This window comes from Archangium lipolyticum, from assembly GCF_024623785.1.
GTDB classification, from domain to species: domain Bacteria; phylum Myxococcota; class Myxococcia; order Myxococcales; family Myxococcaceae; genus Archangium; species Archangium lipolyticum.
The window spans coordinates 115,344-173,014 of the sequence record NZ_JANKBZ010000025.1 but is presented as its reverse complement, the minus strand read 5'-3'; the positions used below and the strand labels follow the sequence as shown (position 1 = coordinate 173,014).

Here is a 57,671-nt window from a genome sequence, read left to right as displayed (position 1 = left end):
TACGCGAAGCTGTTCCCCGTTGGACCGGGCGACGTGTGTCTGAATGCCCTTCCTTATGAGATGAGCACGGCGGGGCTCGCCTTCCACAAGACCTTCATGGATGGTTACCAGTCCACGGTCATCCCCGCCGGCAAGGGAGGCGCCTACTCCACACCCGCCAAGACCCTCAAGATGATCAGGGATTTGCGTCCCTCGGTCGTCGTCACCAGCCCCTCCTGGTCCATGATCCTGGCCGAGGAGGCGGCCAGAGGCTCGTTCGACCTGACGAGCCTGACACTCAAGAAGATGTGGCTGACGGGCGAAGGCTGCTCGCCTGCCTTCCGCAAGCGCGTGGAGAAGATCTGGGGGACCACGGCCAACTACTTCTACGGCTCGCTCGAGTGCGGAGTGCTCGGAATCGAATGTGATGAGCACAACGGGTACCACCTGGCCCAGGCCCACGTCCTCATGGAGATCGTGGACCCCAGGACCGGGGCGAGCCTGCCGCCAGGGCAGATCGGAGAGATCGTCGTGACGGCGCTCCTGCGCTACGACAGTCCGATCATCCGGTTCCGCACGGGAGACCTGGGCTGCCTGGAGACCGCCCCGTGCGCTTGCGGCTCAACGCTCACCCGGTTCCACATGAAGGGCCGTGCGTTCGATCAGATCCACTTCCGGGGCAAGCCGCTCTCGCCCTTTTTCCTGGAGGAGTTCCTGATGCGGATGCCCGAGGTCGGCAACTGGTTCCAGTTCGTCATGCCGGCCTCGGACAGCGCGCGCATCAAGATCCGCTGCGAGTTGGCGGAGGGGGTCCAGCCCTCCGCGGAGCTGGCCGCCACGCTCGCCAGCAGGATGGAGGCCTCGACGGGCCTGCCCTTCGACATCGAGCTCGTCGATCGCCTGCCCCGCCCGACGGCCAAGGCGGTCCGCGTCGTCCGTGAGTGATTCACCCCACCACCGGAGGAATCCATCCATGATCATCGATGCCCACGCACACGTCTCTCCCACCACCTATGGCTCCACGGATCAATACCTGGAGGTGCTGAGCCAGAGTGGTATCGACCAGGCCGTCATCTGCCCGGGCGGCATGCTGGATGTGAGAAAGATGAGCGAGTTCGTGTCTGGCCAGAAGAAGCCAGACACGGTGCCGAAGAACGACTACGTGGGCCAGTGGGTCCAGTCCAGTCCCAGACTGATCGGGATGGCCTGCGTGGACCCGAGCGATCCCCAGGCCGTCGAGAAGCTGGAGCAATACCTGGAGCAGGGGTTCCGGGGCCTGATGGTGTCTCCCCTGGTCCACAAATTCTCGTTCCCGGATGACATGATGGGCGAGCTGGCCACGCTGTGCGGCGAACACGGCGTTCCCATCGTCTCCCACAACGGGTGGAGGCCGGGGGCGAACACCCCCGACTACGTCCAGCTGGCCAGGAAGTTCCCCCGCACGAACTTCATCCTGGAGCACATGGGAGCGCTGCCCACCGACGGGGAGGCCACGGACGCAGCCGCCAGGCTGGACAACTTCTTCCTGGAGACGTCGCTCGGCAGCTACCTGCACATCGTGGAGACAGTGAAGAGGACCGGGGCGAGCAAGGTGATCTTCGGCTCCGAGTACCCCCTCTCCCACCCGGCCCTGGAGATGACGAAGATCCTCCTGCTTCCCATCTCCGCTGATGAACGCGAGTGGATCCTGGGCGGCAACATCCGCGAGCTGCTCCACCTGAATTGAACCACAGGGGAATCACGACCCATGGCCACGTCAGAACGCCTGGAGATCATCAATCAAGTGCTGCGGCATGCACGAGGCTCCGCCTTCTACAAGGAGCGCCTGCCGGGAACACCGCTCCGCTCCTGGGAGGAATTCCAGCGGTTGCCCTTCACGACGAAGGAAGACCTGCGTCGGCAGTCACCGCACGGCCTGGTCTGTGTTCCGAGCCAGGAGTTGCTGCAATACCACGAGTCCTCCGCGACGACCGGCGCTCCCGTCTCCGTCTGGTACAGCGGAGAGGACCTGGCGGAGATCCAACGGCGGTTCTCGGAGTGGGGTGTCGGATTCATGCCCGGGGACCGGGTGCTCATCCGCTTCCCCTATGCCCTCTCCACCATCGGACACTTCGTCCATGCCGCCGCCCAGCACAAGCGGGCCTGCGTCATCCCCGCCGACAGCCGGACGACCATCACCCCGCTGCCTCGCGTGGTCGAACTGTTGCGGAAGTTGCAGGTCACCGTCCTGGCCACCATCTCTCTCTCGGCGGTGATGATCGCCGAGGCAGCGGAGATGGCGGGGTTCGACCCCCGCCGCGACTTCCCCCACCTGCGGGCCATCTGTTGCGCGGGGGAGCCCCTGACCCACTGCCGGCGCCAACTGCTGGAAGAGCTCTGGGGTGTCCCCGTGTATGACAATTATGGGATGACCGAGACGGGTCCCCAGGCCATGGATTGCCGGGAGCAGCAGCTCCATCCCTGGCAGGGCCACTTCTGGATGGAGGTCCTGGACGAGAAGCTGGAGAAGCAGGTGGCACCGGGCGAGACGGGATACCTGGTCGTCACGTCCCTCACGCGCAGGGCCTCGCCGCTGATCCGCTACCTGACCGGGGATCGCGTCCAGCGCCTGGAGCGGCCCTGCGGGTGTGGTGAGAGCTCGACCCTGCGGATCCGCGGCCGGGTGGAAGACCTGCTGTGGAGTGGGGGCAGGCCACTCGATCTCTGGGAGCTGGAGGAGATCGTCTCCCAACTGCCCAGCCGGCGCTTCTGGCGCGTGTCCTCCGAGCCAGATGGAAGGCTGCACTTCGTGGTGGAGAAGGAGCGGGACGGGGACTCGCTGCGGCCAGCCCTGCTGTCCCGGTTGGAGGAGCACCATGGTGTCCGATTGGAGGTGGACCTGGTCCCCAAGGGGACCCTCTACGACCGCAAGGAGCCGGTCTCATTCGGAATGACAGGCAAACCCATCTACGTGTGCGCGTCACAGCCCAAGCCAGAACACCGCTCGTGACGGAGCGGCTCTGATCCAGACGAAATCTCCGCCCGCGTCACTCATCCCGGCACCCCTCGTGCCGCGGGCGGAACACATCCAATGTGAAACGCCGGGGGAGATGAACCATCATGACCGCGATCAGCACCAGCAGTGTGGGTGATGTCATCAACATGCAGAAGCGCGAGCGCATCCGGCTCGAGCGCATCGAGGGAGACCGCAACCGGGCGGAGGAGAGCCACGCCCTCATCGTCTGGTTCGATACGGCCGGGCTGGCTACTCCCAATGACGGCGAGGGCATGCTCGCGCGGGTGGTCAACCTGGCCTACACCGGCGTCGTCCTCTACCCGGACAACCTCGCCGCGCTCGCGCCCGCCATCCCGGCGCGCATGCTCAAGGTCTACCAGGCGCGGAGCCTCGAGGACCTCGAGCGGCTCCAGGCCCTGCCGCAGGGCGGCCAGGACTTCGTGGTGGCCAGCCCGGACGTCCAGGTGCTGGCGAAGGCGGCGGAACAGGGGCTGAAGACGTGCTACCGGGCCTACGTGGATGACGGGGCCAGCCTGCACGCGTCCATCCAGGAAGGCGTCCATCACGCCTACCTGATGATCCGCTTCAGGGATCCCACCAACATCCCGCTGGAGCTGGTGATCGCCTCGCTGCAGGCCACGCACACCGTGCTCATCAAGGAGATCAACACCCCGACGGACGTGGACGACGCCATCGTCACCCTGGGCGTGATGGAGGTGGGCGCGGACGGCGTCATGTTCTCGCCGCGCTCCCACGAGGCGCTGAGCGAGTTCGTCTCGCGGCTCAGCCGGATGGAACGCACGGCGGTGAAGCTGGAGGTGGCCACCCTGGTGCGCAGCGTGCCCATCGGCATGGGCTACCGCAGCTGCATCGACACCACCACGCTCTTCTCCCCGACGGAAGGCATCCTGGTGGGCTCCACCTCCCAGGGCGGAGTGCTGTGCTGCCCCGAGGTCTTCTTCCTGCCGTACATGGAGCTGCGCCCCTTCCGGGTGAACGCCGGGGCCGTGCACAGCTACGTCTACAACTTCGGCAACCGCACGGACTACATGAGCGAGCTGCGCGCGGGCTCGCCGGTGATGATCGTCGACCGCTCCGGGGCCACGCGCCGGGGCAGCGTCGGCCGGATGAAGACGGAGGTCCGCCCCCTGCGCCTCATCGAGGTCGAGTTCGCGAGCGGCGAGCGCATCAACGTCATCATGCAGGACGACTGGCACGTCCGGATCTTCTCGGACGAGGCGAAGCCGCTGAACATCACCGAGCTGAAGCCCGGGGACAAGGTGCTCGCCCACCTGGCCCTGCCCGGCCGGCACGTGGGCATCAAGGTCGACGAACACATCATCGAGACCTGAGCTCCTCCCCCGCTCCGACACCTCATTCCAATCACTGGAGAACTGTCATCATGAATGGAGTCGCCAAGCAGATCCGCTGGTCGCACTTCCTGGACCGGCGGAGCGGACGGGGGATCATCGTCCCCATCGACCATGGATTGTCGATAGGGCCGGTGGAGGGGCTGGCCAGCGTGGAGCAGGTGTCCCGTTGGATCGGGCACTCGGGCATCACGGGCATCATCGCCCACAAGGGCATGGTGGAGCGGCTCGGAAGCCACGGCCTGCTGAAGGGGCTCGGCGTCATGGTCCACCTCAATGGCATGATGTCGCTGGCCTCGATGCCGGATCGCAAGGAGCGGTTGACCTCGGTGGAGGCGGCGCTCCGTCTGGGAGCGGATGCGGTCTCCGTGCAGCTCAACTTCGATGGGACGAATGACGCTCACAACCTGACCCAGCTCGGGGCGGTGGTGGACGAGGCCCAGCGCTACGGCATGCCCGTGCTGACCATGCTCTATGACAAGGTCGCTTGCGACGGGCAGGAGCGCCGCCTGAGCAGGCTGCGTCACCTGATGCGAGCCTGCGTGGAGCTGGGCACGGATGCGCTCAAGCTGGCCGCGCCCGATGATCTCTCGCTGATGCCCACGCTGCTGGACGGCATCCGGGAGCACACCGCCGTGTTCTTCGCGGGTGGGGCGGTGCGCTCGGAGGAGGAGATCCTCATGATGGCCCAGGAGGTGGTGAGCTGCGGCGCCACCGGGCTGTGCGTGGGGCGCAACATCTTCCAACGGGAGTCCGCCCGCGCCACCCTCACCCGCCTGCAGGAGGTGGTCCTCGGGAGTCACGACCCCGTGCTGGAACCGACCGTCTCCTGGTCCCTCCCCATTCGCTCCCAGGTCCGGTGGTCATCGGTGGCGGAGGAGGTGGTGAAATGAAGCCCACGGTGATGCGGGCACCTCTGGGTGGGTGGGCAGTCCAGAGCCCGCGACGCCCCCTGCTCGTCAAGAAGTTCGGCGGTACGTCCGTGGCGAGCATCGAGCGCATCCGGAGGATCGCCCGCCTCGCTCTGGAGAGTCAGCGGGTCGGCAACGACGTGGTGGTGGTGGTCAGTGCCATGGCTGGCGAGACGGATCGCCTGCTGAAGCTGGCCCACCAGCTGCTCCCCATACCGGACTCCCGGGAGCTGGATGTGCTCGCGTCGACGGGGGAGCAGGTGTCGGTGGCGCTGACCGCCCTGGCCATCCAGGCGGAGGGAGGACAAGCCTTCTCCCTGTTGGGGCACCAGCTCCCGGTGCTCACCGACAGCGCTTTCACCCGGGCCCGTATCCAATGGGTGGAGCAGAGCCCCATCCGCCGAGCCCTCGGGCGGGGGCAGATCGCCGTGGTCGCCGGATTCCAGGGAGTGGATCCCGAGAGAAACATCACCACCCTGGGGCGTGGCGGTTCGGACACCACGGCGGTGGCGGTGGCGGCCGCACTGGAGGCGGATGTCTGTGAAATCTACACGGACGTGGACGGTGTCTACACGGCCGATCCCCGTATCTGTCCCGCCGGCCGGAAGCTGCGCGCCGTTCCCTACGAAGAGATGCTCGAGCTGGCTTCCCTGGGGGCCAAGGTCCTCCAGGTCCGCAGTGTGGAGATCGCCATGAAATACGAGGTGCCCGTGCACGTACGCAGCACGTTCTCGGAGGAGGAAGGGACCCGGATCATCGCCCGGGAGCAGATGCTCGAGGCCCGGAGACTGACGGGGCTGGCCTGCGAACGGGGTCAGGCCCGGGTGGAGCTGCTCGGCGTGGAGTGCCGCCCGGAGCTGGTGGCGGAGCTGGCGGACCTGCTGGCCGAGCTGAACGTGAGCGTGGACATGCTCTGCCATGCCCAATGCGGACCGGAGAGCTCCCGGTCGGACATCGCCTTCAGCCTGCAGGAAGGAGAGCTGCTCCGCGCCCGCAAGGACCTGGAGCAGTTCTCGGACAGGCTGGGAGCCCGTGAGCTGCGGGTGTCGGGCGGCCTGGCCAAGGTCTCGCTGGTGGGCATCGGTCTCCGCTCGGATCCGGGAATCGCCGCCCGGCTGTGCCGCGGCCTGAACCAGCAGGGCATCCCCGTGTCCGGCCTGGTGGTGAACGAGCTGAGGATCAGCTGCCTCCTCCGGGCGGACGTGGCGGATCAGGCCGTCCGGCTCCTGCACGACCTCTTCGGGCTCGCCGGCGACACGTCCGTCGAGCCCCTCACCTCCAGCGCGCCCGCCTGAGGGGTGGACGCGTGAGGAGTACGCACCGGGCGCCCCTTCCTTCGGGGCGGCCCGGTGCGGCATCAGTTGGGGTGGTGGCCACCCATCGAGCCTGGCAGCACGACCTCCTGCAGTTCCATCATGCCCAGATCCTCGTGGTCCAGGATGTGGCAGTGCATCACGAATCTGCCGATGTAGCGCTCGTAGCGGGTGCGTAACTCGAAGGTCTGTTCCGGCCCCACGAAGAGGGTGTCCTTCCAGATGTCCTTTCCATTGCCCAACACCACCTGGAAGGGATTGACGTGGATGTGGAAGGGATGGCCCTGGATGGGTGAGGAGGAGACGATCCACCTCTCCGCCGCTCCCAGCTCGAGACGGCGGGGAGGGGCGTTCGGATCGAATGGCTTGCCGTTGATCAGGAACTTGGGCGGATTGACACTGAGATCGAAACTGAACGCCACCCGCTGCTCACCGGTGAGCTCCTCGTTCTTGATGGGCTCGAAGGGCACCAACTTCTCCAGCGCCTTCTCTTCGGGCAGTGGCATCGGGACGACGCTCCTGCCCTCCACCACGATGCGAGCCAGGACCTTGCGCGTCTCCGCCACGCCATTCAGCGAGCGCTCGGGGGGGCTCGCCTCGTCCACCAGCAGCCACGTCTCCGGACCGAGGCCAGCCCTCACCATCACGTCCACCCGGTAGCCGGGGAACATCTCCGTCTCCTGGACCTCGTCGAGACGGCCGGTGGTGATGCCATCGTGCGCGATCTGGTACTGGTTCATCACGGTCTGCGGCTCGTTCTCGCGCACGAGTCTGAGGTGGAGCGACTCCATGGTGCCCCCGTGGATGAACCTCCAACGCTGCACCTCGCCCGCCCTCATCTTGAAGGTGGGCAGGAATTCACCGTTGATGAGGGTGCGCAGGCCGGACTGCTCCCAGCGCCCCGGGATGAACACCTGGGCGCTCTCCACCATGTTGGCCTGTTTGCCTGGCTCATAGGGATCATTGATCAGGGCATAGGGGATCTGCTGGAAGAGGAAGATCTTCTCCTGGGCGGCCTTGATTTCGGGAACCTCGTCGATGTCGCCGCGGACGATCAGGGCACCGGCCAGACCACTGGAGACCTGGAGAGCCACCGAGCCGTGCTTGTGGGGGTGGTACCAGAAGGTACCCGCGGGGTGGTCGGCGGGAATCTTGATCTCGAACTCGAACTTCTGATGGGGGCTGATGGCCAGCAGCACGTTGTCCGAGTTGCCCACGGGAGACACGTGCAGCCCGTGGGTGTGGAGGTTGGTGGTGTTGAAGCCATGCGGGATGTTGGGATCGGAAGGGGGGGGCTGCAGTTCCGGCGGGAGATGGTTCTCCAAGAGGACGTGCAAGGTGTCCCCGGGCCGCACCTCGATGGTCGGTCCGACGAGCCCGCCGTTGTAGGAGCGCAACTTCACGATATCCCACTCCTTGCAGATGCCCTGCTCCATGACCCGGCAGATGCGGTTGGTGGCATACTTGACCTCCAGCTGCTGGGAGATGTCCCGGGTCGGCTGGGGCCAGGGCCAGGGCCGTGGTTTCTTGGGAGCGGCACTGGCCACCGGGCCCGCCAGCACTCCGGCGGTCAGCAGCAGGAGGCCGTAACTCCAGAGAGTCCGTAGCCACCGCTGCGTTGGATGACACACGGCGCGAACGCGCCGCTCTCGCTCTTCGCCAATCCGCTTGCTCTCGAGCCCCAAAGCCATTCCTACACTTTCTCCCTCTGGCATCCAGCCAGACAGGGAGGCGCAAGGTAGAATGGCTCCAGAACCTTCATCAGACATAAACGCGGGAGTTTTACCTGGCGGACTGCCACAGCGTGTTCGAGCGGAAAGTCCCTTCCCCAACGCCTTGAATTCGATAATCGATTGCCCCACGGCCCGAGGAGTTGGGGCAGGAATGCGCGCATTGCTCACAACCCCGAAAGGAAGCTGTCGAGCACGGTGTTGAACTTCTCCGGCTGCCCCGAGCTGGGGGTTCTCGCACCAAGAAGGAAGCACTGGGCCAGCTTCCCGAGGGCACACTGGGACGCACCTTCGTGGGCCATCTACTTCGCCCAGAGCGCGAATTCGAGAGCGCCAGGCCCTCCTCGATGACCGTCCAGGCCTGAGGCCGCGGCCCCAGCGCCCTCCACGCTCAGGGCACGCCGTCCTGGACCTGCGCCTCGTTGCCCTTGCCGTGATGCCCGCAGCCGCACGCGGGTTTCTTCTCCGCGTCGGCGGTGGCGGCATACGAGCAATGCGGACACTGACAACCCTTGCCCGCCGCGGCCTGCGCGGAGCCGTCCTCCGCACTGGCGTGGCGCGAGCAGCGGCAGGCCTTGAGCTCGCCCTGAGCCACCTGCGGGGTGGTGCTGGCGGCGGCGTCCTCACGGGATGCCGTCTGGCTGGTGGCACAGCCGGTAAGGATAGACAGGGTAGACGTGGAGAGGACCAACAACAGCGTGCGTACGCTCATGTCGTGACTCCTTCGGGTGAGAAGGGGGAATCACGAAAGGATGCCAGAAACGCCAGATGAAAGCGCATCACCCACCCCGCGAATCCCGTGGCGATGAGTCAGGCAGTGAACCTTGTCGCCGCAAATCCTTGCGAGAACCCAGAGGAAAGGGGCTCCCCCTCGCGGGAGATAGCCCCCGAGACGTCAAGCCGCGCGGGCGCGAGCTACCAGGCCCACGGGTCATACACCTCGGCCGCCATCCAGGCTGCCGCTGGACACCAGCACCTTGCCACCGGGCAGCAGTGTCGGATCCATGACGAGTGAATGCGACGTCCGTCCCGCTTTCCTCATTCCCTCCCCTCCTCCCACGGCGATTCGTCGGGTATCGGGAGAAGCGGGCTCGCGAGTGTTTCCCACCCGGCAGCAGTCCTTCGCCACACCCGCTCAGGGGACCACCTCGTAGAGGTGCGGCTCGAACTTCTCCACCAGCGCCGCTGCGGCCCACATGTGCGTCTGCGCCTTCGGGTCGCGCAGCATGGCCTCGAAGTGTGCGCGGCTCGCCCACTCCAGCCCCCGGTGGATGTACGCCGAGATGAACCCCGGCAGAATACGCAGGTAGTTGGAGGTCCTACCGGCTCTTGCTGCTTCGCGTGGCCGTGAAATCAATACCTGGAATCGCCGCTTGCTTGGTAGAGGAGACCTGCCTTTCCGCCGTCTCGTCCATCAGGAGCAGCGACACCATGCGTGGTCATGAGTTTTTCCCGATCCATTGGCAACAGGGATTGGGTGCGAGTCTTGCCGTGTGGCTGGTTTTCACGGCGCTACAGACCTCCTGCTCGGGGCAGGTCGAGCCCCAGACGCGAGATGACGCGGACGCGCTGGCTCTCCAGAGCACCCGACAGGAGGTAGTCAACGTAACCACCGCGGGTGCGGCACAAGCCGCGGACCTCGCCTTCCTCGCCAGCGGCACGTCCTTACGGACCTTCTACGTGAGCAAGAGCGGTAGCAACACGGACTGTCTGTCCAGGGCCACGGCCTGCCGTACGCTCACCCGGGCCCTCTCCTTGATGACCCGGCCGGGCGACAAGGTCATCGTGGTGGGAGCGTCGACGCCCTATTCCGAATCCGTTTCGATCAACCCCGACCGCGGTGGCACCGCCGCGAATCCCAAGTACATCCTCGGCGAGACGTCGAACGGGTACCGCGCGGTGATCGCCCCGTCGAACGGAGCGGCCCTCTCCTTCAACTCGTCCTACTGGGTCGTCGACAACCTCACCATTGATTGTCAGGGGGCCGTCGGCCCCGGTGTGCATGTCCTGTCGTCCAATTTCCTCAACCGCACGCCCACCTCGGCGCATCACGTCGCCCTCCGGAACCTGCGGATCTCCCGGTGCCAGAGCTCCGCCATCGAGCTCCGGTACGCGGAGGATGTCCTGGTCGAGGGCAGCGAGCTCACCAACAACCGGAAGACCGACACCACCGGCTACCGCCTGGGCTCCCATGGTGTCACGCTGAACAAGGGCACGAAGCGGGTGCTGCTCCGCAACAACAAGGCCACGGGCAATTCCGGCGATGGAGTCCAGTGCCAGGGACGTGAGCAGGAGAGCGACCTCGACGCCTACTGGGACGTCCGCGACCTCACCATCGAGAGCAACGAGTTCGCCAACAACGACGAGAACGCGGTCGACATCAAGTCCTGCCAGGGCGTCTCCATCATCGGCGCGAACTACTTCCATGACCACAAGGCGGAAGAGGACATCGAGGCCGAGCCCAGGTTGAGCGCGAAGTCCTGCGGAGGGAGCGCCATCCTCCTCCACTATGCCGCCCAACGGGTCCTCATCGAGGGAGCGCAGCTCGCCTGGAGTGGAAGGGGCATCACCGTGGGCAACGAGTACTTCGAGGTCACGGACGTCGCCATCCGGCGCAATGAGCTCTACGGCATGAACCAGACCCGGTGGCAGACTCCCAAGGGGCTCTGGCGGGTCAACTGCGGTGATGGAATCGCCGTCAACCGTGGCTCGCGCATTGACATCTACCACAACACCCTGAAGGACATCGCCCACTCGGGCATCCTCGTGGGACACGACACCTACTACCGCGGCGATGCGAGCGGACCGAACACGGTCCTGGGCCCGGCGAATGCGGTGCGTGCCTGGAACAACATCCTCTCGGACGTGAAAGGACTGCCCGCCGTCAACCGCTTGAATGGGACGCAGCTCGCCGGAACGGAGGGAGGGTTCCTCGACTACAACGTCGACAATACGCCGGGCCGGTACAGTGATTACAACCTCTATCACGGGGCGCGGGCCGCCCTCTTCCGGCGCTCGGCGGGGCTGACCGCCACGACCCAGACGTCCGCGCTCGTGAACCTGGCCACCTGGCGGGCGCAGACAGGAATGGACCCTGCCCCCACCAGCCTCGAAGCGGATCCCCGGTTGGTCCATGGCAATGTCTCCACCAGCAGTGGTTGGCGGTATCGCTGGCACATCCAGTTGGGTCAGGGCTCGTTCGCCCTCGACAGCGCCCTCGTCGATGCCGGAAACACCGGGACGCACTGCGCTGGCGGTCCAGACCGTGGCGCCTACGAGAGCGATTGCAACGCGGGCGGGGGCAGCGGCGTGTTCAAGGCGGCGGACGGGAGCTGCCTCTCCATCAGTGAGGATGCCGTCTCCGTCGATAGCACCTGCTCGCCCTACTCCTCACAGGTCCAGAACGCGGAGCTCCAGCTCGAGACGGTCGCGGAGAACGGGTGCCCTGTCCGGGGTGGAGCGGATGCGCCCCTGACCCCCTTGGTTCCCGGCTACTGCAACCCGAACATGCCGTCTCCCGAGTCCTCCACCTGGTATTACTGGGCGACGCTTGGCAACGAGTTGAGCGAATGCCTCTTCAACGAGCGACACTACCCGCAGGGCGATGCCGAAATCCACCTGGGCAGGTGTGATGACGTTCCCTCCGTCTTCAGGTTCGACAGGGGACAGATCTACGTACAGCCCCGGGACAGCCTCGTGCCTCGTGGTGATTGCATCTACTACGACCCGTACGGATACGACGAGGTGGCGGTGGATGAGTATGGCTGCTGGCGCCCGTCCGAATGGGAGGTGCGGAGTGATGGCTCGATCTACAATGTCTCCGCGGGAAGGTGCCTGGCCACGGATTGGCAGTACGGTCTGGTCATGGCGGACTGCGACGGCCACCCCTCCCAGATGTGGTCCTGGTCCGGCACCCTCCGCAGCCCCGGTGGCCACTGCGTGGAGACCTACGACACCCCCGAGGGGACCCGGCTGCGCCTCAACGCCTGTGACGACTCCGCGGCCCAGCAATGGAGCTACGTGGGCCTGGACTGAGTGAAGCGGCCGGATGACGACGGCGACGGGGTGTCCGCACCCCGTTGACCTGGACGGCACCCGGTGGGGCAGGCTCTACGAATCGTCTGACACCCTTCTCGGACACCCGGCACTACGGTGCCGGTGCGCCGGAATCCGAAGCGCCCTGGCTCGGGGTCCGAACCCGCTCCACGCGGCGCCTCGCCTCGACCAGCTTGACGAACTCATCGCTCACGGTGTGGTCGTGCGTCTCCGCCGCGCGCGCCACCAGCTGGTCCTGCAGCTCCCGGGCCTTCTCGGGAGGGAGCAGCTTCGCCAGCAGAAAGTAGACACCCCTGAAGCGGGGATCATCCACGTGTTCGATGATGCGCGCGTTGCCCGGCCCCAGGAACGTCTGGGCGATGAAGAAGTCCTGGAGCTTGTCGTGTCGGAAGTGCCATTCGCGCCCCTCCATCCCATCGGCGCCCTTCCATTCCCGGCGTACCACCATCTTGAAGGCCTCCATCCGCAGCAGCTCCTTGCCAAACTTCTCTTCCGCGATGGCTCCACGGTCCTCGAGCTTCATCCGGTAGGCCTCCTCCGCGAACGCCTCCAGGGGGAACTCCTCCAGGTTCACCTCCTGATAGTCCCGCGCCATCAGCTCGTACTGTTGCTGCTGGAGGCGGAACAGGTCCGGCGGGTGCCCCTCGGCCAGCATCCGCGCCACCACGGTGAGGTCCATCGGGTTGGAGAGCACCTCCAGCAGACTCCGGCGCAACTCCTCCGACTGCCTGGGAGTGGGAGACAGCGCCAGCAGCAGGAAGTTTTCGCAGGCCGCTAGGTAGGTCGCGCCCCGAAGCCGGGCACTGCCTTCCAGCAGCGGCTCGCGGCTGAGGAGGAACTCGCGCACCTGCTCCTCGGTGAGTGACTGCAACTCGTACAGGCTCGCTGTGGCTGGCGGCGTCCACTCCATCCGCTGCGTCACCAGGAGGATGTTGCCGTGGAACTTCGGCTCCACGAACTGGACGATGCGTGCCCGGGTATCCGCCGCCACCTCGTTGAGCCCATCGATGTAGATGTCCAGCGCCCCGCTGTAGATGATGCTCTGCAGGAAGCTGGTGTCCCGGGCGTGGCCTTCCAGCTTCGCTTGGATGGCCTCAAGGACCCCCTGCTTGCAGCGCTCAGCCGGCAGGTACACCGCCAGCGCGTTCGAGCCGCTCAGCAAATACTTGATGAACATCGACTTGCCCAGCCCCGAGGCCCCCTCCAGCACCACTTGGCCCCTCAGTCGCGGGAGGGCATGCAGCAGGGGCTTCCGCTGTCCCGTGGCGACAACGCACACCTCGGAGCGCTCGAAGTAGGCCGCCGGAGAGAAGCGCCCAAGGTCGGCATCCGCGAGCAGCAGCCGGTGGAAGGGCCCCAGCAGCCGGCGCCGCAGGAAGGGCAACCACGTGAGCAGCACGCCCACGTACCCGAAGCCCAGAATCCTGCGCACCCACGGGTTCCAGAAGAACACGGCCTGCACCTGCGCCGAGCGGGGGTAGAAGAAGATGAGCAGCAGCCAGAAGCCCGCGTGCGCCGCCCAGGCCCACCCCACCACCCTCGGCACCGCGGACAGTCGATGGATGGAATCGAGGGCCGTGTGCACACTCGCCGCCCGCGTCGGCTGGGAGTCCCTCAGGTTCTTCTCGTGGAGTTCGAGCAACGCGCGGTCCTTCTCCTGCCACCTGCCTCGGCCGAAGAGGGCCACCTGCGCGATCTGCCGCGACAGGTCCTCTTCCAGGAGCGGGAACCTCTTGGCGTACGACCAGAGTTCTGCGAAGGCCCGCAGGGTCGCCCGCGCCTCCTCAAGGGAGAGTTCCTTCTTCCGGGGAAGCGTGGTGGACAACCGCCACCCGAGCCACCGCAGCACGCGCTCCACCTGGGGCTCGCCTCCTCCCAGACCATGCGCCAGCGCCAACCACATGGGGCGCCCGGCGGGATTCCTGCCCTTCACCGAGGCCAGGAGCGCAACGTCCTCAAGCTTCAGGGGGCCCATGGCGACGAGGGCCTCCCATTCCGCCGAGAGGCCGAGTATCACGTCCTCGTCCAGGAGCATCGGGTCCTCGTCCAGGAGCATCGGGTCCTCGTCCAGACGCATGATGATGCGGGAGGCGTACTCCCGGGCGCCCAACTGCCCCAGGGCGCGCGCGGCGCCGGCACGAGCGGACGGGTGCGCGTCCTCCAGCATCTCGCCGATACGGGGGATCTGCTCCCGGACACCCAGCTCTCCCAACGCCATCGCAGCCTCCCCACGAACATCACCGTCCGGGTCCCTCAGCAGCTCGACGATGCGGGGAACCTGTGCCTTCGCGTCCTCGCCCATGATTGACAGCCCGGCCAGCGTGCCCATGCGGACCGCCGGGTCCGGGTCCTTCAAGCCCTGGGCCGTCTTCGCGGCGAGCTCGCTAAGCGGAAGACCCACCATCTCCCTCCCTTCCTCCTGGATCATTCGCATGCCCTCACGGACCTCCGGATCCTGGTCCTCCACCAGCGCCTCAAGGCTGGAAAGCGAGCCGAGGTTGGGAAGCGAGTCGAGGCGGGGGACCTGCGCTCCGGGGGACTCGCCCATGTTCTCCAAGGCTCGCGCTGCGGCCTGACGGACATTCTCGTCCGGATCCTCAAGCAGTGTGCTCAAGCGGGGGGCCTGCTCCCGGGCCGCCGCTCCCATGTCCCCCAGAGCGCGCGCCGCGATCCAACGGACCTTCCAGTGCGGGTCCTTCAGCATCTCTCCGAGAAGGGGGACCTGCTCCCGGGCGGCCTCTCCCATCTTGCCCAGGATCTCCGCCGCTGTCTGACGGACCGAGTCGTCCGGATCCTTCAGCATCTCGCCGAAGAGGGGGGCCTGCTCCCGGGCGGCCGCTCCCATGTTCTTCAAGACCGTCTGCGCGGATTGACGGACCGAGGCGTCCGGATCCTTCAGCATCTCGACGAGGACGGAGGCTTGCGTCCGGGTGACCTCCCCCATCTTCCCCAGGGCCCGCTCCGTGGCCTGACGGATCCTCCCGGCTTGCTCCACCCACAGCAGGCCGACGAGGCTCCGGACCGTGTCCGCGGAGGCCTCGCCCAAGGTCCCCTGGGTGATGAGGACTGCCTTCCAGAGATTCCCGCGTCCCGCGCGCATCGCCCGCGTCGCGCGGGGCGATTGGAGGAAGTCCTGGAGCTGCTCGCGGACCTGGGGAACAGCCTCCACGTCCTCGACCAGTGTCACCAGGGTCCAGGCCACCACCTCGTCGTCGGCGTCATCCAGGGCCGCGAACAGTCCCCGGACGTAGGACTCCTCCGCGTGGTCCACGGCCGCCCGCCCCACGCCACCGAGTGCCACACTCGCGGCGAGCAACAGCAGCAACACGTTTCGTCCGCGCATGGGACCTCCTCTTGAGTGGTCGCCGCCCATCCCCTCCTCCCGGAGGCTCGGACCCTGGACAGGCGCCTCATACTCTCGGCCCGATGGCTGGCGCGCGACCTGTCGTTCTCAGGAGAAGATGCGCCAGGAGGTGGAGTCGGCGGCCACCCGATGTGACCGGAGACGCGGCTCTCCGCGCGCCCATCCCCTAAAAGAGGCTATCCACATCCACCTTCCTGTAACCGGCGGGGACCTCGAAGAGGGAATCGGGCTGCTTGCCCAGTTTGATATCGGTGAGTTCCATGGTGTTGCCTTCCGCGTCCTCCGTGCGCACAGGGTGGCCGCGGCCGAGTTCGGGGGCGATCCACACCCGCATCTCTCTCAGTCCCTGGGTGGGGTTCCTGGGCACCATGTGCCACTTCTGTGCGGAAAGACCACCCACGCGCTCGGTGCCCAGCCGCTCGCAAGTGTAGTCCGCCCGGCCGGCGCAGGGGTCTTCGCTCTCCTGCATCCGATGTAGCGCGGAGAGTCCCTGGAATCCGGGCGGGAGGGCGGACAATTCCGTGGCTATCTTCTTTTGAGGTATCCATACCACCACCTTGCCGGTCCTCAGGTCCGTCAGTCCGACGCTCTCGATACCCCACACCTGCGATTCCACCCGCATCCGGTCGTTGCTCACGTAGAGCTTTACGTGCGTCTGCCCCAGCTCCGGTATGCGAATGACGTGCGTCGCCGAGAACTCGACCGACCCATCCTGCTTCGCGGACGCGGTGCCGACCGCCGTACAGGCCGCCAGGGCCAGGATGACTCGTCTCATGTGCACCCTCCCCACCTTCACCATTCCATAACACGCCGAGCCGCACCGGCTGGCCCGCCCTTCTCGCGAGCGCGGCCACTGGCTGGTAGGGCTTGCCGTTAGGCAATCCCCCAATCGAGCACTCCCCCGACGAACCGGTGGCCCTCGCGTGTCTAGAGCGTGGTGTGCGCTTCGAAGCGTTGCCACCGCCCACACAAGCATAGGTGGAGTCAATTCCTCAAGGCCGCCGCCCTCCGAGGGGCCCGGGACGAGGCGCCAGCCGAAGAGGCCCACGGGCCGCCGTCCCGGAGGACAACCTGGACACAAGAAGCATGAGCGCGCGCTGCTGCCGCCCGAGCAGGTGCAGCGCGTCGTGGAGTTGGTGCCCGAGGAGTACCAGGGTTGCAAGCGACGGCTGCGGGGGCAGGACAGCGCGCCCCGGCGTCACCAGGTGGTGGAGGTACCGCCCCTGTCGGCCCTTGTCACCGAGTACCGCTGCCATGTACTGCAGTGCCCTGGCTGCGGGGTGGTGACGCGCGGGGAGGTGCCCGCGCACGCGCGCAGCGTCTTCGGTGACAGGCTCGCAGCACTCGCCTCGTTGTTGGTAGGCAAGTACCGCCTCTCCAAGCGGCTGGTGAAGGACGCTTTGTCAGACATGCTGGATGTCGAGTTGTCGGTGGGCAGCGTCAGCAACCTGGAGGGCGAGATGTCGGACGCGCTCGCGCCAGCGGCGGCCGAAGCCCTCGCCTACGTGCGGGCCTCACAGGCGGCCAATGCCGACGAGACGGGGTTCGCGCAGGGCCGTGAGGGCGGCCGGGCCGCTCGCGCCTGGCTGTGGGTGGTGGCCACTGCGCTGGTGGTGGTGTTCCACATCGCCAGAAACCGCGGCGGCAAGGTGGCCCGTCATCTGCTCGGCGCGGACTTCGCGGGATTCCTCACCACCGACAGGTGGAGCGCCTACGAGTGGGTGGACGCAGGGCTGCGGCAGCTGTGCTGGACTCACCTCACACGAGACTTCCAGGGCTTCATCGACAGGAGAGGAAGGGGCGAGCGGATAGGCCGGGAGCTCATGCGTGAGCGCAACCGCTTCTTCAAGTGGTACCACCGCGTGCGCGACGGCACCATGACACGCGAGCACTTCGAGGAGCGCATGCGCGGCGTGGAACGCCGAGTCGGTCAACTGCTGCGCAAGGCGGCGCGGCGGGCGGAGAAGAAGACTGCCGGCATGGCCCGGGAAATCCTCCAGTGGGAGAAGTGCCTCTGGACGTTTGTCGATGTGCCGGACTTGGAGCCCACCAACAACTTCGGCGAGCGCTGCATCCGGCACGCCGTCATGTACAGGAAGACATCCTTCGGCACGCAGAGCGAAGAGGGCAGCCGCTTCGTGGAGCGCATCTTCACCGCCACCACCCTCTAGCTGCAGGGCCGTGACGTGCTCGAATTCCTGACCGACACCCTCGCCGCGCACCGTCGCGGCCTGCTCGGGCCTTCGCTCCTACCCACCGCGCCCGTACCTCAGCTCGCTCTCACCGCCTGAGCTGGTGAGCGGTACAGGTGACCTACTACAACGACGCGGGTTACGGCGCTTGCGGCACCCAGATCAACGCAGCCACGCAGGAGTTGGCCGCCGTGCCCTCGAACTAATGGACGGCTGCTTCCGCCCAAAATGATCCTCTCTGTAGGAAGTGCGTCAAGGTCACGTACAACGGGAAGTCAGTCACGGTGCCGGTGAAAGATAAATGCCCGGAGTGTGGCTCAGCCACCATCGACCTCAGCCAGCCAGCGATCCAGAAAGTCGCCAATACGGACATTGGCTAGGCCAAAGGCGTGAGCTGGAGCATTATCGACTGCTAAAACACCGACCGGTTTGATAGAAACCTCAATGATTCCAGCCATTTGCAATGACATACGCAGTGTCGCTATCGCACCAAGTGGCTGTTTTCCTTGAGAAAAGGTCCATCAAACCATTCGGTGTTCTAGGGGATATCCGCCGTAGCACTTTTTTGCGGCGGGGCGCGCCATCAGCCGGGCGGAGTAGGCCTTCCGCGTGGGCAGCTCATCTCCGAGCTGCCCGACCCGGTGGGCCAAGTAAAGCACGCCGCCCAGCACAACGTCAGCCGCGGTGAAGGTGTTGCCGACGATGTACTCGCGGCCCTTCATGCGCTCCTCAAGCACCGCGGCGACGGCAAAGCCGTGATTTCCTCGAGGACCTCGATCATTTGATGACGAACTCGATCGGATAGTGGTCGCTCACGAGCTTCATGGCGTCTAGGGATAGGTTGAACCTCTCGGTCAGATACGCGGTGCGAGCCTGCGCGGTATTCGCGCGCATCTTATCGCCTGCCACGACGGCTCGGTCGTAAGGGCAATCCGCCTTACCGACGGTGGTGTTGATGTCGTCCCCGATGAGCCAGGAGAACCGAGGGTCCGTGCGCAAGGGATTCGTCGCCCAGTGTTTCTTGGCGAAATAGGCGCATCCTGCGTTCATGTTCCCCATGATCACGCCGTTCTGGATGGTCCAGCGCTTCACGGCGTCGTCGTAGACCTTGACCAGGGCTCCGACCTCCTTGACCGCCGACGCGGGGTCCGTGTTGATCGGAACGACGAAGAAGTTCTTCACGGTCGCCTGGGTGGTGCTGAACCTGGCGACGAACGGCTCACGCGCGAAGAGGTCGTCGGCGTCGGCATAGTGGTAGCTGTCGACCACCTTGAGCGCGCTCTTCTTGTAAAGATAGGCATATTGCTGCTTCGCTGCCATCCGACCCAGACGGTTGCTCACGAGGATGCCGTATGCGTTGCCCGTCGCGGCGTTGACCTGGTTCAGGAGAGTCGTCGTGGTGTCGGTCCCGTCCCGGATTTCCTGCACGAGGACGAGGTCGTACTGCTTGATGGTGTCCACGACGACCTTCATGATGTCCGCGTTCTGCGCCCTGGTCGAGTTGAAGATCTGGATGTTCCAGCTCGCTACTTTCAGGGCCGCCGACGCGTCCAGGGCCCATATCAACGAGCCGAGGGCGATCCATGCGGTGACAAAGGAGTGTGTGACGGCCTTCAGGCCAGGCATGATGTTTCGTCCTTTCGTCGCTCCTGATTCAGGAGCGCTCAAGTCGGAGTATACGCCCGCGGCGTGGATTCCTCCTGCACGGCTTGAACCGGGATCGTCTGGGATGGGCCCGGGGTCGAGGACGGCGTGCCGTTGCGATGGTCCGCGACACGGCCCGCTCCGCAGCTCGGCGCCACCGGCTCCTGGGACAATCAGCCGCCACAGATCTTCTTTCTGAATTCTGGATATTTCACTGCATTGCCTTCTTCACAAGACCGCCGGGCGAGGTCGCCCAAGGATTTCAGATCCAGACGCGGGTCATGCGCCAACTCATGATAGACGCGCACCGTAGACATGCCGCCGACGTCCTCGGGCGCGAAGTCGCAATGCCCCTCCCGAACAAAAGCTTCATAAACATGTTCATACAGGTTCCTGCAGTCCCCCTCATCCGCGGCCTGCTTCCCCTTTGGAGAGATCTTGCGGATGGTCTGTTTGCCGTTCTGATAGACAAGAACTTGACGCTTGCCCTTATGATAGCCAAGGTCGACCTCAATCGAGTCCCCGTTCTGCTTCGTCGAGACCTCGCCTTTTTGCGATTCGAAGGTTTCGGATACAACGGGAGCAGCCCCCTTGCGCAGCTGGATGAAATAATGCGAATCGTTGGTGCCAGAACCACCAGGGTTTTCACTGAGCAGCACGACTTCGCCATCCTTCACTTGAAAAACCTTGATGATTGCGAGATGCATGTATTCTCTTCGATGGATCTCCTCTCCATTCAAGAGAACCACCCGAACGACCCCAGGGTATTTTTCTTCGTCTAGCTCCAGGTCCTTGATCTGCAGCTTGCCCAGGCGGGTGTCAGCCTCCAGGCGGGGTTCGGACTCACTCGCGAATGCTACCGGGGACAGCAGGAGAAGGATCAAAGCCAGGCGACACATTGTTTTCTCCTCGTGCTCAATGTCAGAGTGGAGTCCGCTCGGACGAACCGCTGCAAGAGGGTGCGCTCCCTCACCGCCGCGTATTCGGAGGACGGGGCCGCGTGTTGACGACACGCAACCCGCAACCTCGTCTCTTCACCCCGCGCCTCCGTCCGTAGAACCAGGCGGTGAGCACCACCGGGGGCGTACGCAGGCAGCACCTCGTGCGGGGGCAAGTGATTACTGCAAGCCAACCCCGGGACCCTTGGGCCCGGCAAGGCCCGCGCCCGGGTTGGTAGTGCCCGCAGGGCCTGCTGATCCTCCCAGCGTCGAGGGGATGCCTCCCGGTCCTCCGGGGCCGGTCAGCGTCGAGGGGATGCCTCCCGGTCCTCCGGGGCCCGTGAGCCGCGCGTTCGAGCCTGGCCCGAAGGAGACCTGTGCCTCACCGCCCTGCATCGGCTGGACGGAGAGGGCAGCGCCTCCCTGGACCTGGCCGCCCAGGTAGATGTTCACGACCATTGGCTGAGGCTGAGCCTGGACAGCCGTAGCCGCGTGCTGGAACCCTCCGAGCGTGCTCAGGGGAACTTCCGTGAGATCGCCAGCCTCTCCCAACCGCTCCAATTTCACGACTGCTCCCGTCGCGTCGACGGTCAGCAGGTACTTCGTCTGTTGAGACATCTCGCCTCCATGCGGTGACTTCTGTGTGCTCTCGAGCTCTTCCGCTCGCAGCTGCTCCGGCAGTATCGCCAGGGTGACAAGAAGAGAGCCGATGCTGGCAATGACGCCCTGCTCGATGAGCCGCTCCAGCACCGGTGTGGGATCCACGGACCGCGAGTCACCAGCCACTGCGCGGAGCGCCTGCTCGCGCGAGGCCGGCGCGTCACATGCCAGCAGCAGTGCCAGGGCCTCCGCGGACAGCCGCTCGCTGCGGGGAGAGACGGTGAATCGGCTGTCGATGAGGACGAACCCGCCCTGCCAGTGTGGCCTGACGGCCAGCTCGCCGCTCTCGCGCCGCTGGTGCCGCTCCTTCCACTCCCGACAGAAGGCATTCAGCGCCGCACCCCTCTCGAGCACCTGCCCGAACTGGGGGTGCTCGTAGTCGAAGTAGTAGGCCAGCGCCTCCAGTGTCTCCTGCGGGAAGGGGAAGATGTGCCGGTAGGCGGGCATCGGGGCAATCCGGGTGAACCCGTGCTCTCGCCAGCGCGCGTGGTTGGGGCTGAAGCGGTCCAGCCGGATGGGGGACACCGCGTCGGGCGGCCGCAGATGCACCATCTTCCGCAGCAGGGAGAGCGTCCGCTCGTAGTCGTCCAGATCCTCCTGGGGGAACCCGTAGAGGACATTCCAGAGCGACTCCACGCCGGCTTCCTGACACCAGCGCAGCAGCGCGACGTTCTGCGCGCCGGTGACGCCCTTGCGCATCACCCGCAGTATCCCGTCCGTGACGCTCTCGACTCCGGCCTGGACGTGCGTGATACCCGCGGCGCGGAGCTGCTTCACCTGACGGCGCTTCAGGTTGGATTTGATCTCGAAGAACTTCTCCGTCCGCGCGGGCTGCTCCGCCCAGTAGGGAAGGAGATCCTTGAAGTAGTCCATCCCGAGGATGTTGTCGGCGAACTGAAGGGGAATGGGGCCATAGCGCCGGGCGATCTCCTCCGTCTCCTCCTGCACCCGGCGCGTGCTCTTGCGGCGGAAGGCCATCGTCTCGCCGTTGAGGCCGCAGAAGGTGCAGTGGGAGCGGGCCCCCCACCAGCAGCCGCGAGAGGCCTCCACCGGCAGCCACATCCCCTGGGCCAGTTGCGGCGCGCTGGTGTGCATGACCCGGAAGTAGTCCTCGTAATCGGGCGTCGGCAGCGCATCGAGCTCCGGCGAGCCCGAGCCTCGGCTCCGAGGTGACTGGTGGACCGCGCCGCCCCTCCGGTAGAGGAATCCCGCGGGGATCTCGTCGCGTCCGTCGCGCAGGTTCTCGCAGAGCTGGGGGAAGGAAGTGTCCGCTTCGCTGGTGGCCACGTAGTCGAGGAACTCGAAGTGCTCCATGTACTGCCGGCCCATGTCCGCTTCGAAGTTCGCGCCGCCCGCCGCCAGCTTCACGTGCGGGTACCGCTCGCGGATCATCTTCGCCAGGCAGAGCGAGGGCATCGTCTGCTCGAAGGTGCTGGTGAAGCCAACCAGGTCGTATTGCCCCCAGTCACAGGACTCGAAGGCCACCCGCAGGAACAGGGGTGCCAGCTCTTCCAGCGCCCACACGTGTGTTCGCTTCTCGGGAGCCAGTCCCCACACGGGCTGGTCGAGAACCTCGCGTGCGTAGGCCTCCCTCGCCGAGCCCCGGCGTCCGTAGAAAGCCTGGGAGAAGGCCCACTCTCCCGCCAGTGCCGTCATTGGCGCCTCGTGGCAGAAGAAGGAGTAGCTCTCTGCCCCGAGCATCTTCCACAGCAGGACGTTGAAGTACTTGGTGTGGCACTCGATGCCTCGGTGCTTGACGGCCGCCTGTAGCAGCCCCGCGGCGAGGCTTGGACGGTTCACCGCAGCAAGGGGCATCACGACCAAGGCGACTCTCATGGGCAACTGCACAGCCTAGAAGAGGATGGCGGATTCATCAATCGCATTTGATAATACTCAGCCTCCGTTCTGGAACTCCACCTTCGCATCGAAAGGTGAAGGCGTGCGGCGTGGGTCCGTTTTCGCGCAGATGCCGAACGGCTCCAAACAGCACATCGCCACGGAGATGGACCTCTCCGTGGCGTGCACTGTCATCAGGAACATTGGGGGAGCCGGCGCTCCTGGCTGTTCTGGTGCCCGCTGTCCTCCCGAGGCATCATCCCGCGCGCATGAGCGATACGAACGGCGACGGTCGCAAGTCATCCCCGGGCGAGCTCCGCCCCGAGCTCGCGGAGCTTCGGGAGCGTCTCGCGGCCACCACGGACGCCGGCCGTCCGGATGCGGTTGCCAGGCGGCGCAAGACCGGCCAGCGCACGGCCCGGGAGAACATCGACGACCTCATCGACCCGGGGAGCTTCGTCGAGTACGGAGGGCTCGCGCTCGCGGAGCAGCGCTCGACCCGGTCCATGGAGGACCTCATCCGGGCGAGCCCCGCGGATGGCCTCGTCTGCGGGCTTGGCACCGTCAACCGCGCGCTCTTCGATGACGAGCGCGCGCGCGCCCTGGTGATGGCCTACGACTACACGGTCTTCGCCGGCACCCAGGGCCTCATGGGCCACCAGAAGCTCGACCGCATGCTCGCACTCGCCGCGCAGTGGCGTGTACCGGTGGTGCTCTTCGCCGAGGGCGGTGGCGGGCGCCCGAACGACACGGACACGCATACCGTCGCGGGGCTGGATACGCCCAGCTTCCTGTCCTTCGCCTCGCTCTCGGGGCTCGTCCCCCGTGTCGGCATCGCCTCCGGGCGCTGCTTCGCCGGGAACGCGGCACTGCTGGGCTGCTGTGACGTCATCATCGCCACGGACGACAGCAACATCGGAATGGGCGGCCCGGCGATGATCGAAGGCGGCGGGCTCGGGACGTTCGCACCGGAGGAGATTGGCCCCGCGGACGTCCAGACCCGCAACGGGGTCATCGACGTCCGCGTGCGCGACGAGGCGGAGGCAGTGGCCGTCGCGAAGAAGTACCTCTCCTACTTCCAGGGCCCGGTCCCCCCGGGCGCGTGTGCGGACCAGACGGCGCTGCGCGAGGCCCTGCCCGAGAACCGCCGCCGTGCCTACAAGATCCGGCCCATCATCGAGATGCTGGCGGACACGGGGTCCGTGCTCGAGCTGCGCCGTGACTTCGGACGAAGCCTGGTGACGGCGCTGGTGCGAATCGAGGGACAGCCGCTCGGGCTCATCGCGAACGATACGCTCCACCTCGGCGGTGCCATCGACGCGAACGCCTCCGACAAGGCCGCGCGCTTCTTCCAGCTCTGCGACGCCTTCGGGCTGCCCATCGTGTCGCTGTGTGACACCCCCGGGTTCATGGTGGGGCCGCAGGCCGAGACGACCGCCCTCGTGCGCCACGTCTCCCGCATGTTCGTGAACGCGGCCAGCCTCTCGGTCCCCTTCTTCACGGTCGTCCTGCGGCGGGGCTATGGGCTCGGAGCGCAGGCGATGGCCGGCGGGCACTTCCACGCGCCGTTCTTCATCGTGTCCTGGCCCACGGGCGAGTTCGGGGGGATGAACCTGGAGGGGGCCGTCCGCATCGGCATGCGCAAGCAGCTCGAGGCCATCGAGGACCCGGCGGCCCGCGAGGAGATGGCCCAGGCGATGATCGCCGAGGCCCATCGGCGCGGAAAGGCGCTCAACATGGCCTCGCTCCTGGAGATCGACGCGGTGATCGACCCCGCGGAGACCCGCTCCTGGATTCTCCGGGGTCTGCGGTCCGTACCGCGTCCTGTTCGCGAGGGGCGGCGCAGGTTCATCGACACCTGGTGAGGGCCTACGGCAACAGGCCGCGCAGCCCCCTGGTAGAGTGCACGTTGGACCGCGAAACAGGAGGCTGGTGGGCACGAGGAGGCGCCTCCACCCGCCCGCGAGCGACCTGAAGATTTTTTGGGACGCCGGCCGGGTCATTCCCTCTTCTACCCCCGAAAGCCCGGGACAGCCCCTGGCCGCTTCATGGAGTGGAGATGCGCCCACCTGAACTCTTGAAATCCACTGGTGCCCCTCGCCCTGGCGCTAGCGCACAGCGCTCGAGCTCCCGTCAGCAGCCGTCCTCGGCCGCTCTGCTCGCCGTGCTGCTCGTTGTCCCCCTCGCGGTGCATGCGCAGGGCGGTAAGGGCTCCAAGACCGTTGAGGACGACCTCGTCTCGGTGAGTCGTCTGTACGAAGCGCTCGAGTACGAACGCGCGCTGGAGCGGATCGAGCAGGCCAAACGCATGGTGCCAGGCGTGGAAGCGAGCGTCGCGCTCGTGCTCTACGAGGGAATCATCCTGTCGGAGATGATCCGGATGGATGAGGCCAACCGGGCATTCAGGGCGGCGTTGTTCCTCCGGCCGGATGCGAAGCTGCCCGTGACGGTGTCTCCCAAGCTGGAAAGGCACTTCGAGCTCGTTCGCGCGGAGGTGAAGAGGGAACAGGCACTCATTCGCGACATGCGCGAGGCGAAGCAACGGCACGAAACCGCCATCGCTCAACGGGAGACGACTCCCGGCATGCCACCACCGCCGGAGATGACCTCTCCCTGGCGCTCACGTGCACTCCTTCCCACCATCGCGGGTGGAGTTCTCCTGGTGGCGGGAGGGGTGTCCTATGGGCTGTCCAGGAATGAGCTGTTGAAGCTGCGCGATGAGAAACCGGGGATCGCCACGTACGCGGGCGCACAGGCCAGTGCGTCGCGTGGCAAGACATTGCAGACGATGGGCATGGGATTCGTGGGGGCGGGCGTGGTGGGGCTGGGCGTCGCGGCGGGCCTCTATCTGCTGGGTGGACCTTCCCACCCCATGGCACTCGGTGTGAGTACGGATGGAACGTCGGCCTTCATCCACGGGAGTTGGCGATGACTGCTTCGATTGAACCGCGACGCATCTTGGGTATGGCGATGTTGCTCGCCGGCATCTCCGCCTGCTCCGATTTCGATGACGCGCTGGGAGAATGGCACAGACGCCACCTGGAGAACCCGCAAGACGAACAACCCGTGGTGGACTCCCACTGCAACGGCATGGCCGGAGCCGGGCTCTTCGTGGATCCGGTGAATGGCAGTGATGCCCCTGGCAATCCAGGCTCACCAGACGCCCCCCTGCGCACGGTGCGGGAGGCACTCCAACGGCTTCGGAGTGGCCAGGTCCATGGCAAGGTGGCCATCTACCTGGCAAGCGGGTCGTTCGACGAGGCCGCACTCACCCTGGATGTCCCCGTGTCCCTGTGCGGTGGATATGGCGGGGTCAACGATTGGGTGCACAGGGAGGGACAGCGCTCGCGGCTGGCGGGTGGCACGGTGGGGTTGACCGTGCGCGACCTGCCCGACGCGGGCATCGTGCTGAAGGACGTGAGCATCCACTCCGCGAACGGGGTGGCGCCCAGTGAGCCCTCCATTGCCTTGCGCGTGCTGCGGTCCTCCGGAGTGGAGCTGCGCCACGTCGTGCTGGAGGCGGGCCTCGGGGCGCCGGGCGCGGACGGCGGCTCCGGGACTCCGGGCCAGGGTGGTGCGAACGGAGGCAATGGCAGCGACGCCTATGACACCATCCCGGGCAGCGGCGGCCAGGCGGGAACGACGGCCTGCGCGGGGAGCGACCGCTCGGGCGGAGCGGGTGGATCGGGCGTGACCGCCGGCAACGGCTACGCGGGCAGTCCAGGCAAGCCCGATACACGAGGAGGAGCGGAAGGCAGCGGTGACAGCGACATCATCTGCGGGTCGGATGTCGAATACTGCAATTGCAATGGCTACCCGGGTGGCAACGGAACCCCGGGCGCCATGGGCGCCAAGGGCCTCTCCGGTGCGGTGGGCAGTGGCCTGGGGACATTGGATCTCCTCGGGGGTGTATGGATACCCAACCAGCAAGGTGGCAACGGTAACGCGGGCCACCCCGGCGAGGGTGGCGGTGGCGGTGGCGGCGGCGGAAGCAGCGACGGCTATAACCCGTTTTTCACTCCCGCGGCCGGAGGCGGAGGAGGAGGAGGCGGCGGTGGTGGCTGCGGCGGCACAGGTGGGCAGGGCGGCGGAGGCGGTGGAGCCTCCATCTCGCTGCTCCTGGTCGATTCACGGGTGACAGTGGGTGAAGGCACGCAACTGCACGTGCTCGGCGGTGGCCCGGGTGGCAGCGGCGGCGCGGGTGGAGAGGGGGGCCTGGGCGGCCTGGGGGGTACCGGAGGGACGGGAGGCTTCGAGATCATCTCGGAGGAACAAACGCCCATCGCCAAGACCATCTACAGCACGGGAGGCAGCGGCGGCAAAGGCGGCAAGGGCGGCAAGGGCGGAGGTGGCGGCGCGGGTGGAGGTGGCGGCGGCGGCCCGTCGGTGGGCGTGTGGTGCGGCCCGAATGCCGGTTTCGTCTCCTCCACGACGCTCTCCGAGCAGGGCATTGGGCCTGGTGGGGCGGGAGGCACGAGTCCCAGCGGGAACGCAGGTGCGGCAGGGAGCCGATTGTTGACGTACGGCTGCCCTGTCTCCCCATAGGAACCCTGTCGCGTCTCAGGCCGCCCGCGCCGCGAGCGCCCGCAGCACGTCCGCGGTGTCCACCACGCGGCCGAACTCGGTCGCCAGGGTGGCCAGATGCACGCGGTGCATGGTGTCCGCGTCGAACAGGGTGCCATCGGGTGCCCGCTGCGCCCAGGTGTGGCAGGCATCACCCACCACCACGAGGTCGAAGCCGAGGTTGGCCGCCATGCGCGCGGTGGTGGAGACGCACATGTCCGTGGCGATGCCGAAGAGGACGACCTGCCGCACGCCGGCCGCACGCAGGCGGGCCTCCAGGTCGGTGCCGATGAAGGCGCTGTTCACGGTCTTGGTGAGCAGCGGCTCGCCGGCGAGCGGCTCGAACCCCGGCTTGAGCGCGTTGCCCGGCTGCCCCGGGCGCAGCGGCGAGGTGGGAGAGCGACTGTCATGGCGCACGATGACGAGCGGCCGCCCGGAGCGCCGCCAGGCCGCGAGGAGCTGAAGCGCGTGCGCCTCCATGTGGGGGTTGTTGCGCGGGCCCCAGGATGGGTCGTCGAAGCCCTGCTGCACGTCGATGGAGATGAGCGCTGCGCGGTCGTGGAGGTCCATGTGCTTGCTCCCGTGGGTGGTGAAGCGGCACCCTAGAGAGGACGGTCGCCGGTAGACAGGTGGCGGAGTGCCGCTCCACCGGCGAAGTGCCGGTGGGAACCGGGGATGGGCCCGCGGGAGGAGACAACGGGTATGGCGCTGGACGAGTTGGACGGGCGGATCCTGGCCCTGCTGGAGGCCAATGGGCGGGAGTCCGCCACCAAGCTGGCGGCAAAGGTGGGCCTCTCGCGCTCCGCGGTCCAGGAGCGGGTGGCCCGGCTCGAGCGCGACGGCATCATCCAGGGCTACACCATCCGGCGGGGGAGCGGCGGGCCGCCAGCCGGCGTGGACGCCTACCTCTTCGTGCGGCTGGAGGGGGCTGCGTGCCCCCGGGTAGCCCCCCGGGTGCGCGAGCTGCCGGAGGTGCTCAGCATCGAGTCGCTCGCCGGGGAGCTCGACATGCTCATCCGCGCGCACGTCCCCGACATGAGGGCCCTGAACACACTGCGCGAGCGCGTGGCCCATCTCCCCGAGGTGCGCGCCGTCACCACGGCCCCGGTGCTCGCCGTGCACCTGGACCGGCGCTGACACACCCAGGCGACGACGCGTGGCGCTCCGAGCCGTCAGTCTCGACCCACGAGGAGAATCAAGCGAATAGCGGGTATCAGCACGTCGTGTCGGGGGCCCTATCGCCAGGTCCCGGCGATTGAAACCTGATTCCGCCGCGTGGTAGGACCATGAGCGCTCGCTCCAGACCGAACATCATGGAATCCCCCGGAGCTGGACGACCTCGCCAGCGGTTGGCTCGAATCATCGCAGGCGCGCTCCTGATTCTCGTTGCGCCCCTCGCGCTGGTGCTGGTCACGGCGGTGGCCGCTCTGCACAACCTCGATCACCCCTGGCTGAAACAGCGCATCGTCTCGAGGGTGGAAGCGGCCACGGGCCTGCGGCTGGACTACCAGACAACCCGGGTCGCCCTGCTCTCGGGTCTGCGGCTGGAAGGGCTGGTGGTACGTACACCGCCGCCGTTTCAAGGCGTCGCGCCCGAGTTGCTGCGCGTCGGCACTCTGGAGGCGCAATGGTCGCCCGGCTCTCTGCTGAGCGGGACCACCCTGGTTGAGCGGGTGGCGGTACGGGACGTGGCCTTTACCCTGGTGGCCGACGATGCGGGGCCTACGTCTCTCACTGGATTGACGGGGCCGGAAGCCCCCGAGCCGCCGCCCGTTGAGGCGCCGCTCGGAGTCTCTCAGCAGGTCGCTGCCCTCCTCTCCTCCGCGCCTCCCGTCGGCAAGGTCGAAGTGTCGGGCGTGTCGTTGAGTTACGTCCGCGTTCGGAACGGAGAAGTGCTCGATCGCTGGTCCTTGCGTGGGCTCGCAGCCGCGGTCGAAGCGAAGCACCAGGACGATGGATGGAAGGTCTTCGCGAAAACAGGCCAGACCGGTACGCCGCTGCCTCTGGAGTTGAGCCGTGAAGGCGCTGCCATTCCGCCAGCCCTGGCCCAGCTGGAACTGACCCTCTCGGCGGAGGCTGGGGCGTCGGCCGCGCACGCGCGGGTGGACCTCGATGTCGCGCGGCAGACCTTCGATCCGCGGCTCACGGTCCGCGCATTGCTGCACGGCACGGTCTCCGCGAAGTTCGATGGAGAGAAGCGGTACACCGCCATCGAGCTGGACCGCACCCAGCTGACCGACAGCGCCGAAGTGCAAGCCCGGCTGGTGCTTCCGGATGCGGCGGATGTTCCGCCAGTCGTGACGCGGGCCCTGGCGGATCTTGATCTCGGACGGCTGCTGCAACAGGTCCCCGCCGATTGGCGTCCGTTCTCGCTCGAGCGCGGCACAGTGCATCTGGACGCCCAGGAGGTCACGCTCAGCGCCATGCCGCAGCTGGGAGCCCAAGGCAAACTCGGGCTGGACGTCGACCTCGCGGCGCTCCAGATCGCTCGAGACGATCTTCGAGTGGCACTCGGCGGTGGTCGCGTCTCCCTCGTGGCGACCCCTGATCCCCAGAAGGGACTGGCCGCTCGACTCGCCTTTGCGCTCCAGGGGCTCGATGTCGGGGGGCCCACCACGCTTCGTGTTCCGAAAGCCCACGGCGAGCTGAAGGGCCACCAGCTGCGGCCAGACCTCTCATCGCCCATCAAGGTCGCGGGGGATGCGGCCCTGTCCGGGATGGTGGATGCATTGGACGTCCGTGCATCCGGAATCCGTGCGACCGCTGAACGTCTGGGGTTTCATCTCCATGCCCCCCTGGCGGGTGAGCCGCCCTTCTCACTGAAAGCGGACGTGCCCGTGGGGGCGCTCCAGGTGGTCACGGCGGATGGACGCGAGGTGTTGAAGGGCCCCGTGCACGTGAAGCTCGACGCGTCGGAGGTGTTCCCCCGGTTGGACGAGCCGCGGCTTGGCCGGGCCCGCGCCCGTCTGGAGCTGGACGTGGGCACGATGCACGCGTCGATGGATGCCACCAAGGGGACCGACGATGTGGCGTACACCCTGGCCGTCCAGACCCCGGACCTCGTCGCCGCTCGGCCCTTCATCCCCGAGTCGGTCGCCGCACGCGTTCCCTGGAAGCACCTGGCCGTGAACCTGGCCTCCACGGGCAGACTGGCGGCGCTCTTCTCCTCCTCGCCACGGTTGGAGCACCGGACGGAGCTGCGCCTGCAGCGGCCGGGATGGGACGACGTGTCGGCCAGCAACCTCGCCGTCGTGATGCGTTCGCGAGGAGATGCCTGGCGGCACGAGGGTGAACTGGATCTTCGAATCGAAGGGCTGCGCGCCGGTGAGAACGACGCGGGTCCTCAGCACCAGACGCTGACGCTGGACCTCGATCGCCGGAAGCGGTCGCTCCGGCTGGGGCTCACCAGCCATGAAGGGCTGAAGATCGCACTCGATGTCGCCCTGGCGTTCGACCGGAAAGCCCGCGCGCTTCGCGGTGATGTCAAGGGCGACCTTCCGCCCCTCGGTGCGCTGTCACCCCTCCTGGCCAGGGCTGGGGTGCCCGCGGAACTGGAGCCCTCGCGGCTCGCTCTGAACGTCGAGCTGCATGGCACGCTGCGCGGCGTGTTCACGGACATCGCCGCCGATGGAACCCCGAGCCTGGCCCCCTCCCCTCTGCGTACCGCCAGCTTCGAGGGAAAGGCGGTGGTGGACGCGCGAGGCATCCGCTGGCGACAGGATGGCCGGTCGATCAACCTCCCCGCGCTGCATTGGCGGGTCGAATCGCGGGCCGATGGGCCACGGCGAATCGTCCACAGCAACCTGATGGTGGAAAAGCTCACCGTGGGCATGAGCGATCGCCGGCTGTCATTCGCCGACGTGTCCAGCGACACCACCGCCGCCTTCACCGAGAAGTGGGAAGCGGGCGAAATCGAGCTGAAACAACGCTTGAAGGTCCGCTCCCTCGAACAGAGGCCAGCTCTGCCCTATCCGGTTCAGGATCTGGAAGGGTCGTTCTCCGCTCGCCGTGAGCCCAATGGAGTCATTCACATCCCCGACCTGCAACTGTCTCATCCGGGGACGAGTACCCAGCTGAAAGTCAAAGGCCGGCTCGAGCTCAGCGATGACCGGCGCCGCCTGGCGGCCCGGGGTGAGTTGGAGCAGGACCTGTCCAGACTCGCGCGACCCGGCTTCCTCGAGAGCAGCGGCAAGGTCAAGGTCGATTTCCGGGTGGCTTCGCCCAACCTGGTCGTCTTCCGAACCCTCTCCGAGCTTCTCCTCCAGAACGTGAACCTGCGGCTGCCCGAGTCGGGGATCGCCATCGAAATGCTCGATGGCAACGTGCCGCTGACCGAGAACGTGGAATTTACCGAAGGCCGGGTGCGGCTGCTGAGCGACATCGACGTGAACCCGTACTCGATGCTTCGTTTCGCCGACCAACACCCCCTGCTCTCGCGCAATGGATTCGTGTCGGTGGGCAGCATCACCACGCCGCTCATTTCCATCGCGCCCCTGGCCGGAAACCTGTCCATCAACCAGAACATGGTTTCCTTGAGTCAGCTGGAGATGGGCGTCCGCGGTGGGCGTATCACCGGACAGTGCCTGGTGGACTGGCGGGGAAAGCACTCCATCCTGGAGGCACGCGTGCGGGCGACCGGCGTGAAATCGTCCCGGGGTGAGCCCTTTGACGGAAATGCCGCCGTGATCATCTCCGGCGAGGATCGCAGCGTCACCGGACGCGCGGAGATCCTGCGCATTGGCAATCGACACCTGCTCGACCTGCTCGATCTCGAGGATCCGCACCACACCGACCCCGCCACCAACCGTGTCCGCTACGCGTTGGGATTGGGCTACCCGGAAAACGTGCGGGTGAGCTTCAACCATGGCTTTGGCCGCCTGAGCATCACCATGGGCGGTCTGGCCAGGCTGCTCAGCATCGACGAGATCCGGGGCATCCCCATGGGCCCCATCGTCGACCGTGTCATCAACTCCTTGTCCCCTCCAGAGGCCACGCCATGAAACGCCGCGGGTTGCCGCTGCTTGCCGCCTTCGTCCTTTCCGGGTGCATCCGCGCCCCGGAGATCGTCATGGTCGATCGCGCGACGGCGCTCGAGGAACAGGCCTCGGGCTCGTTCAAGGACGTGGAACGGCGTCTCGATCGCGCGGGCATGAGCCCGACGCCGGTGCCGCTCACACCCAACCAACTGGAGGACCTGGGCATTCAACCCACGCCGCTGGTCGAGAACCTCGGCAAGACACAGGCGGACCGTGTCGACGAGCTGCTGCGGCGCCACTGCGTGGGTGAAGGGCGGGACGGGTTGCTGGTGGACACCCGGAGCCAGTGCCGGGCTGGACGCTTGTCCGCCGATGACGTCGCCCTGGTGGAACGGGTGAACCGGGCCCGGCGGCACTTGTGGCAGTGGATGCGGACGGTCCGCCCAGGCGTGCCCGAGGAGTCCATACGCCGGAGCTGGCAACAGGTGCACGCGGAGGGGGTGATCTGCGGCGGCTGGATTGAATCCGATGACGGCACCTGGGGAGAAAAGAAGTGCTGACGCTCCCTGGCCGGTTCTTCCTGGCCCTGGCCATTCTCATCGCGGGCAGCGCCCGGGCACAGGACGATGAGAACGACGGAGGCTTGCGCAGGCCCTCACGGCTCACCGTGGGTAGGGGAGATCAATTCCTGGGGCAGTTGGCGCCCGATGGGAACACGCTGCTCTTCGTGTCCAACCGCAACATCGCGACCGAAATCTACGTCCAGGATGTGGAACAGGGCCGCGAGCGCCGCCTCTTCGACGAAGGCGCCGACGTGACCTGGCCGCGGGTCAGTCCAGACGGGAAACACCTGCTCTACATTTCGTTCCGGAATCAGGCCAGTGGCCAGCTGTGTGTGCGGGAACTGCCCGGTGCGGAAGGCCGCCGCTGCCTCGAAGAAGAGACCAGCGCGCTGCAGGCGGAATGGATCGACGCCTCGCATATCGCACTGGTGAGCCGGGCGACCATCCAGGGCGATCTGCGATTGTCGCGGGTCACGGTGGAGCGCGAGTTGAGCGTGAGTCCCCTGCTCGATCGCAACCTGACCAGTCCCACCATCTCTCCCGATGGGCGCTGGCTGGTGTACGTCCCGGTGGAACGCTCCGTGCAGCAGGTGGGGCCCGGCTTCGCCGCACGCGCCTCACCCCATCTGGAAGCACTCCGGCTGGATCGCCCCGGCGCTGTCCCCATACCGCTGGCGCTCGATCTTCCGGGACAGACCGGACAGCCGGTGTTCGCGCTCGATGGGCGCTCCCTGTACGTGGTGCAGTTCTTCACCGACTCCAATGCGGACGGGGTCATCGACGCCAGCGACAAGGGAGTGCTGTTCCGGGTGCCTTTCGCCGTCGAGCGTGAGGACGCGCCCGAGTTGGCCGCCGCCACCAGTCCGGACCAGCTCACCAGTGTGTCCTGGAGCTGCGAGTACCCGGCGCCCGCGGCCACGTCCCTCATCGCGACCTGTTCGCGCGATCAATCGCTGGATGTGTATCAACTGCCGCTGGATGGCCAGGTTCCCAGCAACTGGGACGTTCCTCGTCTCAACGAGGAATTGAGGATGGCCGGCAGGCGCGCGGATCAACTCCTGCTCTATCGCCAACGCCTGCTGCGCGAAGCCCGGCCCAAACCCCGCCGTCTGCTGATGATGCGCCTGAGCCAGCTCCATCTGGCTTTCGAGGACTTCGATGCGGCGGAGTTCTACGCCAGCCACATGCGCTCGGTGAACGATCCCGCCACCGCGGGGCTGTCGGAGCCGCTGCTGCTCCTCATCGACCACCGGCGCGCCATGAAGGAGCGCGAACGCGGCCGCATGGTGGAGGAACCGGGCGACGACGAACGGCAACGCATGGCCGCGTTGGATCCCGCCGCCGCTCCCAGCCCGCCCTCCGCCGTCTTTCAACACGTGGTGCGCAGTGAACTGGCGGAGGCCGTCGGCGACTTCACGCTGGCGCGTCAGGAGCTGGAGGCCGCCCAGGTGACCGACACCACGCCGCGCGCGGTACTGGAAGCCTACTTCGAACAAGCGGATTCGCTGTACCGCAAGCTCGACGATCGGGAGGCCCTGGTCGAAGCCGGCCGCCGGCTCTCCATGAACAAGGTGTTTCATGACGACGACCAGCTCGACTTCGCTCGCGCCGCCGTCCGAGCCCTGTACCGGGGACGCCCCTACGACGAGGCGGATGCCGCCATGGCCCGGGCTCTCACATCGGCCCCCGCCGGCTCGGCCTATGCATTCGCCTTGGAGCTGGGCCGGCACGTCAACGCGTTGCACGAGGAGCGTCCCCCCCGAGCCGTTCGGGATGCATTGATCGCGTTCTACCAACAGCAGAAGGATCCCCTTCGCCGACGCGCACTGGTGCAAGACGCCGTCGAGCGCGCGGCGGGCCTCGGCGCCGACGGCGTGCTGGAGGCGTTGGCGACGGTCTACGTTGACGACGCCCCGCCCGGTACCGAGGAGCGCCGTCGGGCCGAACGGTTGTTCCGCCGCGCGATGATGGGCCGTGCCTACCGCCGCTTGGGGAGGCAGCGCCTGGACGACGCCCGTGCCGACTTCGACCTCGTGACCCGACGGACTGGCTCACTGGAGAGTGCCATCGAGTCCATGAGCCTGCGTTTGCGCGCGGGCGTCAGCCCCGAGGTGGTGGAAAAGGAAGTCACCACCACCTCCGCGAGCATGAGAAAGCCGCTCGCACACTTCGTGAAGGCCTACCTCACGACGCGCCGGCTGTCCAAGCTGGATGACCACGCCCACGCGCAGGCGGTGGCGACGGCCGTGAAGGAGCTGCGCGCATCGTGGCAGGAGCTCAAGAGCCAGCGCGAGGTGCATGCCCTCTATGGTGCCATTCATCACGAGGACTTCCTCCGTGGCCGCGATCCTTCCGCCGCCGAGCGCGCCAACCGGCACTACATGATCGCCCTGGACCTGGTGCGCAACAACGTCCGCTACCGGGCGATGATCCTCGGCGCGTTGGGGCTGCTGCACACCCAGGTGGGCAACTTCCACATCGCACTGGGCTACCTCGAGCAACGGGACAAGCTGCCCTACGTGGACAACGCGGCGGGGCTGGCGGTGTCCCTTGCCCGCGCCCGGGCGCTCCTGCACGTCGGCCGCGAGGAAGAAGCAGCGCAGGCGGCGGATCAGGCCCTGGCCATGGTGGACGCCACACCGAAGCTGGCCAGGTTCGCCACCCTGGCACTGGATCGCGCGGCGCTCTACAACCTCGCAGCGGGCCGGTTCGAGCGTGCGTTGGCGCTCTACGATCGCGAGCTGCCCGTCTTGGAAACGGGCCCCAGCGACGCCGAGGGTCTGCGCAACCGGTTGGTGGTGCGGCTGGCCCGCTGTGCCGCCGGGTTGGGAGCGGGTCAGCCCCAGCGGGCGTTGGAGGACCTGGACAGAGTGGATCGCGACCTGGCAACCCCTGCCGTGCAAGCCACGCTGAACCAGGCACACGCCACACCCCAGCACGTTCTGCGTTCCTATCGCATCATCGCCGCGGGATTGCGCGCCAATGCGGAGACCCGGCTCGGGCACCTGGACGCCGCCGCCCACGCACTCGAACAGCGGCGCGCGCTGTTCCTGGAACAGTTCGCCGAGTCGGATCGCGATGAGGACGTCCGCGCGGTGACGCTGGCGGAGATGCGGCTGGCCGAGAATGCCGTGGATCGCGGGGACACGGCGCAGGCGGCCCGCTGGTTGGGCAAGGCGCTCGAGCACGCCGACACCCTGATCGAGCGCACCCACGCACCGGTCGATGCCGGTCAGCTCGATGTGCTCTGGTTCGCGGCGCAGTTGCACTCGGATGGGAACACACGGGTTCCTTTCGACGTACCCAAGCGTCTGGGTCAGGCGCAACGCTCCCTCATCGACCAGCGAAATCCCGCCTGGCGCTCCTATCTGGCGTGGTTCGAGATCTATCTGGCGCTCAGCGCGAACCCGCCGCCAGCCGAGGTCCGGGACGCTCTGCTACTGCCAGCCCAACCCTAGAGGAGGGCCATGCTCACCATCTTCGATTGCGACGGCGTACTGATCGATTCAGAGATCCTGGCGGCGGGCGTACACGCCGAGCTGCTGACTGGACTGGGGTTCATGATCTCCCGGGAGGAGGTCATCACCCGCTTCACCGGGCTGACCGACGCACAGCTCAGGAGTGTGGTCTCCCAGCAGCTCGGGCACCCGCTGCCAGAGGACTACCGTGAGCGTTCGAACCTCGCGATCGACCACAGGCTACAGAGCGTGAAGCCCATCGAGGGAGTGCACTCGCTGCTCGATCGGCTCGAAGGGCCACGCTGCGTCTGCTCGAATTCGAGCACCCGGCGGCTGAAGATCAGCATGAACGCGGCGGGCCTCTGGGATCGCTTCCATCCCCACATCTTCTCGGCCCCCGAGCTGGGGCGCTCGAAGCCCGCGCCCGACGTCTTCCTGCACGCGGCCCGGGTGTTCGGGGTCCATCCACGAGACACGCTCGTCATCGAGGACTCCTCGCATGGTGTCGAGGGAGGAGTCGCGGCCGGTATGCGGGTGATTGGTTTCACGGGAGGCGGACACAGCTGGCCCGGTCATGCCGAAGCCCTGGCGAGCGCGGGAGCCGTGAAGGTGGTGTCTCGTATCGAGGACGTAGGAGCGGCCATCGAAGAGCTGTCGTCCGCGGGGTAGGACGGCGCTATCGGGTTCGAGGTGGTGACAGCTGTCTCGAAGCTGGTGAGAGCAGTCACCACCCCCCTCGCGCCTACCTCGCTCCCCTTCCCCGTAACTCCCTGAAACCACAGAGGCTCCCTGCCCACGAAGTGCGACATGGACATGGCATGTCGGGTGCAGAAGGACAGGTCATCACGTTTCCGCACCAACCTCGCCGCACCTCCCCAGGAGCCCTCCATGTCCCGCATCGGCCGCCCCCTGCCCCACCGCTCCGCGACCCTCCCCACGGCCCAGACGTCCCAGCCCAGGCCCCCGGCCCGTGCCTCCACGCTGCCGGCCTCGTTGGGCTCCTCGGCGGTCACCACGCCCCCCACGGCCAGGCCCGCCGCGAGCGCACCGGCCACCACGGAGTCCAGGCCCGTGAAGCACCCGGGCTTGCCCGAGGGCGCCCCCACGTACAGCCCCTGGGAGAAGAGCTCGGGCGCGGCCTCGAACCTGATGGTGAGTGGCGGCGACAACAAGCTCACGCTTCCCCCGGGCGCCAAACAGAACATGCTCGTGGACAGGCCGGGCAACCCCTTCCAGAAGGATGTCTTCGGGGGCCGGGTGAATGGCAACCTGGGCTCGATGCAGGCCTCCACCGCGAGCCACAACAGCGGTGGCCTGTACCACTACTCGGCCCAGGCCGAGCTCAACGGGCCGCACGCCGCCTATGAGCTGCAGAAGGTTCACGCGGGCCGTCTGGGCGTAACCAGTGGCCAGCTCACCGCCGAGGCCAACGCCTTCAAGGCGCAGGCCCAGGCGGGCGTCTCGGCGGATACGAAGGGCCACGCGTACACGGCCGCGCTGACGGCCAAGGCGGAGACGGGCGTGGGCGTCGCGGCGAGCGCGAGCCACGACTTCAACCGGCACGTGGGCGCGTACATCAAGGGCGAGGGCAAGGCCTCGGCCACCGCCTACGCCGAGGGAGTGGCTTCCCTGGATCCGAGGACCGCCACGGCGATGCTCTCGGGCCAGGTGGGCGCGGCCGCCACGGCGGGCGCGTATGGCACGGCGGGCGGGCACCTGGGCCGGCTGCACGGTTCGGTCACCGCGGGCGCGGTGGCGGGCGTGGCCGCCCAGGCGGGCGGGAAGCTCGGCCTGGAGAACGGCTTCTTCAAGCACTCCGCGGACGTCAACGCCGCGGCGGGCGTGGGCACCCACCTCAAGACCGACGTCGCGGTCGACCTGCGCCACCACATCAAGCCCAGCATCGCGGCGGGCCTGCGCCCCAGCTTCGCCTCCGCCTCTGGAGTGGCCTCGTCCTCGGGCGTGGTGCAGCCCGAGAAGTCGCGGGTCGAGGAGTTCTTCGCGAGGGCTTTCGGCGGGTAGCGGCGCGCCCCTGGGCTCCAGCACTCCGGGCAATGACATGTGGCAACATCGCGCCCAACCGAGGAGTGTCCATGGAACTCAGAGCGGCTCTCGTCCCGAATGAGCCGGATCCGGAGCGGCGTGCCGAGCTGAAGCGACGGATACTGGAGATCGAGAAGGTGCTCGAGCGCGGAGAGGACGCCTCCGCGCTCATCGAGGCCTTCAACCACGACACCGGCCGTTCCCATGACGCCCGGTTCTTCCTCGAGTACTGGAGGTCGCGCGACCTCGAGGACGTCGTGGACGAGGCGTGTCAACCCCGGCCCGGGCGGGTGCCCGACATCACACGAGCGGAGTTGGTGGAAATCGTTCGCCGGGCGATGCCCACGCAGCCTCGATTCGAGCCGCGGTATGAGTCCTTCTATCGGGAGCTGTTCGAGGCGAATGTCCCCAGACCGCACGCCGCGAGCCTGATCCACAACCCGCCGGATCCGAGACGCCACGGGATCGTGGATTGGGCTCCGTCGCCCGAGGAAGTGGTGGAGCTGGCGCTGGCATACCGGCCCATCCAGTTGTGAGCGACGAGGACCTGGCGGCCCCCCGCGCCTGATCGCGGGGGGCCCGCCATGCAGCCCGCGCTACGAGCGGACGACCTTCGTCACCGAGGTGCCGGAGGCCCCGGTGTTGGTGTTGAACTGCTCGGGACTGCCCACCTTGAGTTGGTTGTGCACGTCCTTCACGCCGAGGACATCGTCGATGAGGTCCTCGATGGTGCGCTTGTCGCGGCGCTCCTCGACCAGGCCGGTCAGCGTGACTTCTCCATTCTTCACCTGCACCTCCACGTGCTCGGCGTTCACCCACCCGTGCATGAGCCGGTCGTAGATGTCCTCGCGGATGCGCTCATCCGAGCGCGTGTACGCCTTGGGCCCCTTGCCCAGCTTGCGCAGGCCCTCGCGGAACCGGTCGCCGAGCCGCTCGAGCGGGCCGCGCTCGTTGTAGTCGCGGCGGACGGAGAAGCCCTCGTTCCTGTCGCGCGCCACGTAGGTGCCGTAGCCCCGGTCGTACCCGAGGTCGCGCTCGGAGTACCCGCCGCCTCCGAAGTTGCCCTGCGAGTTGTAGGAACCCGGAGGGTTGTATTGACCCTGGTTGTAATTGCCCTGGGGGTTGTAGCCATAGCGGCTGGAGTCCTCGCGTAGACCCCGGCCGTAATCCTCGAACCCGCGGCTGCTGCCCGAGTACCCCTGGCCGCCCTGCCACGGACCGCGCTCCTGCCTCGACCCCATGTCACTGCCCCGGAAGCCTTCGTCGAAGTCCCGCTCCCGGCCTGCCCAGCGCTCCCGGTCGTCTTCCAGGAATCGGCGCGTCTCGTAGTCCCTGTTCGCCATGACGTGTGTCTCCTCGTGGTTGCGCGTACATGTCACGTGACGGTGACATTTCCCGTTGCAGCTGCATCTCGATGTCACGTGGGGCCCGCGATGCCCGGAGGCCTCGCGAGTCCAGGGCAAACTGGGGCGTCATCGCCGGGCGGCAACGGGTGGCCACGCGTGCCTCGGCAGGTCGGCCGCTGCACGGTCACTGGCCCACGGGGAGAACGGGCCCGGAGAATAAAATCAGGCGAGCACCAAGCCAGGAAGCAACCCGACGCGGGTTTCAGCCCGCCACGGAGGGGACGAGGCGCTTCCAGAGGAAGTAGCGGCTCTCCCCGGGGGGGTAATCCGGCAGGGTGCCGAATCGCTCGTAACCCTGCTTCTCGTAGAAGCCCAGGGCCTGGAAGCTGAAGGTGTCGAGGTGTACGGCATGACAACCTCGCGCCACGGCGGCCTCCTCGATGCACGCCATCAGGCGCCGCCCCCAGCCCTGCCCTCGCAGGTGCTCACCGACCCAGAGATGACTCACGAAGAGCCATCCCCAATGGGTGAAGCCCTCGGCTCCGCCGCACACGGTGCCGTCCTGCGTTCGCAGGAGCACGGCCAGTGGCTTCCAGTCCTCCGGTGGCGCACGCGTCCTGTTGTAGGCCACCAGGTTGCGCACCACGGCCCGAGTTTCCTCGGGAAGGGGCTCTTGCTCCACCGTCACCTTCAGCGTGTCGCCCGCTCGCATGCCCCGAGGATACGTGCACTTCCGTGCGCGAGCCAGACATCCCGAGACAAGAGACACGCCTCGGTGGGCTCAGTCCTCGACGTCGTTCACGTGGTTGAAGGGCACCCCCGCGAGGATGGGCGTTCCGTCCTCCAGCATCCGCTCCTCGGTGGAGATGCTCCACACGTCGAGCGTGTCGTCATTGTCCACCTGCCCCGCACACACCAGGGTGATGTTGCAGTCGGGGCATTCGCCGTACACACCCACCATGCTCTCCAGTCCCTCCGGGAGCTGCGCCAGGGTGATGGGCTTCGCCTTGACGTGTTTGACGGTATCCACTCCGATGCCCCGCATCGCCGCCGCCCGCTCCACCCGCGGAGTGCCGCGCTCCTCCAGGGGACCCGGACCGGCGAAGTACGCGTAGCGGTTGCCTCGCTCGGGCGAGAAGCCGACCTCCTCGATCGACGCGGAGTAGGCGTCCTTCTCCTGGAAGTACGCGCGCTGCGTGGTGTACCAGGCCTTGAGGTTCGCCTTGCACTCGCCCTGCTTCGCACGGGCCTGGAAGCGAATGAAGTTCGGGATGGCAATGGCCGAGAGCACTCCCACGCACGGGCAGAAGAGCACCAGCCCCGAGATACCGAGGATGATGAAGAGCGCCTTCCGGCTCAGCCCAGAGCCGGACACGGTCGACATGTTGCCGCATGCGCAGGTGATGTTGGAGCCGGGCACCCGCCCCGTCACGTCGAGGACGTTGCCGCACTTCGGGCACTTCATGGTCTTCACGCTGTTCCCCCTCCGGGTACTGCTTCACGAGCCCTGGAGCCTAGAACGGAAGTGCCCTCGTGTTCACCAGGGTTCGACCTGGGGCGCACAGCCGCAGGCGCCTGGCGGAGTCGTAGGTGACGAGGTGCGCTAGTCCTTCAGCTCCTCGACCCCCAGGGACACGCGCCTGGCCTTGGCCTTTCGCGCCACGTCCATCACCTTGCGCACGTCCCCCACCCGCAACGAGTTGTCCGCCTTGAGCAGGATCTTGCGGATGGGGTCCCTGGCGATCTCCTCGCTCAGCCGGCCCTCCAGCGCCTTCTCGTCCAACGCGTCGTTATCCAGATAGAGCTTCTTGTCGGGTGTCACCGAGAGGATGAGCGTGTTGTCCTTGGTGTCTGGCTTCTTCTTCTCACTCTCCCTGGCCTTGGGCAGCTCCACGCTCTTGCCACGCTGGAGCATGGGGGTGATGACCATGAAGATGATGAGCAACACGAGCACCACGTCCACCAGCGGAGTGACGTTGATTTCGGCCTTGGGGCCCTTGGAGGGTCCCCCGACTGACATTCCCATGAATGCACCTGGATTTCTGGGAGGATTGGACCACCGAGCGGCAACCGGAGAACCGCGCCCCCGTCCACACGCCGTTCACCCTAAGGTGACGCGGACGCGCCATGGCCGAGAGACAGCCATTTTTCCGTCATGGTCCCGTCATGACCACGGCCGAGGATGGGCGGGGACGAGCATCACCAGTACGGTACTTGCATTCATGCGACCGCATCATCCAGGCTCGCGCGCCTGACGCCATGTCGTCGCTCCTGGGCCGGCAGGTGGAGCCAGTGCGTCGAAGAGGAAGAACCGTGAAGAAGCTCCTGAAGAAGTCGCCGTTCATCCAATCCGGGCCGTCCATGTTCAGGCGGCCGGGGCATGGCCTGTCCGTGCTCGCCGTGGGGCTCGCCGCCCTGCTCTGCTGGGGCTGCGGCGAGGGAGACTCCGATGGGGGGTCGGATGTGGAACCGCCAGTGCCGGGGGGCAACGTCCCCCGTTTGTCGGCCATCAATGTCGTGAACGCACGTGCGTTGTTCGTGGCGGAGACGTCCACGGCCCAGAAGCGCTCCAGTGGCGAGGCCTCACAGGCTCGCAAACTGTTCAAGATCACGGAGAGCGGGGCGATCCAGGAAGTCACCTACCAGGATGAGGCGGGTGTCGAGGTGAAGGACGTCCAGACTCCGGTGGCGGTCTACAATTCCAGCCACAACTACGTCATCGTCTGCTTCGGCCGTGACATCTACAACGCCCAGTCCTGTTACCTCGTCGCGAAGCGTGATGGCACCGCCTTCTCGCTGGAGCACGCGGGCTATCCCCTGCCCCAGCTGAGGAACTTCATCAACAGCCCAGCCGTCACGTCGGACACCGCGGGCAACCTGTACTACCTGGCCCGGGACAATTCCCGGAGCGGAGCCACTCAGCCAGTCGTCCAGCTCATCCGCCTCGATGTGCAGAACCCTCTGGCCATCAAGCGGACGATCCACACCCCCGTCGACGAGGAGGTGCAAGGCTTCGCGGTGGACCCGGCCGGCAACGTCATCTACGTGGGTGATTCGCAGGGGGAGGTTCGGGTCCCGGTCAACCGGCTCAAGAAGGCCTCCGGCGGTTACTTCAACCTGCCCTCCATGATGATGTCCTACTGGGTCGACCTCGAGGGCCGGTTCGCCTACTGGTCGTTCGATGCGAAGCACATCCAGCGCCTTGGCATCGATGCGAACAACAACGTCTCCGTGGGTGACTATGGGACGACCGACATCTCCGCCTTCTCGTTCTCCCCCTCGTGGAGCCAGCAGATCCGCACCTCGGACCGGCTTCTGATCGTGAGCATTCCGGATGCCAATATCTATGAGGTCTACAACCCTTCCGGGACGCCGCGCCGGGTGGAAGGACTCCCGCTCGCGACGGTGAAGCGTGTCGCCGCGGCTGGTGACTCCTACTACCTGTCGGGAAACGACAAGACCGGAGCTCCCCTGTTGATCAAGGTCGACGCCACGACGGATGCCGTCTCGAATCTGCTGACCCCGGGTGAGTACGACGTCTCCGAGATGGCAGCGGCTCCCGATGGAGAGCTGACGTTCAATGCGCTCCGGATGCGCGACGGCGCCAGGATCATCGGACGGATCAGCTCCAGCGGTGAAGTGTCGGTGCTCGACGTGACGCTCGACGCGCGCGTCATCATCCTGGAGCCCATCCAGTAAGGCCATGCGTCCATGCCCGGCGCCAGTATCGGCTCCGGATGCCGGGCATGAACGCCCTACCCTGTCCACCTCGGGGGCCGGCACGTAGTTCACCGCCCCGGCCTTGACCGTGACCGACTTCAGGCGAAGACGTCGGTGACCAGGCGGCCCTGCTTCTCCATTCCCGTGAGCCACGCCGCGGCCTCCTCCGCGGAGCAGCCCACGGCCTCCTGGTGGATTCGCGCGAGTGTCTCCCGGACCGCGGGCGCCATGAGCCGGCCATCTCCGCAGATGAAGAAGAGGGCGCCCTCGTCGAGCAGCGCCTTCACCTGCTCACGCTCCTTCCACAGCCGGTGTTGCACGAACGTCACGTCCCCCTCCGGCTGACGGAAGAAGGCGGAGAGCACCTTCACCACACCCTCCCGCTCCCACTTCGCCAGCTCGTCGCGGTAGAGGAAGTCCACGTCCGGGTGATCGCACCCGAAGAAGAGCAACGCGGGCCCGGCCGCCTCTCCCCGCGCGTGGCGCAGGGCACGCTCCTGGATGAAGCCCCGGAAGGGAGCCAGTCCCGTGCCCGCGCCCACCATGATGATGGGCGTCGCGTTCGAGACAGGCGGGTGGAAGGGCACGTTCGGCGTGTGCACCGCGACCGCCACCTGCTCCCCGGGGCTCAGCCGGGCGAGGTAGCTCGAGCACGTGCCGTGGAAGCGGCCCCGGCCGGACCACGCCTCCGCGTCCAACACCGCCACCGTCAACGTGCACCGGGTGGGGTTCTCCAACGGAGAGGACGACACCGAGTACTGCCGCACGCGCATGGCGGGGAGCAGCTCAAGGAACTCTCCAAAGGACAGGATGCACGAGTCGTACTGCTCCAGCAGGTCCAGGACGCTCACGCGCTTGTCGAGAATCTCCTGCTTGTAGCGCCCTGCATCCCGGGCCAGGGCGGCCAGGTGCATCGCGTGGGGCGGGCACGGGTTCTTGTCCGCCAGTCGCTCCAGGTCCTTGCGCGTGGCGGGTGCCGACAGCTCCACGTGCCGGCCGAGCAACTCCCGCACCGGCACGGGCCTGCCCATGGGGAGCGAGGAGGCCTGGGCGCCCCGGGTGGAGCGCAGGACGACGGCGGCATCCGCCCGTACCCCGAGGCGGCGCGCCGCCCGCTCCACGAGCTCCGGGTGGTTCTCCGGCAGCACGGCGAGGTAGTCGCCCGCCGCGTACGTCACGCCCTCGGGCAGCTCGAACACGAGGTGCCGCTTGGAGCGCCCGAACGGCGACGTCAGGTCGACGAGCTCCCGGTTTTCCACCAACGTCGCCAGCTCGAGCTCGTTCTGCTTCACCAGTTCCACGCTGACCGGGGGCACCATCTCCACCGTGTAGAGCGGACCGGAATCCACCTCGCGCGAGGACACACCGAGCGCCGTGCCCACGCCCTCCCAGAAGGGCGCGTACCACTGCTCGAAGTCCCCGAAGAAATCACCCCGCGCATCCGCCTCGCCGCGCGCGACGATCGCCTGGGCTCCCGCGGCGCTCAACCGCTCGTCGAGGAACTGGGGCACCGCCTGGTAGGTCTCGCCCCAGTCCCGGTTGCCGCAGCCGAACACGGCGTAGCGCACGCCCGACAGCGAGCCCGCGGGCACGCTGGACATCCACGAGTGGAACGCGCGCGCGTTGTCGGGCGGCTGGCCGTTGTAGGAGGCCGTCACGACGATGACCGCGCCCTCCCGGGGCAGCTTCCCGGTGTACTCGTCCAGCGGCGCCACACGCGTCGAGTAGCCGCGCGCGAGCCCGTCACTCGCGATGCGCCGGGCGAACGCCTCGGAGGCACCCGAGTTGGAGCCGAAGAGCAGCAACAGGGGCGTGCCATGCGCGGCCACCTTCTCCGGGGGCTGGGGCGCGGACGCCACGGGGCGGGGCGGCGTGGTGGGCCGGGCCGTGCTCGGACGGGAACCGGGCTTGCGCTCGCGAACGCGGAGCTTGAGCCCCTCGGGCTTGAGCGTGAGCGACTCGCGGATGCGCAGCGTGTACGGCGCGGGCGTGGACAGGTGGAAGCGCTGCAGGATCATGCCGAGCACGAGCGTCGCCTCCTGGAACGCGAACGCCCGGCCGATGCACGCGCGCAGCCCGTTGCCGAAAGGCTTCCACGCGTGCTGGGGGATGCTGTCGCGCACCTCGGGGGCGAAACGCTCCGGGGCGAAGCGCTCCGGGTCCTTCCACACGGCCGGGTCACGGTGCAGCATGGGGATGAGCACCATGAGATCATCGTTGACGCCGACGGGGTACCTTCCCGCCAGGAGCGTGTTGTCCGCCTTGGGGTTCAGGGCGAAGGCGGGCGCGGTGGGCCACAGGCGCAGCGTCTCGCGCAGGATCTGATCGATGTATTGCAGCTGGGAGATGTGCTCGAAGCGCGGGGTGTCCGAGCCCAGCACCCGGTCCACCTCCTCGTAGGCCTTCTGGCGCACCTCGGGGTGGTGCAGCAGGAAGTAGATGGCGAAGGACAGCAGGCCGCTCGTCGTCTCATGACCCGCGACGAGGAAGGTCACGAGCTGATTACGAATGTTGTCATCGTCCAGCTTCTCGCCCGTGAGGGGATCCTTCGCGTCGAGCATGAGGCTGAGCAGGTCGCGCGGGGTCTCCCCGGGCGTGAGGGTACGGCGCTTCGCGATGAGCTGACGCGTCACCTCGTGCATGTAGCCGACGTCCGCCTGGAACTGGCGCTGGGTGCGCAACATGAGCTGCGTCTGCAGGGGGACACGCCGGGTGCGGTTGCCCGCCTCCTCCAGGGCGCGCACCATGGACTCGACGAAGGGGTGCATCTCCTTCTGGTAGAAGGAGTTGAAGCGGAAGCCGAAGCCGCACAGCGCGATGGTGTCGAGCGTGAGCCGCGTCATGTTGTCGGACACGTCGATGTCGGTATCGGGTCCGAAGCGGGTCCAGCGCGTGAGCATCTGGTCGGCCACGTCGAGCATGCCGTCGTGGTAGTCCTGCATGGCCGCGGGGCTGAAGGCGGGCATCAACAGGCGGTGGGCCTTGCCCCAGTTGGGCTCCTCCGTCTCCGCGGTGAAGAGGCCGTCGCCCGCGAGCTCACGGAGGTACCAGAGGGCCTGGGTCACCTTCTTGGCGAAGCGCGTCTCGTCACAGACGTCGGCCACCAGCTCGTACGAGCTGAGGATCCGGACGGAAACGCCCCCCGGGAAGGACAACCGGAAGATGGGCCCGAACTCGCGTGCGAGCTTCATCATGTTCTGCAGGGGCGTCTCGGAGCCCAGGTCGGGCGCGTTGCCGACGAGGGGGCGAGGGCGTGGCTGGGGGATGTTCGTGGACAGGGCTGGTCTGCTCATGGGAAAGCGAAGGGATGGATGTAGAAGGGGTACGGAACAGTAGGGTCCGGCTCGCGAAGGCGAAATTCGCATCCGGCTCAGTTTTTGGAGACGCGCCGAGATGAGCACGCGCAACCGGGCCGCCCCTCGGAAGCGGCCTCGTCAGGAGCGGGCGAAGGCGACGGTGGAGGTGCTCCTGGAGGCGGCGGCTCACGTTTTCGTCAGCTCTGGCTACGAAGGCACCACCACCAAGCAGGTGGCCGAGCGGGCGGGCGTGAGCATCGGCACGCTCTACCAGTACTTTCCGAGCAAGGAAGCGCTGGTCGCCATGCTCCTCGAGCGGCTGCACCAGCGGGTCCTGGGCATCATCTCCGACAAGCTGGTGCACCACCCCATCACGGATCTGGAGCAGGAGGTGCGAGACCTGATCCGGACCCTGGTGGAGGTCTACGGGGTGAATCCGCGCCTCCAACGGGTCCTCCTCGAGCAGGCGTCGCGCATCGGCCCCCTTCAGGTCGTCCAGGAGATCGAGGCGCGTGTGGAGTCACTCGTGCAGGGAGTGCTCTCGCGCAACCTGGAGTTCGAGCATCCACGAGACCTGGGGCTCGTCGTCTTCATCATCATCCGGGCCCTGCGCAGCGCGGTCTGGTCCACGGTCGTCGAACGGCCCGAGCTGATCGGAACCCCCGAGCTCGTGGAGGAGCTGAGCGCGCTCGTGCTCGGCTATCTGCGGCCACGCCGGTAGGAACGGCTATATTGCGCGAAGAAGCCGTTCAACAGCCCCGCGCACCGGCGTGGGAGCGAGGAGCGAGCGCATGGGGACGTACAAGGAGTTCCACGGCAGGTCCGTCGAGCAGCCCGAGGCTTTCTGGGCCGAGCAGGCCCGGCTCATCGACTGGGAGCGTCCGTTCGACCAGGTGCTGGACTTCTCACGTCCGCCCTTCACGCGCTGGTTCGTCGGGGGGCGCACCAATCTGTGTCACAACGCGGTGGACAGGCACCTGGCGGCCCGGGCCCGACAGCCCGCGCTCGTCTATGTCTCCACGGAGACCCAGGAGAAACGCCAATACACCTACGAGCAACTGCATACCGAGGTGAACCGGGTGGCGGCCATGCTGCGCGCGCTCGGGGTGAAGCGCGGCGACCGGGTCATCCTCTACCTGCCCATGGTTCCCGAGGCGATCTTCGCCATGCTGGCGTGCACGCGGCTGGGGGCCATCCACTCGGTGGTGTTCGGAGGCTTCGCGGCGCACAGCCTCGCCACGCGCGTGGATGACGCGCGGCCGGTGTTGCTGGTGACAGCGGACGCGGGCATGCGCGGCGGCAAGGTCATCCCCTACAAGCCGCTGGTGGAGGAGGCCCTGGGACTGGCGCAACACCCGCCCTCCCGGGTGCTGGTGCTCGACCGGGGCTTGGATCCGAACATGCCCCGCGTGCCCGGACGCGACGTGGACTACGCCACGCTGGCGCGCGAACACGAAGGCGCCCGGGTCGCGGTGGAGTGGCTCGAGTCCTCCGAGCCGAGCTACATCCTCTACACCTCCGGTACCACCGGACGCCCCAAGGGCGTGCAGCGGGACACGGGAGGCTACGCGGTGGCGCTGGCGTCCTCGATGCGCCTCATCTTCACCGGCCAGCCCGGCGAGACGATGTTCACCGCGAGTGACATCGGTTGGGTGGTGGGGCACTCGTACATCGTCTATGGCCCGCTGCTGGCTGGCATGACGACAGTGCTGTACGAGGGGCTGCCCATCCGCCCGGACGCGAGCATCTGGTGGCGGCTGGTGGAGGAGCACCGGGTGAACGTGATGTTCACCTCCCCCACCGCCATCCGGCTCTTGAAGCGGCAGGACGCGGCGTACCTGTCGCGCCATGACACATCGAGCCTGCGCTACCTGTTCCTCGCGGGCGAGCCCCTGGACGCCCCCACCCACGAGTGGATCTCCACCGCGCTGCCCTCCACCCAGGTGTTGGACAACTACTGGCAGACGGAGACGGGTTGGCCCCTGCTCGGCCCTTGTCCGGGGGTGGAGGCCCGGCCACGCAAGTTCGGCTCGCCCGGCACGGCCATCTACGGCTACCGCGTCCGGCTGCTGGATTCGCTGAGCGGCGAAGAGGTGAAGGAGCCCAACCAGAAGGGCGTGCTGGTAGTGGAGCCGCCCCTGCCGCCCGGGTGCCTGTCCACCGTATGGGGCGACGATGAGCGCTTCGTATCCACGTACTTCTCCCACTTCGACAAACCCGTCTACAGCACCTTCGACTGGGCCATGCGGGACGAGGACGGGGACTACTTCATCCTCGGCCGGACGGATGACGTCATCAACGTGGCGGGTCACCGGTTGGGCACGCGGGAGATCGAGGAGGCCATCTGCGGGCATCCCGGTATCGCCGAGGTCGCGGTGGTGGGCGTGAAGGACTCGCTCAAGGGGCAGGTGGTGGTGGCCTTCGCGGTGCCAAAGGACGCCTCGCGGCTGCGGACGGAGGAGGGCCGCGCGGGACTCACACGCGAGGTGATGGACACGGTGGACAAGACGCTGGGGGCCCTGGCCCGCCCCGCCCAGGTGCACCTGGTGACGCTGCTGCCCAAGACGCGCTCGGGCAAGATGCTGCGCCGCAGCATCCAGGCCCTGGCCGAGCAGCGCGAGCCCGGCGATCTCACCACCCTGGAAGACCCGAGTGCCCTGGAGCAGATCCGCGCCGCCCTGAAGCCGCGCGAATAACGGCCAGAGCTCCCGTCGTCAGTGACGCTCGGGCGGGGTGGAGCCCTCATTCAGGGCCCGAGCGCCGAACTTCCTGGCCGCCTCGAGGAACTCGTCACTGAGGCGCGTGCCGCGAACGGCACGTGCCAACGACAGCGCGCCAAACATGAGGGCGAGCAGCGCGAGCGCGTTCTCCCGGGACTTCTCGCCCGGACCCAGCAGGCCACTCAAGTCCTGGATGAACCCGGCGAGCTCCTTCTCCAGGGCCTCACGATAGGGCTCGCCCTCCCTGGCGACCTCGGAGGTGATGCTCGGCAGGGGACAGCCGACCTCCACGTTGTCCCGATGTTTTCGCGACAGATACCGGTAGAGCACGCTCAGCACGGGAGGGCGGGACGTGTCGCGCATCGCCCCCTGGATCAACCCGCTCCACATCGCCCGGGCCGTGCGGTGGATGGTCTCGGTGAAGAGATGCTCCTTGGACTCAAAGTGTCCATAGAACCCTCCCACCGTGAGCCCCGCCCCCTTCATCACGTCCATGACGGAGCTCGCTCGAATCCCCCGCTCGAGCAGCAGCGCGGCGGCGGACTCCAGGATGGCGTCGTGCGACTTCTGCTTCTGCTCCGCTTTCTGGCTCATGGCGTGACCTCGCTCCGGAGTGACTGGACGCGCTGCTCCGGCAGGACACTATTTTATGACGAACATGATATTTCACCCATCATCTTTCAAGGCTCGCCCGGGCCCCGGGCGAGCGGTGGCCGCGGGAGGTCCCGTCACAGCCGTTCGAGGATGGTGGCGATGCCCTGACCTCCGCTGACGCACAGGGTGATGAGGGCGGTCTGCTTGCCGCTCCGCTCGAGCTCATCGAGCGCGGTTCCGAGCAACATCGCCCCCGTCGCGCCGAGTGGATGACCGAGCGCGATGGAGCCACCGTTGACATTCACCCGCTCGGAGTCGATCCCCAACGCACGGGTCGTCTGTAGCACCACGCCCGCGAAGGCCTCGTTGATCTCCCACAGGTCAATGTCACTCGCCTTCATGCCCGCCATGCGGAGCGCCTTCTGGCTGGCCGGCGCGGGGGCGGTGAGCATCAGCACCGGCTCGCTCCCGATCGTGGCCATCGCGCGGATGCGGGCTCGAGGCCGGACGCCCTTCTCCCGGACATACCGTTCCGAGGCGAGCATCACCGCGGCGGCCCCATCGACGATGCCGCTCGAGTTGCCAGCGGTGTGGAGGTGCCGCAGGGCCTTCGCGCGGGGGTAGGCCGCGAGCGCGAGTTGAGCAAGCGTCTCCCCCCTGGGACCGACGACCGTTTCACCCAGCGCGGTGAACGAGGGCTTGAGCGCGGCGAGCCCTTCGGCCGTGGTGTCGGGACGGGGAAACTCGTCACGTTCGAGCACCACCGCGCCCGTGTGGGGATCCTTCACGGGAAACAACGACTTCGCGAAGCGGCCCTCCTCGATGGCACGCGCCGCGTTCCTCTGGGAACGGAGCGCCACGGCATCGATCTCCTCGCGCGAGAACCCCTCGAGAGTGGCGATGAGGTCGGCGCTGATGCCCTGGGGGACCTGGAACACGCGCTCGCGCAGGTGCGTGTTGTTGCCATCCTGACCGCCGCCGTCGGAGCCCATGGGGACGCGCGACATGCTCTCCACGCCCCCGGCGATGACGAGCTCCATCGCGCCCGAGGCGACCGCCATGGCGCCGAAGTGGACGGCCTGTAGTCCCGAAGCGCAGAAGCGGTTGAGTGACACCGCCGACACCTCGTTGGGCCATCCCGCGGTGAGCACCGCGCTACGAGCCAGATTCGCGCCCTGCTCCCCAACCTGCGAAACACACCCCGCGATCACGTCGTCCACTTCGCGCGGGTCAAAACCCTGGCGCTGTTGGAGCGTGTTCAGCACCTGCGCGAGCAACTCCTGCGGGTGGATGCCCGAGAGCGCCCCCTTCCCCGCCTTGCCGCGCCCTCGCGGGGTCCGTACGGCGTCGATGACGTAGCCCATGACCATGATCCAGCTCCTTCACATTACGCTATTCATATTACGCGCATAATACGACATGTCAAGACCGGTTCCATCAGGAGAAGCCCAGGGCAACCCTCCATGGAAATACAAAACCAAATCAAAGCATTGCGGGCCGAAGAGCACGCCGATAGCCAATCGGGGCCAACGGCTCCATCAACCCGGAGAAGAGAAACGTGAGCGCACAAGTACAGTCCATCCAAACCCCGTTCGGTCAACTGGCCTACACCGTCGACGGCGAAGACAATGGCGTCCCCCTGATCCTGCTCCAGCGCTTCCGCGGGACGATCGACGATTGGGATCCGAAGTTCGTGTCCGCGCTCGCCACCCGGCGCCGAGTCATCCGCTTCGACAACGCGGGCATCGGCCGGTCGGGCGGCCAGGTCCCGGACAGCGTCGCGGGAATGGCCGAAGTGGCCATCGCCTTCGCGCGGGCCCTCGGCATCGAGCGGGCCGACCTGCTCGGGTGGTCCCTCGGCGGCACCGTTGCCCAGCACGTCGCCCTGGCCGCGCCAGCCCTGGTCCGGCGGCTGATCATCGCGGGTTCGAGCTCCGGCGGCCCCGCCGAGGGTCCGTCAGCCCATCCGCGGGTCCCCGAGGTAATGACGAAGCCCGTGAACGACCAGGAGGATTTCCTCTTCCTGTTCTTCACCGAGACCAAGACCGGGCGCGCGGCGGGTCAGGCGCATCTGGCGCGGTTGAACGCGGAGCCGCGGCGCGGGCCATCCGTGACGGGCGAGGCGTTCATGAGGCAGATGAAGGCCCTCTCCCAATGGCCGGGCGTACGGAACCGGCTCCGGGAGCTCACGCTGCCGATCCTCGTGGCCAATGGCGTCTCCGACGTGATGCTTCCCGCCTACCGCTCCTACGTCATCTCGCAGGAGGCACCCAACGCGAAGCTGATCCTCTATCCCGACTCCGGTCACGCCTTCCTCTTTCAGTACATCGAGGAGTTCACGGACGAGGTCCATCGCTTCCTCGATTGAGCCCTCCTTACCAGCCAGCGGACACCCCTCACACACGATTCCCTGGAACCGCTGGCCGTTTCATATTATACTCATAATATAAAGAAGGGTCAGTCCCAGGACGCAGCTCGGGTGAGGCCCCGCTGCGTCCTCATGAACGAGGAGAAGTCATGAACGGCCGAGTCTCCGCTCCCAAGACCACGCGGCACCTCCAGGATCTGGAGCGGGTCCTACGGGGAGAGGCACCACCCCCTCCGATCGCTCAGCTGCTGGGGCTCCTGCTCACCAGCGTCGAAACGGGACGTGTCGTCATCGAGATGGATGCCTCGAAGCGCCATGCCAATCCCATGGGGACCCTCCACGGTGGAGTGATCTGCGATCTGTCCGATCTCGCCATGGGCGCGTCGATGGCCACGACGCTCGAGGACGAGGAGAGCTTCACCACGCTCGATCTCACGTCGAAGTTCTTCAAGCCCATCTGGAACGCGCGCCTCCGGGCGACCGGACGCGTGGTCAAGCGGACGCGAACGCTCGGGCTGATCGAGTGCGACGTCGAGGACGACAAGGGCAGCCTCGTGGCCAAGGTGTTCAGCTCGTGCATGGTCCTCCGAGGAGACGAGGCACGCGGGCGATGATGACCACGACACCTGCGATGGCGGTCCGGACGCGGGCGAGGTGCCCGCGGGTGCCGTAACGAAAGCGCCGCAGCCACATTGAGGACCACGGCCCACCCCGCCACGAGGGGCGCTTCAGGCCACCTGTCGCATCAGCTCCGCATGACGGTGGGCGATGAGTTGGAAGATGTTCTCCCGGGCCATCTGCTCGGTGGTCGGGTCCATGGCCGGGGCCTGGGCACGCGCGAGATTCAACTGCTGTACCATTGCCCGCAGGTCTCCGGTGCTCGAGGCCTGCTTCGCGATGCCAGACAAGAGGGAGAGCCCCTTCGTGCAGAGCTTGGCGATGGCGTCTCCGAGGTGCTTCTTGGCGAAGGGCTCGATCGCCTTCAACAACTTGCCAAAACCGCCCTTCATCTTGAGCTTGCCCAGCTTGCCGAGGACCTTGTCGGTGATCTTCCCCGCGTTCTTCTTGATGAAGGACAGGCCCTTCTCCATCACCAGGTTGCCCAGGGGAGAGTTGGCGAACTTCTTGATCCCCTTGGCGACCTTCTTGCCAATGCTCTTGAAAAACCCGCCGATCTTCAGACCCATGTGAGCTCACTTTCCCTGGTTGGAGGAGAACCGCCCGCGGCGCAGCTGTGCGTCCAGGTCGGAAGACGTGTCGGTGCGAGCCGGGGCCGATGGGGTGGCAACAGGGGTCTCCGGCAGACCGGTGAGCGAGACGAGCGGCTTCTTCGCCGGAGTGAAGTCCGTCCTCTCCATGAGATCCGCCACGGCCACCGCCTCGTCCAGGAGGTGGTCCAGGGACTCGATTTCCGGGGGCTCGTGGCCCATGGCACGCAGATCCTCGTCCTCCACGACCAGGAGCTGCGGCTCCTCCTGCGGGTTCTGGACGAAGTGCACCACCTGCTGCACGTACTTCTCGAGGGGAACACCCAACTGCTCGGCCAGCTTCGGGGTATTGGGATCCGCGAGGAGCCGCGAACGAATGGCTTCAGGGGAAGGGGTCATGGGCAGGCAAGCTGCTCCTGCCCTCCCTGCTTGTCTTCCCGTCCAGCGGGCCGGGCCCCTCGTCTGGAACATGACGGAACGCACCAGCCCCCGGCCATCGAGACCGGCCGGAGGCGCACGACCGGGACCGCTACTTCATCCGCACCGTCAGAGCACCCGTGGAGGCGTTGTACGTGATGTAGCCCTTCTGGAACTCGCTCTCGCGGCCACCGGTGACGGCATACTCGTCGGACACCGGGTAGCCCAGCGCGCTCCTCTCCCAGCCCAGCGAGGCCCACTTGTCGCGGATGAGGCCGTGCACTTCCCAAGCGCCCGTGGTCGGCGTCCAGTAGATGCTGCCCTCGATGTTGCCCTTGCGGAAGTGGTTGTAGCGGCCCACTCCATCCGGCGTCACCATCTCATCGGTGATGGGGTAGCCCAGCACACCCTTCTCCCAGTCCAACGCCTCCCACCTGGCGCGGATGAGGCCGTGAATCGCATGGGCGCCCGTGTCCGGGGTCCAATAGATGCTGCCCAGCTGCGTGCCCTTGCGGAAGTGGTTGTAGCGGCCGATGGTGTCGGGCGTGGCCATCTCACCCGTGATCGGGTAGCCCAGCACGCTCGTCTCCCAGCCCATGGACTCCCACTTGGCACGAATGAGGCCGTGGATCTCCCAGGCGCCCGTGTCCGGGGTCCAGTAGATGCTGCCATTCTGGAAGTGGTTGTAGCGGCCGATCCCGTCCGGCGTCGTCAGCTCGTTGGTCCTGCACCCCCCGAGGATGCCCCCGGCTCCGCCCAACTGGTTGTAACGCGTCAGGATCGCCCCACCCACCACGCACCCGGTGCCGCAGTGAGCCTTGGCCCGGTTGAGGTAGTCCGTCCAGGGCCAGTTGGCTCCGGGATCCGTGCGGTTGTACGGCTGCAGTTGGCCGTGCCCCACCACGTGGTAGCGATCCAGGGGAATCCTGTTGTCACGCGTCATGTCGCACAGCAGCCGGGCCGAGGCGTCGATCTGCGCCACCGGCCAGGTCGTCTGCGACGCATACCCTCCGTGCTCGATGCCGATGGTGAAGTCATTGGAGCTCCGCCCGTTCAGCCCGCACTCCATGTTGCTGTTGTTGCTGCACTGGTAGGTGGCGCCGATGTGCCAGGCCCGGCTCGCATCCCGCACCAGCTGGCTGATCTCCCCACCATCCTCCCGCACCACGTAGTGTGCGCTCACCTGCGAGCTGCTGTTGGTCAGCCAGCTCCAGCACCCCGAGTAGCCGCTCTCACAGGTGTGGATGATCACCATGCGCGGAGCCAGGGGACGGGCGTTGTAGTTGGGCGACGGCCTCCACACGGCTCCCGCGTAGTCCGGAGCGACGGCGAGCGACTGCTCCACCCTCCCCTCCTCCGCGGTCAGTCCCTGCCCGCTCGCGGCCCACTCCTTCGACAGCGTCCCCAGCCCCAGGCGGGCCACCCGGAAGACTTCGTCCTGGACGAAGCTGCGACGGCCCTCCTCATCCTGGATGCCGGACACCTCGGCCACCGCCGGCGCCCACTGGCTCGCCCGCGTCCGGTCGAGCCGGAGCGCATCCGCGCGGTGCGACAGCAGCGCCGCCGCCGCCCGGATGTTGGAGCGCGCGTCCCTCCTGGCCTGCTCCACCGTGACGCCGGCCAGCTTCGCGCCCTCCTCGAGCAGCGCCCCCGAGAGCCCCATCATTCCATGGACGGCCGGACGTCCCTCGAACTCCTCGGCACCCTCCACCATCTGGTAGCGCGTCTGCACGAACGAGATGGACTTGAGAAGCGCGGGCGGCACGTTGAACTCGCTGCCCGCGACCCTGAAGAGCTCGTCGAACGACGCATCCTCGCGTGCGGAGGTCTCCGCCCCCTTCAGATCCACCTCGGCGGCGGGGACGGCGGATACCTGCTGCTCGTTCGCGCCGCACGCCTGCGCCAATGCCAGCGAGGCGGTGAGCAGGAAAATTCCAGGCCTGTTCTTCATCGATTCCTCCAGACGTCGTCACTCAACAGATAGAGGCGACGAGACAGACCCCGTCTCAAGAATCGAAGGAGAAAAGGCGCGGCGGTGACACCACGGGAGCCCCGCGCACAACCACCCGCGCGAGGCTCCCGGCGTTGAAACGGAAGCGCTTCAGTACGGCGGGGGATAGGGGCAGATCAGCGCGCCGGTGATGGGGTGCCGATAGCAGCCACTGGGGAGCTCCGCGGACTGGGCCTTGCCCGGCACCAGGGCGAGCCCCGCCACGCCAACGCCAGCGACCGCGGAGAGAAGGGCAACGATGCGAAGGGTCTTCTTGGACATTCACGCGCTCCTGTCATGGGTGAGAACGACGAGGGAAGCCTACCATGGCGAACCCCATCCGTTGATGCGTTCCGTCAAGGACGGGCACGCGCTTCCGGGCCACGAAAAAGGGGCGGCCCCTCACGAGGCCGCCCCCTGTCTTCACCCTGCTCGGGAGTCAGTACCCGCCAGGGCTATTTCGTGAACGAGATGGGGCCGTTGGACTGCGTGCTGTTGTTCGCACCATCCACGGCGCGCACGCGCCAGGTGTGGCTTCCGGCCGCCAGCCCGGTCAGCGAGGTCTGATGCGTGGCCAGACCGTACACCTCGAACTCCCACAGCGAGTAGCCATACTGCGTGAAACGCTTCACGCCGCGCATCCGCACGAACTGGCCCACCCCACTCAGGTTGGAGAGGTCGTCGATGCCGCCGTTGCCGGCGCTCTCCGTGTAGAGCGGCTTCCAGGTGGTGCCATCGAGCGAGGCCTCCACCACGTACTGGCTGCCGTATGCGGCCTCCCAATTGAGCACCACGCGCTTGATCGAATAGACGGCGCCGAGATCGACGGTGATCGACTCGGTATCCGGGCTGGCGGTGTCCGCGCGGCTGGACCAGCGCGTGGTGGTGTTGCCATCCACCGCGTCGTTGGCGCTGCCGAACTCATTGGACGTGGCGGACACATTGCGGCCGCGCGCCAGGTTGACGGTTGGGGCCGTGTAGGCACCGGCCGTGATGGCGGGAGTACGGTCCGTGCCGTCCACGGTGAGGATGTACTGGGCGACGCCCGCCCCCACGTCGTTCGTCCGCTCCCAGATGAACTGCGTCGAGGTCCCGGGAACCGTCGAGCCCGCCGCCGGAAGGAGCGCGGAGAAGGCCGCGGGCGGCGTGGTGTCGCTGAGGGTGAACGTGGACGTGGCAGAGGTGGTGACCCCGTTGGCCCAGTTGGTGGCCTTCACGTACCAGGTGTGCTGGCCGTTGGAGAGCTTGAGTCCCTCGAGCGCGAGGGAGGTGGCCTTCGTCCTGCCCCCCAGCACGGCCTGACCGTCGATGAAGAGTTCGTAGTACTGAATGCCCGTCTGCGCATCGCTGCTCGCCGTCCACGAGAACGGAGGCCGCGTGCCGGTGATGGTGGTTCCGTTCGCGGGCGTCTGGAGGGTGAA

Annotated in this window: 45 protein-coding genes and 1 pseudogene (2 of these 46 cut by a window edge); 23 read left to right on the top strand and 23 right to left on the bottom strand. The window is 66.9% G+C overall.

Annotated elements, in window-relative coordinates; genetic code table 11:
- The 6 genes from NR810_RS37705 to NR810_RS37680 all read left to right on the top strand — a co-directional run.
- Nucleotides 1-924, top strand: partial view of a phenylacetate--CoA ligase family protein gene (locus NR810_RS37705; RefSeq protein WP_257459680.1) — the 3' portion only. Its footprint begins 408 nt before the window's first position; only the last 924 of its 1,332 coding nucleotides appear in the window; its start codon lies off the left edge, out of view; the stop codon is at nucleotides 922-924.
- Nucleotides 925-952: 28 nt separating this feature from the next.
- The gene (locus NR810_RS37700) at nucleotides 953-1,705 is read left to right on the top strand and encodes an amidohydrolase family protein (RefSeq protein ID WP_257459679.1); all 753 of its coding nucleotides are present in this window, start codon (nucleotides 953-955) and stop codon (nucleotides 1,703-1,705) included.
- Between the two features lie 21 nt (nucleotides 1,706-1,726).
- On the top strand, nucleotides 1,727-2,968 hold the full coding sequence (locus NR810_RS37695) for a phenylacetate--CoA ligase family protein (protein ID WP_257459678.1): 1,242 nt from the start codon (nucleotides 1,727-1,729) through the stop codon (nucleotides 2,966-2,968).
- A 110-nt stretch (nucleotides 2,969-3,078) separates the two neighbouring features.
- The gene (locus NR810_RS37690; RefSeq protein ID WP_257459677.1) at nucleotides 3,079-4,326 is read left to right on the top strand and encodes a 3-dehydroquinate synthase II; all 1,248 of its coding nucleotides are present in this window, start codon (nucleotides 3,079-3,081) and stop codon (nucleotides 4,324-4,326) included.
- Nucleotides 4,327-4,376: 50 nt separating this feature from the next.
- Nucleotides 4,377-5,237 carry a class I fructose-bisphosphate aldolase gene (locus tag NR810_RS37685; RefSeq protein WP_257459676.1) on the top strand — a complete coding sequence of 287 codons (861 nt, stop codon included), beginning with the start codon at nucleotides 4,377-4,379 and terminating at the stop codon, nucleotides 5,235-5,237.
- Nucleotides 5,234-6,550, top strand: a complete 1,317-nt coding sequence (locus NR810_RS37680; RefSeq protein ID WP_257459675.1) for an aspartate kinase — start codon at nucleotides 5,234-5,236, stop codon at nucleotides 6,548-6,550. The genes NR810_RS37685 and NR810_RS37680 overlap by 4 nt, the downstream gene beginning before the upstream one ends.
- 62 nt (nucleotides 6,551-6,612) lie before the next feature.
- Here NR810_RS37680 and NR810_RS37675 read toward each other — a convergent pair whose 3' ends face one another.
- The 3 genes from NR810_RS37675 to NR810_RS37665 form a co-directional block, all read right to left on the bottom strand.
- Nucleotides 6,613-8,259, bottom strand: a complete 1,647-nt coding sequence (locus NR810_RS37675) for a multicopper oxidase family protein (protein WP_257459674.1) — start codon at nucleotides 8,257-8,259, stop codon at nucleotides 6,613-6,615.
- Between the two features lie 430 nt (nucleotides 8,260-8,689).
- The gene (locus NR810_RS37670) at nucleotides 8,690-9,010 is read right to left on the bottom strand and encodes a hypothetical protein (protein WP_257459673.1); all 321 of its coding nucleotides are present in this window, start codon (nucleotides 9,008-9,010) and stop codon (nucleotides 8,690-8,692) included.
- Between the two features lie 423 nt (nucleotides 9,011-9,433).
- A complete protein-coding gene (locus tag NR810_RS37665; protein WP_257459672.1) occupies nucleotides 9,434-9,655 on the bottom strand; it encodes a hypothetical protein in 222 nt (73 codons plus the stop codon).
- Between the two features lie 134 nt (nucleotides 9,656-9,789).
- Here NR810_RS37665 and NR810_RS37660 point away from each other — a divergent pair, with 134 nt between their 5' ends.
- Nucleotides 9,790-12,333: a right-handed parallel beta-helix repeat-containing protein gene (locus tag NR810_RS37660; RefSeq protein WP_257459671.1), complete on the top strand. Its 2,544-nt coding sequence runs from the start codon at nucleotides 9,790-9,792 to the stop codon at nucleotides 12,331-12,333.
- Nucleotides 12,334-12,445: 112 nt separating this feature from the next.
- Here NR810_RS37660 and NR810_RS37655 read toward each other — a convergent pair whose 3' ends face one another.
- Nucleotides 12,446-15,697 carry a HEAT repeat domain-containing protein gene (locus tag NR810_RS37655; RefSeq protein WP_257459670.1) on the bottom strand — a complete coding sequence of 1,084 codons (3,252 nt, stop codon included), beginning with the start codon at nucleotides 15,695-15,697 and terminating at the stop codon, nucleotides 12,446-12,448.
- A gap of 187 nt (nucleotides 15,698-15,884) precedes the next feature.
- The gene (locus tag NR810_RS37650; RefSeq protein ID WP_257459669.1) at nucleotides 15,885-16,493 is read right to left on the bottom strand and encodes a DUF4412 domain-containing protein; all 609 of its coding nucleotides are present in this window, start codon (nucleotides 16,491-16,493) and stop codon (nucleotides 15,885-15,887) included.
- Between the two features lie 211 nt (nucleotides 16,494-16,704).
- Here NR810_RS37650 and tnpC point away from each other — a divergent pair.
- Nucleotides 16,705-18,009 (top strand): annotated as a pseudogene (tnpC, locus tag NR810_RS37645) (IS66 family transposase); the annotation flags it as partial.
- Nucleotides 18,010-18,227: 218 nt separating this feature from the next.
- Here the strand turns inward: tnpC and NR810_RS37635 are convergent.
- The 5 genes from NR810_RS37635 to NR810_RS37615 all read right to left on the bottom strand — a co-directional run bounded on the left by NR810_RS37635 (nucleotide 18,228) and on the right by NR810_RS37615 (nucleotide 22,988).
- Complete coding sequence (locus tag NR810_RS37635; protein WP_257459667.1) at nucleotides 18,228-18,380, bottom strand: hypothetical protein; 153 nt, start codon at nucleotides 18,378-18,380, stop codon at nucleotides 18,228-18,230.
- Nucleotides 18,381-18,431: 51 nt separating this feature from the next.
- A complete protein-coding gene (locus NR810_RS37630) occupies nucleotides 18,432-18,647 on the bottom strand; it encodes a glutathione binding-like protein (RefSeq protein WP_257459666.1) in 216 nt (71 codons plus the stop codon).
- A 40-nt stretch (nucleotides 18,648-18,687) separates the two neighbouring features.
- Nucleotides 18,688-19,536, bottom strand: a complete 849-nt coding sequence (locus tag NR810_RS37625) for an exonuclease/endonuclease/phosphatase family protein (protein WP_257459663.1) — start codon at nucleotides 19,534-19,536, stop codon at nucleotides 18,688-18,690.
- Between the two features lie 191 nt (nucleotides 19,537-19,727).
- On the bottom strand, nucleotides 19,728-20,453 hold the full coding sequence (locus NR810_RS37620) for a hypothetical protein (RefSeq protein ID WP_257459661.1): 726 nt from the start codon (nucleotides 20,451-20,453) through the stop codon (nucleotides 19,728-19,730).
- 219 nt (nucleotides 20,454-20,672) lie between these two features.
- Nucleotides 20,673-22,988 (bottom strand): RiPP maturation radical SAM C-methyltransferase, encoded by a 2,316-nt coding sequence (locus NR810_RS37615; protein WP_257459659.1) that lies wholly within the window; start codon nucleotides 22,986-22,988, stop codon nucleotides 20,673-20,675.
- A 269-nt stretch (nucleotides 22,989-23,257) separates the two neighbouring features.
- On the opposite strand from NR810_RS37615, the gene NR810_RS37610 reads away from it, so the two are divergent.
- The 3 genes from NR810_RS37610 to NR810_RS37600 all read left to right on the top strand — a co-directional run bounded on the left by NR810_RS37610 (nucleotide 23,258) and on the right by NR810_RS37600 (nucleotide 27,533).
- Nucleotides 23,258-24,853 (top strand): acyl-CoA carboxylase subunit beta, encoded by a 1,596-nt coding sequence (locus tag NR810_RS37610; protein ID WP_257459657.1) that lies wholly within the window; start codon nucleotides 23,258-23,260, stop codon nucleotides 24,851-24,853.
- Nucleotides 24,854-25,230: 377 nt separating this feature from the next.
- Nucleotides 25,231-25,920, top strand: coding sequence for a hypothetical protein (locus tag NR810_RS37605; RefSeq protein WP_257459654.1), 690 nt, complete (start codon nucleotides 25,231-25,233; stop codon nucleotides 25,918-25,920).
- Nucleotides 25,917-27,533 carry a hypothetical protein gene (locus tag NR810_RS37600; protein WP_257459697.1) on the top strand — a complete coding sequence of 539 codons (1,617 nt, stop codon included), beginning with the start codon at nucleotides 25,917-25,919 and terminating at the stop codon, nucleotides 27,531-27,533. Before NR810_RS37605 ends, NR810_RS37600 begins: the two co-directional genes overlap by 4 nt.
- A 15-nt stretch (nucleotides 27,534-27,548) precedes the next feature.
- On the opposite strand, the gene NR810_RS37595 is transcribed toward NR810_RS37600, so the two are convergent.
- On the bottom strand, nucleotides 27,549-28,121 hold the full coding sequence (locus tag NR810_RS37595; protein WP_257459653.1) for a cysteine hydrolase family protein: 573 nt from the start codon (nucleotides 28,119-28,121) through the stop codon (nucleotides 27,549-27,551).
- 132 nt (nucleotides 28,122-28,253) lie between these two features.
- On the opposite strand from NR810_RS37595, the gene NR810_RS37590 reads away from it, so the two are divergent.
- The 7 genes from NR810_RS37590 (at nucleotide 28,254) to NR810_RS37560 (ending at nucleotide 39,127) form a co-directional block, all read left to right on the top strand.
- The gene (locus NR810_RS37590; protein ID WP_257459652.1) at nucleotides 28,254-28,688 is read left to right on the top strand and encodes an Lrp/AsnC family transcriptional regulator; all 435 of its coding nucleotides are present in this window, start codon (nucleotides 28,254-28,256) and stop codon (nucleotides 28,686-28,688) included.
- Between the two features lie 176 nt (nucleotides 28,689-28,864).
- Nucleotides 28,865-32,551, top strand: coding sequence for a hypothetical protein (locus tag NR810_RS37585; RefSeq protein ID WP_257459696.1), 3,687 nt, complete (start codon nucleotides 28,865-28,867; stop codon nucleotides 32,549-32,551).
- The gene (locus tag NR810_RS37580; protein WP_257459651.1) at nucleotides 32,548-33,087 is read left to right on the top strand and encodes a YdbL family protein; all 540 of its coding nucleotides are present in this window, start codon (nucleotides 32,548-32,550) and stop codon (nucleotides 33,085-33,087) included. Before NR810_RS37585 ends, NR810_RS37580 begins: the two co-directional genes overlap by 4 nt.
- The gene (locus tag NR810_RS37575; RefSeq protein ID WP_257459649.1) at nucleotides 33,081-36,548 is read left to right on the top strand and encodes a TolB-like translocation protein; all 3,468 of its coding nucleotides are present in this window, start codon (nucleotides 33,081-33,083) and stop codon (nucleotides 36,546-36,548) included. Before NR810_RS37580 ends, NR810_RS37575 begins: the two co-directional genes overlap by 7 nt.
- A gap of 9 nt (nucleotides 36,549-36,557) precedes the next feature.
- Entirely contained in the window at nucleotides 36,558-37,217 is a 660-nt protein-coding gene (locus tag NR810_RS37570; RefSeq protein WP_257459648.1) for an HAD family hydrolase, read from the top strand.
- Nucleotides 37,218-37,436: 219 nt separating this feature from the next.
- A complete protein-coding gene (locus NR810_RS37565; RefSeq protein WP_257459646.1) occupies nucleotides 37,437-38,570 on the top strand; it encodes a hypothetical protein in 1,134 nt (377 codons plus the stop codon).
- Nucleotides 38,571-38,641: 71 nt separating this feature from the next.
- Nucleotides 38,642-39,127: a hypothetical protein gene (locus NR810_RS37560; protein WP_257459645.1), complete on the top strand. Its 486-nt coding sequence runs from the start codon at nucleotides 38,642-38,644 to the stop codon at nucleotides 39,125-39,127.
- A gap of 60 nt (nucleotides 39,128-39,187) precedes the next feature.
- Here NR810_RS37560 and NR810_RS37555 read toward each other — a convergent pair whose 3' ends face one another.
- From NR810_RS37555 to NR810_RS37540, 4 genes are all read right to left on the bottom strand, one after another.
- Nucleotides 39,188-39,934 carry a BON domain-containing protein gene (locus NR810_RS37555; protein ID WP_257459644.1) on the bottom strand — a complete coding sequence of 249 codons (747 nt, stop codon included), beginning with the start codon at nucleotides 39,932-39,934 and terminating at the stop codon, nucleotides 39,188-39,190.
- A 265-nt stretch (nucleotides 39,935-40,199) separates the two neighbouring features.
- Nucleotides 40,200-40,649: a GNAT family N-acetyltransferase gene (locus tag NR810_RS37550; protein ID WP_257459643.1), complete on the bottom strand. Its 450-nt coding sequence runs from the start codon at nucleotides 40,647-40,649 to the stop codon at nucleotides 40,200-40,202.
- 69 nt (nucleotides 40,650-40,718) lie between these two features.
- Nucleotides 40,719-41,402: a fimbrial protein gene (locus NR810_RS37545; protein WP_257459694.1), complete on the bottom strand. Its 684-nt coding sequence runs from the start codon at nucleotides 41,400-41,402 to the stop codon at nucleotides 40,719-40,721.
- A 138-nt stretch (nucleotides 41,403-41,540) separates the two neighbouring features.
- Nucleotides 41,541-41,963, bottom strand: a complete 423-nt coding sequence (locus tag NR810_RS37540; protein ID WP_257459641.1) for an ExbD/TolR family protein — start codon at nucleotides 41,961-41,963, stop codon at nucleotides 41,541-41,543.
- A gap of 287 nt (nucleotides 41,964-42,250) precedes the next feature.
- Here NR810_RS37540 and NR810_RS37535 point away from each other — a divergent pair, with 287 nt between their 5' ends.
- Nucleotides 42,251-43,636, top strand: coding sequence for a hypothetical protein (locus NR810_RS37535; protein WP_257459639.1), 1,386 nt, complete (start codon nucleotides 42,251-42,253; stop codon nucleotides 43,634-43,636).
- A gap of 119 nt (nucleotides 43,637-43,755) precedes the next feature.
- Here NR810_RS37535 and NR810_RS37530 read toward each other — a convergent pair whose 3' ends face one another.
- A complete protein-coding gene (locus NR810_RS37530; RefSeq protein ID WP_257459637.1) occupies nucleotides 43,756-46,950 on the bottom strand; it encodes a bifunctional cytochrome P450/NADPH--P450 reductase in 3,195 nt (1,064 codons plus the stop codon).
- A 100-nt stretch (nucleotides 46,951-47,050) separates the two neighbouring features.
- Here NR810_RS37530 and NR810_RS37525 point away from each other — a divergent pair, with 100 nt between their 5' ends.
- Both NR810_RS37525 and NR810_RS37520 read left to right on the top strand, forming a co-directional pair.
- Nucleotides 47,051-47,674, top strand: a complete 624-nt coding sequence (locus NR810_RS37525) for a TetR/AcrR family transcriptional regulator (protein WP_257459634.1) — start codon at nucleotides 47,051-47,053, stop codon at nucleotides 47,672-47,674.
- 70 nt (nucleotides 47,675-47,744) lie between these two features.
- Entirely contained in the window at nucleotides 47,745-49,649 is a 1,905-nt protein-coding gene (locus tag NR810_RS37520) for a propionate--CoA ligase (protein WP_257459633.1), read from the top strand.
- Nucleotides 49,650-49,667: 18 nt separating this feature from the next.
- Here the strand turns inward: NR810_RS37520 and NR810_RS37515 are convergent, their stop codons facing one another.
- On the bottom strand, nucleotides 49,668-50,267 hold the full coding sequence (locus NR810_RS37515; protein ID WP_257459631.1) for a TetR/AcrR family transcriptional regulator: 600 nt from the start codon (nucleotides 50,265-50,267) through the stop codon (nucleotides 49,668-49,670).
- 134 nt (nucleotides 50,268-50,401) lie between these two features.
- Nucleotides 50,402-51,637 carry an acetyl-CoA C-acetyltransferase gene (locus NR810_RS37510; protein ID WP_257459630.1) on the bottom strand — a complete coding sequence of 412 codons (1,236 nt, stop codon included), beginning with the start codon at nucleotides 51,635-51,637 and terminating at the stop codon, nucleotides 50,402-50,404.
- Nucleotides 51,638-51,825: 188 nt separating this feature from the next.
- Here NR810_RS37510 and NR810_RS37505 point away from each other — a divergent pair, with 188 nt between their 5' ends.
- Complete coding sequence (locus NR810_RS37505) at nucleotides 51,826-52,635, top strand: alpha/beta fold hydrolase (protein WP_257459628.1); 810 nt, start codon at nucleotides 51,826-51,828, stop codon at nucleotides 52,633-52,635.
- Between the two features lie 149 nt (nucleotides 52,636-52,784).
- Nucleotides 52,785-53,249 (top strand): PaaI family thioesterase, encoded by a 465-nt coding sequence (locus tag NR810_RS37500; RefSeq protein WP_257459626.1) that lies wholly within the window; start codon nucleotides 52,785-52,787, stop codon nucleotides 53,247-53,249.
- Nucleotides 53,250-53,363: 114 nt separating this feature from the next.
- Here NR810_RS37500 and NR810_RS37495 read toward each other — a convergent pair whose 3' ends face one another.
- From NR810_RS37495 to NR810_RS37475, 5 genes are all read right to left on the bottom strand, one after another.
- Nucleotides 53,364-53,822 (bottom strand): hypothetical protein, encoded by a 459-nt coding sequence (locus tag NR810_RS37495; RefSeq protein ID WP_257459624.1) that lies wholly within the window; start codon nucleotides 53,820-53,822, stop codon nucleotides 53,364-53,366.
- A gap of 6 nt (nucleotides 53,823-53,828) precedes the next feature.
- Nucleotides 53,829-54,242 carry a hypothetical protein gene (locus NR810_RS37490; protein WP_257459622.1) on the bottom strand — a complete coding sequence of 138 codons (414 nt, stop codon included), beginning with the start codon at nucleotides 54,240-54,242 and terminating at the stop codon, nucleotides 53,829-53,831.
- A 130-nt stretch (nucleotides 54,243-54,372) separates the two neighbouring features.
- Nucleotides 54,373-56,211 carry an N-acetylmuramoyl-L-alanine amidase gene (locus tag NR810_RS37485; RefSeq protein WP_257459621.1) on the bottom strand — a complete coding sequence of 613 codons (1,839 nt, stop codon included), beginning with the start codon at nucleotides 56,209-56,211 and terminating at the stop codon, nucleotides 54,373-54,375.
- A 150-nt stretch (nucleotides 56,212-56,361) separates the two neighbouring features.
- Nucleotides 56,362-56,532, bottom strand: a complete 171-nt coding sequence (locus tag NR810_RS37480; protein WP_257459620.1) for a hypothetical protein — start codon at nucleotides 56,530-56,532, stop codon at nucleotides 56,362-56,364.
- A 173-nt stretch (nucleotides 56,533-56,705) separates the two neighbouring features.
- A protein-coding gene (locus NR810_RS37475) for a discoidin domain-containing protein (protein WP_257459619.1) crosses the window boundary here: on the bottom strand, nucleotides 56,706-57,671 show its 3' portion. 3,516 nt of this gene lie beyond the right edge of the window; 966 of the gene's 4,482 nt are visible here — the last part of the coding sequence; the start codon falls outside the window, past its right edge; the stop codon is at nucleotides 56,706-56,708.

Excerpts from the sequence above, each read along its gene's own strand:
- NR810_RS37615 (WP_257459659.1), bottom strand. The coding sequence starts at position 22,988 with ATGAGAGTCGCCTTGGTCGTGATGCCCCTTGCTGCGGTGAACCGTCCA.
- NR810_RS37625 (WP_257459663.1), bottom strand. The coding sequence starts at position 19,536 with ATGCCTGGCCTGAAGGCCGTCACACACTCCTTTGTCACCGCATGGATC.
- NR810_RS37595 (WP_257459653.1), bottom strand. The coding sequence starts at position 28,121 with ATGGACCTCCACGACCGCGCAGCGCTCATCTCCATCGACGTGCAGCAG.
- NR810_RS37485 (WP_257459621.1), bottom strand. The coding sequence starts at position 56,211 with ATGAAGAACAGGCCTGGAATTTTCCTGCTCACCGCCTCGCTGGCATTG.
- NR810_RS37610 (WP_257459657.1), top strand. The coding sequence starts at position 23,258 with ATGAGCGATACGAACGGCGACGGTCGCAAGTCATCCCCGGGCGAGCTC.
- NR810_RS37585 (WP_257459696.1), top strand. The coding sequence starts at position 28,865 with ATGGAATCCCCCGGAGCTGGACGACCTCGCCAGCGGTTGGCTCGAATC.
- NR810_RS37685 (WP_257459676.1), top strand. The coding sequence starts at position 4,377 with ATGAATGGAGTCGCCAAGCAGATCCGCTGGTCGCACTTCCTGGACCGG.
- NR810_RS37600 (WP_257459697.1), top strand. The coding sequence starts at position 25,917 with ATGACTGCTTCGATTGAACCGCGACGCATCTTGGGTATGGCGATGTTG.
- NR810_RS37695 (WP_257459678.1), top strand. The coding sequence starts at position 1,727 with ATGGCCACGTCAGAACGCCTGGAGATCATCAATCAAGTGCTGCGGCAT.
- NR810_RS37560 (WP_257459645.1), top strand. The coding sequence starts at position 38,642 with ATGGAACTCAGAGCGGCTCTCGTCCCGAATGAGCCGGATCCGGAGCGG.
- NR810_RS37510 (WP_257459630.1), bottom strand. The coding sequence starts at position 51,637 with ATGGTCATGGGCTACGTCATCGACGCCGTACGGACCCCGCGAGGGCGC.
- NR810_RS37680 (WP_257459675.1), top strand. The coding sequence starts at position 5,234 with ATGAAGCCCACGGTGATGCGGGCACCTCTGGGTGGGTGGGCAGTCCAG.
- NR810_RS37520 (WP_257459633.1), top strand. The coding sequence starts at position 47,745 with ATGGGGACGTACAAGGAGTTCCACGGCAGGTCCGTCGAGCAGCCCGAG.
- NR810_RS37515 (WP_257459631.1), bottom strand. The coding sequence starts at position 50,267 with ATGAGCCAGAAAGCGGAGCAGAAGCAGAAGTCGCACGACGCCATCCTG.
- NR810_RS37690 (WP_257459677.1), top strand. The coding sequence starts at position 3,079 with ATGACCGCGATCAGCACCAGCAGTGTGGGTGATGTCATCAACATGCAG.
- NR810_RS37675 (WP_257459674.1), bottom strand. The coding sequence starts at position 8,259 with ATGGCTTTGGGGCTCGAGAGCAAGCGGATTGGCGAAGAGCGAGAGCGG.
- NR810_RS37635 (WP_257459667.1), bottom strand. The coding sequence starts at position 18,380 with ATGTCATTGCAAATGGCTGGAATCATTGAGGTTTCTATCAAACCGGTC.
- NR810_RS37480 (WP_257459620.1), bottom strand. The coding sequence starts at position 56,532 with ATGTCCAAGAAGACCCTTCGCATCGTTGCCCTTCTCTCCGCGGTCGCT.
- NR810_RS37670 (WP_257459673.1), bottom strand. The coding sequence starts at position 9,010 with ATGAGCGTACGCACGCTGTTGTTGGTCCTCTCCACGTCTACCCTGTCT.
- NR810_RS37500 (WP_257459626.1), top strand. The coding sequence starts at position 52,785 with ATGAACGGCCGAGTCTCCGCTCCCAAGACCACGCGGCACCTCCAGGAT.
- NR810_RS37525 (WP_257459634.1), top strand. The coding sequence starts at position 47,051 with ATGAGCACGCGCAACCGGGCCGCCCCTCGGAAGCGGCCTCGTCAGGAG.
- NR810_RS37620 (WP_257459661.1), bottom strand. The coding sequence starts at position 20,453 with ATGTGTCGCCTGGCTTTGATCCTTCTCCTGCTGTCCCCGGTAGCATTC.
- NR810_RS37550 (WP_257459643.1), bottom strand. The coding sequence starts at position 40,649 with ATGCGAGCGGGCGACACGCTGAAGGTGACGGTGGAGCAAGAGCCCCTT.
- NR810_RS37545 (WP_257459694.1), bottom strand. The coding sequence starts at position 41,402 with ATGAAGTGCCCGAAGTGCGGCAACGTCCTCGACGTGACGGGGCGGGTG.
- NR810_RS37540 (WP_257459641.1), bottom strand. The coding sequence starts at position 41,963 with ATGGGAATGTCAGTCGGGGGACCCTCCAAGGGCCCCAAGGCCGAAATC.
- NR810_RS37570 (WP_257459648.1), top strand. The coding sequence starts at position 36,558 with ATGCTCACCATCTTCGATTGCGACGGCGTACTGATCGATTCAGAGATC.
- NR810_RS37555 (WP_257459644.1), bottom strand. The coding sequence starts at position 39,934 with ATGGCGAACAGGGACTACGAGACGCGCCGATTCCTGGAAGACGACCGG.
- NR810_RS37700 (WP_257459679.1), top strand. The coding sequence starts at position 953 with ATGATCATCGATGCCCACGCACACGTCTCTCCCACCACCTATGGCTCC.
- NR810_RS37655 (WP_257459670.1), bottom strand. The coding sequence starts at position 15,697 with ATGCGCGGACGAAACGTGTTGCTGCTGTTGCTCGCCGCGAGTGTGGCA.
- NR810_RS37590 (WP_257459652.1), top strand. The coding sequence starts at position 28,254 with ATGGCGCTGGACGAGTTGGACGGGCGGATCCTGGCCCTGCTGGAGGCC.
- NR810_RS37565 (WP_257459646.1), top strand. The coding sequence starts at position 37,437 with ATGTCCCGCATCGGCCGCCCCCTGCCCCACCGCTCCGCGACCCTCCCC.
- NR810_RS37530 (WP_257459637.1), bottom strand. The coding sequence starts at position 46,950 with ATGAGCAGACCAGCCCTGTCCACGAACATCCCCCAGCCACGCCCTCGC.
- NR810_RS37650 (WP_257459669.1), bottom strand. The coding sequence starts at position 16,493 with ATGAGACGAGTCATCCTGGCCCTGGCGGCCTGTACGGCGGTCGGCACC.
- NR810_RS37495 (WP_257459624.1), bottom strand. The coding sequence starts at position 53,822 with ATGGGTCTGAAGATCGGCGGGTTTTTCAAGAGCATTGGCAAGAAGGTC.
- NR810_RS37490 (WP_257459622.1), bottom strand. The coding sequence starts at position 54,242 with ATGACCCCTTCCCCTGAAGCCATTCGTTCGCGGCTCCTCGCGGATCCC.
- NR810_RS37580 (WP_257459651.1), top strand. The coding sequence starts at position 32,548 with ATGAAACGCCGCGGGTTGCCGCTGCTTGCCGCCTTCGTCCTTTCCGGG.